Origin of the sequence: Erwinia persicina, assembly GCF_019844095.1 — a bacterium.
Classification (GTDB): Bacteria; Pseudomonadota; Gammaproteobacteria; order Enterobacterales; family Enterobacteriaceae; genus Erwinia; species Erwinia persicina.
Map to the genome: position 1 here is coordinate 57,672 of NZ_CP082142.1, position 57,671 is coordinate 115,342.

At 54.8% G+C, this 57,671-nt stretch carries 49 protein-coding genes and 9 pseudogenes (2 of these 58 cut by a window edge); 21 read left to right on the forward strand and 37 right to left on the reverse strand.

Features of this window, described 5'->3' with window-relative positions; translation table 11 throughout:
- Positions 1–363 carry the 3' portion of a hypothetical protein gene (locus K6L24_RS21850; RefSeq protein WP_245006750.1) on the forward strand. It extends 240 nt beyond the left edge of the window, so 363 of the gene's 603 nt are visible here — the last part of the coding sequence; its start codon lies beyond the left edge, outside the window; it ends in the stop codon at positions 361–363.
- Positions 364–661: 298 nt separating this feature from the next.
- The gene (locus K6L24_RS21855) at positions 662–1,981 is read left to right on the forward strand and encodes a methyl-accepting chemotaxis protein (RefSeq protein WP_118666199.1); all 1,320 of its coding nucleotides are present in this window, start codon (positions 662–664) and stop codon (positions 1,979–1,981) included.
- A gap of 196 nt (positions 1,982–2,177) precedes the next feature.
- On the opposite strand, the gene maa is transcribed toward K6L24_RS21855, so the two are convergent.
- The 10 genes and pseudogenes from maa to K6L24_RS21905 form a co-directional block, all read right to left on the reverse strand.
- Positions 2,178–2,729 carry a maltose O-acetyltransferase gene (gene maa / locus K6L24_RS21860; RefSeq protein WP_162901038.1) on the reverse strand — a complete coding sequence of 184 codons (552 nt, stop codon included), beginning with the start codon at positions 2,727–2,729 and terminating at the stop codon, positions 2,178–2,180.
- Between the two features lie 81 nt (positions 2,730–2,810).
- Positions 2,811–3,233 (reverse strand): VOC family protein, encoded by a 423-nt coding sequence (locus K6L24_RS21865; RefSeq protein WP_062748777.1) that lies wholly within the window; start codon positions 3,231–3,233, stop codon positions 2,811–2,813.
- Positions 3,234–5,050: 1,817 nt separating this feature from the next.
- Complete coding sequence (locus K6L24_RS21870; RefSeq protein ID WP_062748870.1) at positions 5,051–5,575, reverse strand: fimbrial protein; 525 nt, start codon at positions 5,573–5,575, stop codon at positions 5,051–5,053.
- A complete protein-coding gene (locus K6L24_RS21875) occupies positions 5,572–6,063 on the reverse strand; it encodes a fimbrial protein (protein ID WP_062748868.1) in 492 nt (163 codons plus the stop codon). Before K6L24_RS21875 ends, K6L24_RS21870 begins: the two co-directional genes overlap by 4 nt.
- On the reverse strand, positions 6,060–6,347 hold the full coding sequence (locus K6L24_RS22360; RefSeq protein WP_245006751.1) for a fimbrial protein: 288 nt from the start codon (positions 6,345–6,347) through the stop codon (positions 6,060–6,062). The genes K6L24_RS21875 and K6L24_RS22360 overlap by 4 nt, the downstream gene beginning before the upstream one ends.
- A 231-nt stretch (positions 6,348–6,578) precedes the next feature.
- Positions 6,579–7,204, reverse strand: a pseudogene (locus K6L24_RS21885) (fimbrial protein).
- A 27-nt stretch (positions 7,205–7,231) separates the two neighbouring features.
- Entirely contained in the window at positions 7,232–7,975 is a 744-nt protein-coding gene (locus K6L24_RS21890; RefSeq protein WP_162901036.1) for a fimbria/pilus periplasmic chaperone, read from the reverse strand.
- Positions 7,976–8,099: 124 nt separating this feature from the next.
- Positions 8,100–10,633: pseudogene (locus tag K6L24_RS21895) on the reverse strand (outer membrane usher protein).
- A 123-nt stretch (positions 10,634–10,756) separates the two neighbouring features.
- The gene (locus K6L24_RS21900) at positions 10,757–11,290 is read right to left on the reverse strand and encodes a fimbrial protein (RefSeq protein WP_137269710.1); all 534 of its coding nucleotides are present in this window, start codon (positions 11,288–11,290) and stop codon (positions 10,757–10,759) included.
- An 86-nt stretch (positions 11,291–11,376) separates the two neighbouring features.
- Positions 11,377–11,904, reverse strand: coding sequence for a fimbrial protein (locus K6L24_RS21905; protein ID WP_062748859.1), 528 nt, complete (start codon positions 11,902–11,904; stop codon positions 11,377–11,379).
- A gap of 453 nt (positions 11,905–12,357) precedes the next feature.
- Between K6L24_RS21905 and K6L24_RS21910 the strand changes: the two genes are divergently transcribed.
- From K6L24_RS21910 to K6L24_RS21920, 3 genes are all read left to right on the forward strand, one after another.
- Positions 12,358–13,158, forward strand: coding sequence for a winged helix-turn-helix domain-containing protein (locus K6L24_RS21910; RefSeq protein WP_062748856.1), 801 nt, complete (start codon positions 12,358–12,360; stop codon positions 13,156–13,158).
- Positions 13,159–13,164: 6 nt separating this feature from the next.
- Positions 13,165–13,650, forward strand: coding sequence for a hypothetical protein (locus tag K6L24_RS21915; RefSeq protein WP_222682353.1), 486 nt, complete (start codon positions 13,165–13,167; stop codon positions 13,648–13,650).
- Positions 13,651–14,312: 662 nt separating this feature from the next.
- Positions 14,313–16,091: a sensor domain-containing diguanylate cyclase gene (locus tag K6L24_RS21920; RefSeq protein WP_062748852.1), complete on the forward strand. Its 1,779-nt coding sequence runs from the start codon at positions 14,313–14,315 to the stop codon at positions 16,089–16,091.
- Between the two features lie 3 nt (positions 16,092–16,094).
- On the opposite strand, the gene K6L24_RS21925 is transcribed toward K6L24_RS21920, so the two are convergent.
- A complete protein-coding gene (locus K6L24_RS21925; RefSeq protein ID WP_222682354.1) occupies positions 16,095–17,480 on the reverse strand; it encodes an NAD-dependent succinate-semialdehyde dehydrogenase in 1,386 nt (461 codons plus the stop codon).
- A 102-nt stretch (positions 17,481–17,582) separates the two neighbouring features.
- Between K6L24_RS21925 and ptrR the strand changes: the two genes are divergently transcribed.
- On the forward strand, positions 17,583–18,443 hold the full coding sequence (gene ptrR / locus K6L24_RS21930) for a putrescine utilization regulator PtrR (protein ID WP_062748848.1): 861 nt from the start codon (positions 17,583–17,585) through the stop codon (positions 18,441–18,443).
- Between the two features lie 4 nt (positions 18,444–18,447).
- Here the strand turns inward: ptrR and hpaC are convergent, their stop codons facing one another.
- Complete coding sequence (gene hpaC / locus K6L24_RS21935) at positions 18,448–18,954, reverse strand: 4-hydroxyphenylacetate 3-monooxygenase, reductase component (RefSeq protein ID WP_222682355.1); 507 nt, start codon at positions 18,952–18,954, stop codon at positions 18,448–18,450.
- Positions 18,947–20,527: a 4-hydroxyphenylacetate 3-monooxygenase, oxygenase component gene (gene hpaB, locus K6L24_RS21940; protein WP_062748843.1), complete on the reverse strand. Its 1,581-nt coding sequence runs from the start codon at positions 20,525–20,527 to the stop codon at positions 18,947–18,949. The genes hpaC and hpaB overlap by 8 nt, the downstream gene beginning before the upstream one ends.
- Positions 20,528–20,749: 222 nt before the next feature.
- Between hpaB and K6L24_RS21945 the strand changes: the two genes are divergently transcribed.
- The gene (locus K6L24_RS21945) at positions 20,750–21,553 is read left to right on the forward strand and encodes a hypothetical protein (RefSeq protein ID WP_245006744.1); all 804 of its coding nucleotides are present in this window, start codon (positions 20,750–20,752) and stop codon (positions 21,551–21,553) included.
- Here K6L24_RS21945 and hpaA read toward each other — a convergent pair.
- From hpaA to K6L24_RS21980, 7 genes and pseudogenes are all read right to left on the reverse strand, one after another.
- Positions 21,508–22,375: pseudogene (gene hpaA / locus K6L24_RS21950) on the reverse strand (4-hydroxyphenylacetate catabolism regulatory protein HpaA). The gene K6L24_RS21945 and the pseudogene hpaA overlap by 46 nt on opposite strands.
- A 78-nt stretch (positions 22,376–22,453) precedes the next feature.
- Positions 22,454–23,247: pseudogene (gene hpaI / locus K6L24_RS21955) on the reverse strand (4-hydroxy-2-oxoheptanedioate aldolase).
- 9 nt (positions 23,248–23,256) lie between these two features.
- A complete protein-coding gene (gene hpaH / locus K6L24_RS21960) occupies positions 23,257–24,060 on the reverse strand; it encodes a 2-oxo-hept-4-ene-1,7-dioate hydratase (RefSeq protein ID WP_062748834.1) in 804 nt (267 codons plus the stop codon).
- A 13-nt stretch (positions 24,061–24,073) separates the two neighbouring features.
- Positions 24,074–24,457, reverse strand: a complete 384-nt coding sequence (locus K6L24_RS21965) for a 5-carboxymethyl-2-hydroxymuconate Delta-isomerase (protein ID WP_062748832.1) — start codon at positions 24,455–24,457, stop codon at positions 24,074–24,076.
- 15 nt (positions 24,458–24,472) lie between these two features.
- A pseudogene (hpaD, locus tag K6L24_RS21970) lies at positions 24,473–25,323 on the reverse strand (3,4-dihydroxyphenylacetate 2,3-dioxygenase).
- Positions 25,324–25,332: 9 nt separating this feature from the next.
- On the reverse strand, positions 25,333–26,787 hold the full coding sequence (hpaE, locus tag K6L24_RS21975; RefSeq protein ID WP_137269704.1) for a 5-carboxymethyl-2-hydroxymuconate semialdehyde dehydrogenase: 1,455 nt from the start codon (positions 26,785–26,787) through the stop codon (positions 25,333–25,335).
- Positions 26,784–28,067, reverse strand: coding sequence for a fumarylacetoacetate hydrolase family protein (locus K6L24_RS21980; protein ID WP_062748878.1), 1,284 nt, complete (start codon positions 28,065–28,067; stop codon positions 26,784–26,786). The genes hpaE and K6L24_RS21980 overlap by 4 nt, the downstream gene beginning before the upstream one ends.
- Positions 28,068–28,319: 252 nt before the next feature.
- On the opposite strand from K6L24_RS21980, the gene hpaR reads away from it, so the two are divergent.
- On the forward strand, positions 28,320–28,730 hold the full coding sequence (gene hpaR, locus K6L24_RS21985) for a homoprotocatechuate degradation operon regulator HpaR (RefSeq protein WP_062748876.1): 411 nt from the start codon (positions 28,320–28,322) through the stop codon (positions 28,728–28,730).
- A gap of 5 nt (positions 28,731–28,735) precedes the next feature.
- Here hpaR and K6L24_RS21990 read toward each other — a convergent pair whose 3' ends face one another.
- A complete protein-coding gene (locus tag K6L24_RS21990) occupies positions 28,736–29,281 on the reverse strand; it encodes a DUF3156 family protein (RefSeq protein ID WP_222682356.1) in 546 nt (181 codons plus the stop codon).
- Positions 29,259–30,748 (reverse strand): annotated as a pseudogene (locus K6L24_RS21995) (APC family permease). The gene K6L24_RS21990 and the pseudogene K6L24_RS21995 overlap by 23 nt, the downstream one beginning before the upstream one ends.
- A 156-nt stretch (positions 30,749–30,904) precedes the next feature.
- Here K6L24_RS21995 and K6L24_RS22000 point away from each other — a divergent pair.
- Positions 30,905–31,572, forward strand: a pseudogene (locus K6L24_RS22000) (helix-turn-helix transcriptional regulator).
- Between the two features lie 36 nt (positions 31,573–31,608).
- On the opposite strand, the gene K6L24_RS22005 reads toward K6L24_RS22000, so the two are convergent.
- From K6L24_RS22005 to bhsA, 4 genes are all read right to left on the reverse strand, one after another.
- Positions 31,609–33,096 carry an aldehyde dehydrogenase family protein gene (locus K6L24_RS22005; protein WP_222682357.1) on the reverse strand — a complete coding sequence of 496 codons (1,488 nt, stop codon included), beginning with the start codon at positions 33,094–33,096 and terminating at the stop codon, positions 31,609–31,611.
- Positions 33,097–33,189: 93 nt separating this feature from the next.
- Positions 33,190–34,491 carry an NAD(P)/FAD-dependent oxidoreductase gene (locus K6L24_RS22010; protein ID WP_222682358.1) on the reverse strand — a complete coding sequence of 434 codons (1,302 nt, stop codon included), beginning with the start codon at positions 34,489–34,491 and terminating at the stop codon, positions 33,190–33,192.
- Between the two features lie 158 nt (positions 34,492–34,649).
- Positions 34,650–34,907, reverse strand: coding sequence for a hypothetical protein (locus tag K6L24_RS22015; protein ID WP_062748815.1), 258 nt, complete (start codon positions 34,905–34,907; stop codon positions 34,650–34,652).
- 34 nt (positions 34,908–34,941) lie between these two features.
- Complete coding sequence (gene bhsA / locus K6L24_RS22020; protein WP_062748813.1) at positions 34,942–35,199, reverse strand: multiple stress resistance protein BhsA; 258 nt, start codon at positions 35,197–35,199, stop codon at positions 34,942–34,944.
- Between the two features lie 282 nt (positions 35,200–35,481).
- Between bhsA and K6L24_RS22025 the strand changes: the two are divergent.
- Positions 35,482–36,122: pseudogene (locus tag K6L24_RS22025) on the forward strand (TetR/AcrR family transcriptional regulator).
- A 135-nt stretch (positions 36,123–36,257) separates the two neighbouring features.
- Here the strand turns inward: K6L24_RS22025 and K6L24_RS22030 are convergent.
- Genes K6L24_RS22030 through K6L24_RS22040 form a run of 3 tightly spaced genes read right to left on the reverse strand, consistent with a single transcriptional unit; the run spans position 36,258 to position 38,773 of the window.
- Positions 36,258–37,070 carry a MetQ/NlpA family ABC transporter substrate-binding protein gene (locus K6L24_RS22030; RefSeq protein WP_062748809.1) on the reverse strand — a complete coding sequence of 271 codons (813 nt, stop codon included), beginning with the start codon at positions 37,068–37,070 and terminating at the stop codon, positions 36,258–36,260.
- Between the two features lie 16 nt (positions 37,071–37,086).
- Positions 37,087–37,755, reverse strand: a complete 669-nt coding sequence (locus tag K6L24_RS22035) for a methionine ABC transporter permease (RefSeq protein ID WP_062748807.1) — start codon at positions 37,753–37,755, stop codon at positions 37,087–37,089.
- Complete coding sequence (locus K6L24_RS22040) at positions 37,748–38,773, reverse strand: methionine ABC transporter ATP-binding protein (protein ID WP_222682359.1); 1,026 nt, start codon at positions 38,771–38,773, stop codon at positions 37,748–37,750. Before K6L24_RS22040 ends, K6L24_RS22035 begins: the two co-directional genes overlap by 8 nt.
- A 228-nt stretch (positions 38,774–39,001) precedes the next feature.
- Between K6L24_RS22040 and K6L24_RS22045 the strand changes: the two genes are divergently transcribed.
- Positions 39,002–39,664: a DUF1345 domain-containing protein gene (locus K6L24_RS22045; RefSeq protein ID WP_118666215.1), complete on the forward strand. Its 663-nt coding sequence runs from the start codon at positions 39,002–39,004 to the stop codon at positions 39,662–39,664.
- Between the two features lie 57 nt (positions 39,665–39,721).
- Here the strand turns inward: K6L24_RS22045 and K6L24_RS22050 are convergent, their stop codons facing one another.
- Genes K6L24_RS22050 through K6L24_RS22070 form a run of 5 tightly spaced genes read right to left on the reverse strand, consistent with a single transcriptional unit; the run spans position 39,722 to position 44,966 of the window.
- A complete protein-coding gene (locus K6L24_RS22050; protein WP_062748801.1) occupies positions 39,722–40,483 on the reverse strand; it encodes an amino acid ABC transporter ATP-binding protein in 762 nt (253 codons plus the stop codon).
- Positions 40,480–41,382: an amino acid ABC transporter permease gene (locus tag K6L24_RS22055; RefSeq protein WP_062748799.1), complete on the reverse strand. Its 903-nt coding sequence runs from the start codon at positions 41,380–41,382 to the stop codon at positions 40,480–40,482. Before K6L24_RS22055 ends, K6L24_RS22050 begins: the two co-directional genes overlap by 4 nt.
- Positions 41,379–42,275, reverse strand: coding sequence for an ABC transporter substrate-binding protein (locus tag K6L24_RS22060; protein WP_222682360.1), 897 nt, complete (start codon positions 42,273–42,275; stop codon positions 41,379–41,381). Before K6L24_RS22060 ends, K6L24_RS22055 begins: the two co-directional genes overlap by 4 nt.
- Positions 42,276–42,278: 3 nt before the next feature.
- A complete protein-coding gene (locus tag K6L24_RS22065) occupies positions 42,279–43,628 on the reverse strand; it encodes an LLM class flavin-dependent oxidoreductase (RefSeq protein WP_118666218.1) in 1,350 nt (449 codons plus the stop codon).
- 15 nt (positions 43,629–43,643) lie between these two features.
- Positions 43,644–44,966, reverse strand: coding sequence for an MmgE/PrpD family protein (locus K6L24_RS22070; RefSeq protein WP_245006745.1), 1,323 nt, complete (start codon positions 44,964–44,966; stop codon positions 43,644–43,646).
- 283 nt (positions 44,967–45,249) lie between these two features.
- Here K6L24_RS22070 and msrA point away from each other — a divergent pair, with 283 nt between their 5' ends.
- The gene (gene msrA, locus K6L24_RS22075; RefSeq protein WP_118666219.1) at positions 45,250–45,786 is read left to right on the forward strand and encodes a peptide-methionine (S)-S-oxide reductase MsrA; all 537 of its coding nucleotides are present in this window, start codon (positions 45,250–45,252) and stop codon (positions 45,784–45,786) included.
- Positions 45,787–45,914: 128 nt separating this feature from the next.
- Here the strand turns inward: msrA and K6L24_RS22080 are convergent, their stop codons facing one another.
- Positions 45,915–46,538, reverse strand: coding sequence for an MFS transporter (locus tag K6L24_RS22080; RefSeq protein WP_222682361.1), 624 nt, complete (start codon positions 46,536–46,538; stop codon positions 45,915–45,917).
- Entirely contained in the window at positions 46,538–46,735 is a 198-nt protein-coding gene (locus K6L24_RS22530; protein ID WP_222682380.1) for an MFS transporter, read from the reverse strand. Before K6L24_RS22530 ends, K6L24_RS22080 begins: the two co-directional genes overlap by 1 nt.
- On the opposite strand from K6L24_RS22530, the gene K6L24_RS22090 reads away from it, so the two are divergent.
- The 4 genes from K6L24_RS22090 (at position 46,655) to K6L24_RS22105 (ending at position 50,853) form a co-directional block, all read left to right on the forward strand.
- A complete protein-coding gene (locus K6L24_RS22090; protein WP_222682362.1) occupies positions 46,655–46,846 on the forward strand; it encodes a hypothetical protein in 192 nt (63 codons plus the stop codon). The two genes, K6L24_RS22530 and K6L24_RS22090, sit on opposite strands and share 81 nt — an antisense overlap.
- A 981-nt stretch (positions 46,847–47,827) precedes the next feature.
- Positions 47,828–48,454, forward strand: coding sequence for a ParA family partition ATPase (gene parA / locus K6L24_RS22095; RefSeq protein WP_062749063.1), 627 nt, complete (start codon positions 47,828–47,830; stop codon positions 48,452–48,454).
- Entirely contained in the window at positions 48,451–48,663 is a 213-nt protein-coding gene (locus K6L24_RS22100; RefSeq protein WP_222682363.1) for a plasmid partition protein ParG, read from the forward strand. Before parA ends, K6L24_RS22100 begins: the two co-directional genes overlap by 4 nt.
- 1,212 nt (positions 48,664–49,875) lie before the next feature.
- Positions 49,876–50,853 carry a replication initiation protein gene (locus tag K6L24_RS22105; RefSeq protein ID WP_062749059.1) on the forward strand — a complete coding sequence of 326 codons (978 nt, stop codon included), beginning with the start codon at positions 49,876–49,878 and terminating at the stop codon, positions 50,851–50,853.
- A 244-nt stretch (positions 50,854–51,097) separates the two neighbouring features.
- Here the strand turns inward: K6L24_RS22105 and K6L24_RS22110 are convergent, their stop codons facing one another.
- Positions 51,098–52,195: an oxidoreductase gene (locus K6L24_RS22110; protein WP_062749057.1), complete on the reverse strand. Its 1,098-nt coding sequence runs from the start codon at positions 52,193–52,195 to the stop codon at positions 51,098–51,100.
- A 194-nt stretch (positions 52,196–52,389) separates the two neighbouring features.
- Here K6L24_RS22110 and K6L24_RS22115 point away from each other — a divergent pair, with 194 nt between their 5' ends.
- From K6L24_RS22115 to K6L24_RS22130, 5 genes and pseudogenes are all read left to right on the forward strand, one after another.
- Positions 52,390–53,454 (forward strand): sugar ABC transporter substrate-binding protein, encoded by a 1,065-nt coding sequence (locus tag K6L24_RS22115; RefSeq protein ID WP_062749055.1) that lies wholly within the window; start codon positions 52,390–52,392, stop codon positions 53,452–53,454.
- Positions 53,455–53,463: 9 nt separating this feature from the next.
- Positions 53,464–54,708: an LVIVD repeat-containing protein gene (locus K6L24_RS22120; protein ID WP_062749053.1), complete on the forward strand. Its 1,245-nt coding sequence runs from the start codon at positions 53,464–53,466 to the stop codon at positions 54,706–54,708.
- Positions 54,709–54,844: 136 nt separating this feature from the next.
- Complete coding sequence (locus K6L24_RS22560; RefSeq protein WP_483413882.1) at positions 54,845–55,231, forward strand: GTP-binding protein; 387 nt, start codon at positions 54,845–54,847, stop codon at positions 55,229–55,231.
- Positions 55,232–55,242: 11 nt separating this feature from the next.
- A complete protein-coding gene (locus K6L24_RS22565) occupies positions 55,243–56,031 on the forward strand; it encodes a CobW family GTP-binding protein (protein ID WP_483413883.1) in 789 nt (262 codons plus the stop codon).
- A 144-nt stretch (positions 56,032–56,175) separates the two neighbouring features.
- Positions 56,176–57,671 (forward strand): annotated as a pseudogene (locus tag K6L24_RS22130) (Hsp70 family protein); it runs 193 nt beyond the window's last position.

Genomic DNA, 57,671 nt, shown 5'->3' on the forward strand with positions numbered 1-57,671 from the left:
CTTTTTAGTAGTATCGTTGGTTCATTAGTATTTTTAATGTATCTTTCTTGGGGAGATAATAGCACATCCGTATTGGGTCTTATTTTTACTTACTTTTTCATCGTCATGATGAGTATTATTGGGACCATAATGGGTTCTTTAATAATGGGTGTACCATTATTGATGATTTCAGCGCGTTTTTATCCTGATGCCACTGTAAAAGGTAGCTTATTTATAGTGTGCTCTACAATCTTCATGTGGCTGGTTGTACTGGCGTGGCCTGTAACCAAGATATTTGAAATTCATTATTCGGATGTTTTGCTTTTAAGCCCCTATGCTTTCTGTTCGGCTTTCACACTTACCTATCTGACTTACTGGAATTAATGGGCATGGCATTTTCGGGCATACTTATCCTTCCGGAGAGCCTGCTGATGTGCTCACTTACCCTCTGAACACCGGGCATCTCCTGCATCACGCCCAGCCGTGATTTTGGTATCAGGAACATCAGATTGTAAGATTCACATATTCGCGGTAATCCTGGCGGATCAGGGTAAATGTTTCCGGGTTATTACACCGTTAACGATTGCACATTATAATCAGCCGAAACTATCGCAGTGATACGTGATGCGTACGACCTGGCTGCCGATAATCAGGACAGTCCCCTGGTTAACTGGAATTGCTGATGCGCCCATCGTTACTGAAATATCTCTTTGCCTTACTGAACCGCCATCGCGGCCAGCATTCCTCTGCTTCATTGAAAGCACTGACTCAATCCATGCCTGTCATTGAGTTCAGCCCTGCCGGCATCATCCAGAAGGCCAGCCCTCTGTTTCTGGAAGCAATGGGCTATCGTGCGGAGGAAATACTGGGTCGTCATCACAGTATGTTTTGTCCTCCTTCGCTGGTTAATACACCGGAATACAGGAACTTCTGGCAGCGTCTCGCTGCTGGCGAACGTTTCAGTGATAAATACCTTCGCCTGGCCAGGGGAGGACGTCCCGTCTGGCTTGAAGCAAGCTATATCCCGGTAACCGACCGGCGGGGCAGAGTATTCAAAATCATCAAAATAGCTGCGGATATTTCAGAGAGAATGCAGTCTGCGTTGGAGCAGCAATCTGTGATTAATGCGATCAGCCGGTCAATGGCGATCATTTCATTCAGCCCAGGCGGCGTGGTACTCGATGCTAACGATAACTTTCTGAAAGCTACCGGCTATACGCGGGAACACGTGCTCGGGCAGCATCACAGGATGTTTTGTTCAGACAAACTCAGCGCAAGCGAAGCGTACCGGCAGTTCTGGGAGAGGCTCAATCAGGGAGAGTATTTTTCCGGTCAGTTTCCACGCCTCAACCGGAAGGGTGACCCCCTGTGGCTCCGCGCGACCTATAACCCGGTTTTTAACAGTAATGGCCAGCTCTATAAAATCGTCAAATTCGCTTCCGACGTGACGGAACAGGTCATACGTAATAAGAGTGAGCAGGATGCGGCCGTCCATGCCTGGAATATGGCCGTAGAGACGCGGGGAAGCGCTCAGGCTGGCGCAGCGGTGATTGATAACAGTATCCGGGTCATTAACAGGATTGCGGAAAACATGAACGTTGTCTCCGCCGACATATCACGTCTTAATAGTCAGTCGGTCAGCATTGACGGTATGGTGGAAACCATCAGAGGCTTTGCCATGCAGACTCGCCTCATTGCTCTTAATGCGGCGATAGAGGCCGCAAGGGCAGGGGCATCAGGCAGGAGCTTCGCCGTTGTTGCCTCCGAGGTGCGTACCCTTGCAGCCAGCGTCAGCGGCGCGACAGAAGAAATTGAACGGATTGTCTCCGGTAACCATCAGCTGGCCAGAGAGGTTCTCAGGGGCATAGAAGTCAGTCTTGAAAATACCGGTCAGGGTGTCACCCTGATGCGTGAGGCCGGTGAGGTGATTACCAGCATCCAGCAGAATTCTGAACGTATGGAAAATGCCGTCAGGGAAGTTGCCCGCTCGGTTGACGCTTAATATTGGGGCCGATTCAGTGCATACCGCAGCCGAAGCACAATCGTTCGGCTTCTCAGCAGGTAACGAGCCACTCACACGTTGTCTCTGGCCCAACATATGACGTATCACAGCGTATATACGCTACCCTGTGATACCGTCTGTGACCCGGTGGATCCTCTCGATGCCTCTTATGACAGTTCTCAGTGCCATCAGATATCTACAGTTCTTTAATCACTCTGGCTGGATTCCCTGCAACAACACAGTTTGGCGGCACGTTTTTCGTCACCACTGCGCCTGATGCAACAACAACATTATCGCCCAGCGTCACTCCCGGGTTAATGATTGCACGGCCGCCGATCCATACATTATGACCAATCGTAACCGGCTTACCGTACTCTGCGCCACCGATGCGTGCCCCGGCGTCGAGAGGATGAGTGGCTGTATAGATATGTACGCCGGGCGCAAGCATGCAGTTATCCCCAATACGCACTTCACAAACATCCAGGATCACACAGTCAAAATTGGCATAGAAATTCTTGCCCAGATAAATATTATATCCATAATCGCAGCGGAAAGTTGGCTCCACATAGGCCTTACTAAGGCCGCCTAACAGCTCAGTTAATAATTTCTGACGCAGATCTGTCTCATCTGGCGATGAATGATTGTAAAGGTGTAGCAGATTTCTTGCTTGTTTCCGTTCGCTACGCAATAACGCATCTCCGGCATCATAAAGGTCGCCAGCGATCATTTTCCGCTTTTCTTCACTCATCGTCATCTGATGCTATCCTTTTAATAAAATCCATTAGTTCCCGGTGTTACTACGTGCAATTATGACCATCTCAGCTCTGTATCATGCGGCTTTGCAACCTAAGCTTTGGTTAAACCGCAATAAATAGCCATCTGGATCAAGGATCAAGAAATTAAGCTGACCATGCAAACGATTATGGTCGCGATACCAGCGTTCCTCGACAGGTTTATGCAAAGGGTGACCGGCATCTTCAATTGCCGCCGCGAGTAGCGCGCAGTCAGGACACACAATTGACAGGTTCAACCCTCTGCCAAAGGGACGCTCCAGAGGACCTACCCGCCAGGGCGACTCATCCGGATAGTCTTCCTCAAGCATCAGTTGACTACCATAATAGGAAAGAAATGCGAACTTGTCTTCTGGCCTGTCATACTCAATTTTGAACCCCAGAATATCGTGATAAAACTGCAAACTCTGTTGCAGATCAGAGACGATCAATTCAGGAATCAGCGCATTCATTTTCAGCATGACATGCTCCTGTTGATTTCAAAGGTATAAAATTATAAAGACGGCATGCTAACCACGTAGCATGAGGCTATGCAAGCAAATATGAAAGCGCCTGTTTTCGTTCTACTGACCCCCTTATATTAATGTAAACAGGGGGTTAATATCATTACTGCATTATGATATGTGCGGCCCTTATAGGTACGCACAACGTTAATTATGTTAAATTGCATATCAGATCAGGTACCCGGCTGTGGGCTGTGCTCACGGGTACCTTGCCTTCCTCTCTTTGCCACCGTCCTTCAATCCCTTCTTTGCTTATAGCCATGCAGGATGTGGTGCCTGTGAACTCATCCTTAAAATAGGCCGGTCAGGCATGGGGTCGACTCCGCCTCCGGGATTGTTGGTAAAGCCGCATGCGCCGTGCACGGTGATTCTCTTACGTGCATGGCGCGATGAAGAGCCATAAGAGACTACGCACTTGCCCCCTGGAGATTAGATATATTCACTCGGTTCGGCCGGACCTGGGTTCATAATCCAGTCGAAGGTCAAACTTCCTGTAAGACCCAATCTGGTTAAGGCCATGAGACGGTTATAATGCCCGACCCCTGGTAGCTCCCGGGTTGAGCTGTGGAGGATTTGAGTTTGGACAGGATCGCCACTGGGTGAGGGTAGTTACCGGCGGTTAAGTCCAACGTCGTTACTCCCTCTGCCTCTATATATAATCCGGAATCGATTTTGTCCGACCCGGAGCGTAGTTTCACATCACTCGTTGTCGATAGAGTAACCGTCGACGTGCCAGAGCAACTCACGGTCCAGATGTCATGCACTTTACTCGATATACCGGTTGTTTTTTGGTCAGGATGAGTCAGCACTGAAGGCCCGGTTACACTGCAATGAACGGTCTGAGGAGGTGTGGTGTTGGAGCAACTCGAATCGCGATATCCCCAGCGCCCCCCGCCATTTCCTGTGATTTCTAGGGATACAAACAGATCGCAGCGGCCCGCAGCAATCTCCGGTCCGTTGTAATACAATTCCAGTCGGATCGGTGCTCGTTCGATATTAACTTTTGCCGCATTGAATATCGCGGACTCGGTGGGCGTTTCGACTTCGCCAGAGGCGTAGACCTGGCTGACAAACACACCTCCGCATGTATATTCGCGCCTGTCGATACTCCGACTGCAGGGAAAATCCAGGGTACGGTATGCGGCTTCAACTCCCGAATTGATGGCCGACGGCCGGGTAGTTGAAATTACAACCTGTATACGCATTGTGTCCGGATAGGGTTGCCACGCACTGTACCGCGTGAATTGAAAATTGGAGAGCTTGAGGGGAGGCCATTCATCAATCGGTCGTGAGAGATCGACCTGTGGCGAATAGGAGAATGCGTGGGAAGGGATGGCAGTAAGTTGGAACAATAGAATTAGTGCGATAGAGTTAACGATGCGCATAGACGCCCTCGGGTATTGGTTGTTTTTCCAGAGAAGCGAATTAGCGCCGCAGCATCCCTTTCGCCCATATGTTCCACCGTGCCTCATACGCCTGCACCCGTTCGTCGATGGCTGTCTGTGATAGCCCCGCCTTCGGGCTTGCTCGTAAAGCCGCATGCGTTGTGCACGATGATTTTCTAACGCGCGTGGCGCGATGGAGGTCCCCGTGGGGGTGAACCACAGGCCCAGCCAGTCAAATCCATGTTCATTCCTTCCCAATTGGGTTTTATCCGGGTGCGTTGCAAAACCACTCAGATTAAAAAATTCATGCATACGCTTTACACTGTGCCGCAGTTGCCAACGCGTACGGGCAAGCAACAAAAATAAGCATTTAACCCGTCGCTTTCAGTCTTATTCATATTCCAGACTAAAGGTGGCAATGGCGCTGAACGGTCCGTGTTCAATGCTGCGTTTGGCAATCGCCTCCGGTTCACCCTGCACATAGGCCTGTACCGTCAGCGTGTTGCTGCCCCCGTCCAGCCGGTAGCCTGGCCCGATTTTATTGAGCGGCAATTTCTGCCCCGCCGGAGTTTCCATACCGATGGCAATACCGGAAGCCTGGCTGCCGCCGTCAATCGCCAGCAGCCCCTTAAGGCTCGGGTTTTCCGTGCCGCTAAAGGTCACCTTTACCGTTTTGCCCAGGCTGAGATCGCACTCCGTCAACCGGATAGCAAACGCCTGGCCACGAGTGCGTTGGTTGGCGTACAGGTATTTGTCGATCACCGTGCCAAATTCCAACTTCACACTCTCATCACCCGGCGCGATCACACAGGGTTCCGCCACCAGTGCACCATGCAGGCGGACATTGTCGGCCTGCACCGCGCCGCTAACTGCCATCAGCAAGGCGATCGGTACCGTATAAATCAGTACTTTCATTGATAGACCGCCTTTAAGGTCGCGGTGGCTTCAAACGGCCCCTCGGTTAACGTTGCCCCCGGCCGCTTTACCGGCACGGCCTCAAGCTGCGGTGGGTTGGTCAGGCTGATGGGGATCGGTTTATTCAGCTCAAAGGGCACGCCGTTTTGCTTAATCTGGATAGCCAGATCGTTAACGCCGGTCACGACTACCGCCGCCCGGTCGTAATCCGCCGGGGTGCCGACGATTTCCAGCGTCATCGCGAAAGCATTGGCGTCAGGATCGCAGCTGATCCGGTAATTCATTGGCCGCAGGTATTGCACTCCATCCACTTTTTTCACCCCCACCCGGTCACCAAAATCGACATCGACCTCGCTGCCATTGCTGCTGATGGTGCAGGCGGGCGGCTCAACCAGGGTACCGTAGAGCCACATATTTTCCGCAGCCAGCCCTGCCGGGCTCAGCATGCTGCCAATCAGCAGCACGAGAGCACGTGAATAGCGCTTCATCGATATTCCACCTTCATCGTGGCACCGGCAGAAAATGGCCCACCGGTCAGGCTGGCGCCTGGGCGTTTAACCGGCACCGCCTCAAGCTTTGGCCAATCCGGATAGGTAAAATTCAGCCAGGTGTTGATCGGCATACGGTTACCGTTATTAAGCAAGGCAATGCCAAGGTCGGTTTTTGCCGTGCCCAGGACGTCACCATCAAACGCCGCGCCATTGCCGTCTATCAACATCCTCACCGCATTTGACGTACCGCCCGGGCACTGCACCGAGTAGACGATCGGCATCTTTTTATAATCCCCCCTACGCGGGTCGTCATCACGCCGTTACCGAACTTCACTTCGATCAGATCGTTGTGGTTGATCTCGCACGGCGTTGCCACCACCGTCACGTTGACCGTTACCGTGGAGGAATTCTCCATCGCCTGGGATCCCGTGCCCCAACAGGCCATTGCCAGGCCTAGTGCATACAGCGCCGGTCTCCGACCGCATAACATTCCCGTGTCCATGGCACCCGCCTTAGTCATAGTTAAGCCTGAAGTCTACATGGGCCGAATACGCACCCGCCTGTAGCGGTGCACGCGTGCGTTCCGGTGTCACAACGTAGTCCAGCGAGTCTTGGCCTGCGGCCAGCAGCAAAGGTGCCCCACGGCTACCCAGGCGAATATCCCGGCCGAGCGAGTCTTGCATACGTAACGCCACCCCGGAGGCCCCACGCACGCTTATTAGCTCCGGGTTGTTCGCATCCGCCGGGGCAACAAAACTGACAGACACGGCAGGCTGTTGGAGGCTCCACAACAGATTTGCGTTACGGTCATCACGGTTGTTCGCCGGGCTGCGCAGGCAGTCCCGCAGACGCAGCCTGACGGTTACCGGCGTGCCCTGTGCGCCAATTTTCGCCATGCGCCCAGTACCGGTTTCCCCAGCCACACATCCTGGTAAGCCGAGGCCATTTCCAACCGGCAAGCGCTCTCGGTCAGCGCACCGTGCACACGCAACACGCCATTGGCACCCTCAACATTCCCGTTATCCGCAGCGCGGGCTTCCGGTAGCAGTGCCATCATGCTGCCTAATACCATCAACACCGCTGCAGCCTGCTGTGCAGGGCAAGACCAGCCACCCTTCCCTTGTCTTCGTTGTTGCATGTTCCGCTCCCTGTGTTACACCAGTCATCAGCTTTGTTTGACCGGCCTGGCCTTGCAGTCGGTCCCACCACAACTGAACTGCAACCGCGGGCGGCCGCCGTAGTCGTTAACGTAAGTCAACACCGGCGCATTACCCAAAATGGATACGCCAAGATTCAACATCGCTTTATCTTGTGGCGGCACCATCAGCGGTTCAAACCCCTTAGCGCCAGCTCCGCCTTGCTTGCTGCTGGCCTCGACAATCGTCACGTAATATGGCGTCGGGTTATTGACCTGATACTTGTCACCCTGCCTGGTCAGCGTCAGCTGTTCCTGCCACGGAGCCGCACCTTCGGTATTGCTCAGCGCTTTGGGCCGGTAAAACAGCTTGATGCGCGTTTGCAACGCCAGTTGCAGCGTGTTGGGCTTTTCGCTCTTTGGCGGGATCTCGCGCAGGTTGAAATAAAACAGCGTCTCGCGATCCTGGGCCAAAAGGTTAGCGGCAGGTAAGGCCTGCACCTTGATCTGGCTTTTTGCACCTGGCTCCAGGCGCTGCAAAGGCGGCAACACCGTCAGCGGCGTGGTAATTTTATTGCCCTGCGCATCTTCCACCCAGCCCTGAGCCAGATAGGGCAGTTGTTTGTTCTCGTTGCTGATACTCAGGCTGACCGATTTGTCAGCACCGTTAAACACTACGCGAGTGCGATCCAGCGCAATCGCCGCCTGAGCCTGCTGCATGCACAACACACTTATCAGCAGACCGCCCGTTAGGGATAAGAAAGGTTTATTCATAGAGTTCATCGTTAATTACTCGCTATCTGATTTCTTTAAATTCAGTAAAAATTGGCGGGAGAAAGATGAAGCTATTTCACCCTGCCACAGTGGCTAAAAACTCTCTTACTGTCGTATACATCACTCACTCTGCCTCTGCAGTTACCGGCAGTAGCCGACATGGCAACAGGAGGTCTGTGGTATCGGAGTGCGGTATTTGCGCCGGCAGCTTAAGCGCACATCGCGCCTGCCCGTTCCAGTGTACGGTCATTGCTTCTCCCGGATTAATCCCGCTCAGGTAAACGCTGCCGCCGTCGTTAACGATACCCACGTCCTGCTTTTTGTGGTTTTGCACTGTGGCACCAAACGGTGGCGTAGAACCATCAGCCAGGCGGAGCACCGCCATCGCTTTCTCACCGGCTATCACCTCAAACCTGCGGTAGCCAATGGCACCTTCGGTCAAGGTCGCCTGCACCACGGAGCGCGTCGCCTCAGCGTTTTCAGGCAGTTTATTCAGATCGATGCTGACCTTGTTGCGGTAGTAACTGTTCACGTCGGTGATTACCGCTTTACCGAAGCCGTTGGTACGTGTCACGGCACCATAACCGCCGATCGGAATATCCGCTACGCCGTCGGTATCCAGCAGTATGCGCGTGCCGCCAATCATCCCAGCTCTGTGCAGCGCGGCGCCTTGAAGGGTGGCCGTTGCCCCCCCTGTAACGATAACCCCGCCGATGAGTAACGCCCTTCCTGGTAACTGGCGTTGGCGTTCACCTGCGCCATATCGCCCTGATGGGTGTAATAACCGCTCGCCGTACCGCCGCTGCGGGTGATACCGCTGGTCAGATGATAACTGTCACCATTTTCAAGTCGGTCGTAATAACCCACCTGATGAGTGTTGTCGCTGCGATCATAGCTACTGCTGTAGCTGAACGATTTGCTGCCACCCAAAGGTACCGACAGCGAGAGGTACATGCCGTCATCGTTGGTGCCGTTATACTTATTGCGGTACCCCGTCAACGACAGGCTCAGGTTTCTGTACTGACCGATGTCGAAATTGCGCGACAATGTCAGGGTATAGCGATCGTTGGCAGCACTGTTCCAGTAAGTCTGGTGGTTATAGTTCAGGTAGGCGCTTAATCCGAGATCGCGGAAGTGCTGGCTGAAACTGATGGTGTACATCTCTTTGCTGCTCTGGTTGCGGGTGCCATAGGTCAGCGCATCCAGGTACTCGCTCATCGACATGTAGTCACGTTCAGAGAAGCGGTAACCGGCAAAAGTCACCTGACTGTCATACTCGTCGAAGTTTTTCGAATAGCTCAACCGGTAAGAGCCGCCGGTCAAGGTGCTATCCTCCCACTGTGGCAAGCTGACACGCGACTGGGTCACGTCAAACGACAGTGCGCCGAACATCATCAGGTCACGCCCCACACCCACCGCCAGCGCGTTATAATCCCCGCCCGCCAAGGCGCCACCGTACAGCGACCACCCGTTGCTAACCCCCCAGGAAAACTCCCCGGTGGCAAACAGGGCTCCGTTAATGTTGTGCTTCCAGTCAGAAGGTCGACCACTCGCGATTTTGTAACGCACGGTCCCCGGCCGTGTAAGGTACGGAATGCTGGCGGTATCGATGCGGAATTCTTGTACGCTACCGTCCTGCTCTTCGATCCGCACATCCAGTTGCCCGGAGACAGCGTCATTGATGTCCTGTATGCGAAACGGGCCCGAGGCGACCTGAGTCTCATACAGCACACGCCCCTGCTGGCTGATCACTACCTTGGCATTAGTGCGCGCCACCCCGGTCACCTCTGGCGCGTAGCCACGCAGGTTCGGCGGCAGCATGCTGTCATCACTGACCAGGCTGGCACCGGTGAAGCGGAAGCTATCAAAGATGTCGGAATACAGGTAATCCTCTCCGACCGACAGCTTCGCCCCCAGACGGGAAATAGCCCGGTAAGCGTAAAAGCGGCTCCAGTCCCAGTTCTGACGCGTCCCTTCAGCGCTGCCGTTTTGATGATCCAGGCGAGTTTGCCAGTCCGCACGCAGCCGCCAGGAACTCAGATTGGCGCCAACCGTGCCGTTGCCACTGACGTTGTAGCTCTGCTGGCCACGTTGCTGCTGGCGCTGGGTCTGTGCATTCACGTAATAATCCAGCAGCAGGCCCGGCACACCCTCATCCCAGCGTGAAGGCGGATCCCAGTTGTCTGCCGCATATTCCAGATAAGCCTGCGGCAGGTTTACGGTGAGGCTGGCGCTGCCCAGATCGGCACGCGCCGACATTCCCTGCAGACTATCCAGAGTCAGGCACTCACCCTGATGCCACCAGGTCAGTTTTTCTTTCATATCCGGCTTTAAGCCGAACTGTTCGACCATTGCAGGGCTGATACAGGCTGCACTGTCTTTGGCATCGCTCTCTGCGGGATAAAAAATTACGGATTGCTCAGGCAACTCCTGCCTGTTAATTCGTACCAGCATCATGTAACTGCCCGGCATGATATAGCCGCCGCGAGAGAACTGTCCCAAATCAATATTCTCTCGATCTTTTAAATCAAGCACATCGGTATTAAACTGCACCTCTTCCGCACTGGCATCCCACACGAAGAACCCCAGTGCACAGGCAATATAAAAACCCAAAGCACGGGGGCGAAAGGGTAATAAATTCCATTTAGGCATTATCATGCTAATAAGTCCCTTTTTATTCTTATGCCAGCACTATCAATGAAAAACCCATGCACCGGAAAAATAGCAGACACACCGATTTAATCGGTCTCTGCTCTTAAACTCCGAACCAGCAAGAACCGATCAGTAATAATCCATTTTAAATCTGATCGTTGAGGTATATTCCCCACTCCGTAATGTCTGTTGATTACTGACCAATCGCAGAAAGTAATTAAGCTCTCTATCGCTCACGACAACATCAGGCAAAGGTGTTGGATTCCCAGGCATGATTATATTGCCGTGACGGTCAGTAAGTTGCAGGGCTATACCTTCAGCTTGCCCATCGACACCGAATAATCCATTATCCACCCGGCCATCAAATGTCACCTGAAAACGTTGCCATTGTGTTAAATTATCGTCAACTCTGTTCAAAACACAGTTAACTAACCGAATAGTAAATGGAAGAGTCAGCCCTTGTCCGTCACGTATTATTTTGGTTAATGGCATCACGGAAATATCAATAGTTTGATCGCGGCTGTCTGTATCAATAGCGCAGGCTGTTTCTATAACAGCGCCTTGCATGTTGACCCGCCCCCAACTCGCCACCGCCTGGCTAGTTGGCAAAGGTAAAAGTATCAACAGGCAAAGCGTCGAATAAGGAATCATTAGATGTTTCATTGCTGACAAACCTTCCGTAGACAATACTCAAAAGAATGCATGCGGGATACACCCGCATGCATAATTAATTATGTCATTGGGACGGATTATTTGTAGTTCAGAATGAAATTGGCCACGCTCTGGAATTTACCAGGAATGATAGTCTCAGCCTCGCCACCGTCACCTTTCAGATAAGCACTGAAGGAAAGTGTGGTTTCAGTAGAGCCGGCACTAATAGTATTTTCAGTCGTTGGCTGGCCCAGCTTTATCACATTGTTGCTGCCGTCGGTAATAGCAATACTGGCACCTTTAGCGTCGCCGGTCATACCCAGCAAGCCATCTTTACCTGGGGCACCATCAAAGGTCGTTGTTACCAACTTGGCCGTTTCCAGGCTGCATTTTTCCAGGTGGATGTCAAAAGGTTTAGGCTCGGAATTACCACCTTTAAGCAGCGAAACGTTAGAAACTGCACCAAGATCTACCGTCTGGTCCACAGAATTTGGATCAATTGAACAAGGAGCATCGATAATAGAACCAGTAAATGTTACTTTACCGTGGCCCTGATCGGCAGCCTGTGCGCCAGAAATGGTACCGAACGCTAATACTGCTGCCATCATAATTTTATTCAATTTCATTTTTTGCTTCGTCCTTAATAAAAAAGTTTATCCTATTTTCTTTTCGTCGCGGCAGTTTAATGCGATATCACACCCTGAGAGGCATAGCGGGTCGTCACCTATTTGCAACGTACCCACTGCCTAACTCCATGAACAGGGCTTCGGCGACTGAATAAATGCTACACAAAAAAATAAAAAAAAGATAAATAATCCAATTAATCGCTCAAAATTAGCATTTAAAACCAAATTAACAAAAATCATGGCAAATGCAGAGCATTAAAACCCAGGTTTTTCTAAAGCATCAACAAGTTATATAGCGATAATTTTTATAAGTTTTTTGCTTAAAAATAATTACTAACTTTAAGGTTGACGAGGAGCGTCTAAAACCTCTAAATTCCGGGCACCAAAAAAAACAAGACTATTCTTATTGTGCAGTAAACAAAAAATTCGAGCTAAGGGACAAGTGAGACACCCATGAAATACATTATAAATTTAACAATAATTTTCGATCCCAAAGGCAGAGAGTTGGTACTGAAAAACGACAGTCAGTTATCATTGGGTTTATCGAAGCCCGCAACTCGCCTGTTAAATGAACTGGTTAACAACAGCAACATTGATTTATCCCGCGACCAGTTGATCAAGCGTGTATGGGAGGATTACGGGTTTTCGCCCTCTAATGCCACTCTGAATAATCACATTAGTGAATTAAGAAAAGCCTTCGAGAGTTTAGGGGCCAACAAGGACATTATCATCACCCTGCCGCGTCTTGGGTTCAGGCTGCAAGCGGAAATCTATCCTATTGTTTTAACAGCATCTAACGTTAACAATCCGGTCGTGCAGACAGAAAATACTCCCCTGTTAAAAGAAGATGCAGCCATGGTGATAGACGCCAGTACTGTAGAATCGTCAACAGATAACGGAAAGAAAATCAGGGGAAAAAACGCACTTTTGATAATCGGTTTGATAGCTGTCGTTACCGTTGCAGGCCTGACACTAGCTAACTTTTTCAAGAAGGAGGCAAGACCATCCAGCGCCATACAGAACAAATGCAACATTTATAATGTTGATGGTAGTCTTCCATCTTCCGGGTTGGCCCTAAAAGCAAGGAAAATGATAATTGCTGAAGGTATAGATTGCTCCCAGGAGGAGACTGATGTTTACTATGCGGAGACTCGTCCTGACAATGAATTCCTTAGGGTTTTCTTTATGGCAGTTTGTGTTAAAAGTGACGATGACAGCTATAATAATTGCATCAACTATAAAATAATTAAGTGATACTTCATGAAAAGAACAATTTTTATAATGTCATTTTCCATTGTGATTATCACTTTAATAATCCTGACATTCCATAGCTATCTAAACAGGGGGAACTTTCGTTGTGATACTCAAGTGAAATCCAGGATCGCTATCGAGGGTCAAGAAGAATTATACCTCAACCTGCATATAGACATCGTTTTTGCCACGCCTGAAAAAGGCGCAATTAAGTTAATAGGGACACTTAAAGGAACGAATCTTGATTATAAAATATCCAGAAACTTGTCACTTAAAGTGAATGAGTCTAAATTAAGCTTTATGAAGAGGGTGACTATAGTAAAACAAACCATTCACCCCATAGATAACGTCCCTGAGGAATTCTGGCAGCGTTACATTACACCAGAAAGAAACGGTGTCGAATTTTATGTTGAAATAAAGGAACCTAAAACAAACACATTTATTTTTAAAGGATTATCCAACCCCTATTTTGTTTGTAACCGATACGGTGATTAGCAATAAAAACCCGCTAAAGAAAAAACAACAGCCTGGCAAAAAAAAGCAAATGTAAATAAATGCAATTATTTTGATTTATTTTTAATCAATCAAATAATATCAGTCGGGATATTTACTCTGCTTAAGACCGGATTTTATGTATCAGAGTGCGGTGCCAGAATCATATCAAACAGAAGAAGGCGCGTTCAGCCATCCACTGACCTCCGGCTTCAGCAGAACAGACGAAATGCATCCCTCACACTGATATTGAACGCAAATAAAAAACGCCTACCGAGATCACCATTCTCAACAAATACCATGATATCCCTGATCAATGATTACAATCCTTGCATATAAGGTTTAATTTTCATCTTAACTACTTTTTCGTCTGGCATGGAATATTATTCTTAACCACAAAAGTCCCCTGCCTGTCATAAAGATAAACAATCATCAGCTGGCACCTCAACTACTCACTCTCCATAAACATGAAGTGTTGGTTTACCTCCTATACGATAAGTGCGCTCAGGCGTTCCGTGATGAGAAAGTTAAATTACACACGTATTAGTGAATTGTTCTGCTGGATGTTGCAAGGTTGTTTATCTAAAGTTTGGCCGTGCGCGGCCGATACCGATCCTAGCCTGGCCCCGCTTTACGGCCGTTGAATCTGGAATGTGAAACTGAATATGAGCGGGACTTTCTGTAGCGACGAAGCAAAACGCCTGGCGGCGCTTGAGATGCTCAAGGCCGATGATGCGGATCGCGATGACATTCTTCAAAAATTTACCCTGCTGGCCAGCGAACTGCTGGGCATTCCCGGCAGCTTTGTCTCGGTTCTTGATGATGAGAACCAGTTTATTAAAGCATCCTGTAATTTTGACCTGAAACAAACGTCGCTGCAGCATGCTTTTTGCCGTCATACGCTGGCGCTGGGCAAAGTGCTGGTGTGCCACGACACCCATCTTGATAGCCGTTTCAGCCAGCATCCGCTGACCCTGGGTGAACCCTTTATCCGCTTTTACGTGGGGGCCCCGTTGCGCAACCGCGACGGCATCACCATCGGCACCCTGTGCGTCACCGATATTAAGCCGCAGGCGTTTTCTGCAGAACAGATCCGCCTGCTGGAGCTGCTGGCCAGCCTGGTCATTGGTTATCTGGATGCCTGGTATATTGCCGGCTATCAGGATGTGGTAACCCGTCTGCCAAACCGTCAGCGCCTGATGAAAGATATTGAACTGCTGCAGCAGGCCGGCAACAACGAACCTCATCATCTGACGCTGATCGACTGCATTGATATGCCGCGCGCCTATGAGATTGCCCGATCGGTTGGTATGAACGCCGTGGAAACACTGCTGAGGGAGCTGACCGCTATTCTGCGCACCCGCCTCAGGCTGCAGAGTGATGACGTTCTGTATACCGTTGCGGTCGGTCGCTTTGCCCTCCTGAGCAACAGCCAGCAACGGGCGGGCGGGCGCGAACTGAGTCAGCAACTGGGAGAGATACGCGCCCATCTGTTCGACAACATTACCATTGATGCGAAACCGCATGTTGGTGAGGTGAACTTTGTACCCACCGACTTGGAGGTGCCTGAGGTACTGCGCCGTGCGGTCAGCGCGCTGCACGAAGCCATCAGCCTGAAGCAGAGTTATATGGCTTATAATGCCGACAGCGATGGCCGCAGAAGTCAGCATTTCCGGCTGCTGCACGACCTGGCCGCGGCGGTTCGCGGCGCACCGGGCCTGTATCTGGTTTATCAGCCGCAGATGTCTCTGCGCCTGGGCAAGCCGGTCGGGCTGGAAACACTGCTGCGCTGGGATCATCCCGTGTACGGTAACATTCCCCCCGATGAATTTATCCCGCTGGCGGCACAAACCAGCCTGATGGAGGAACTGACGGAATGGGTGATTGACCATACCATCGCGCAGCTCAGCCTGTGGCGCAGCAAGGGACTGAATCTGCCGGTCTCAGTCAATATGTGCGTCAGTGATTTTTCGCGTGTGGATTTTGCCGATAAGCTGGAAGCCAGAATACGCAGTGCCGGACTAAAACCGGACGATCTGTGCATAGAGTGTCTGGAGAACGAGCAGGTACTGGAAAATGCCGATGCCCGGCGCGGACTGAGTAAACTGAAGCTGCGTGGATTCCGCATTGCGCTGGATGATTTTGGCTCCGGTTACAGCAATATTAATACCCTGTGCCGCATTCCGGTGGATGTGATCAAGCTTGACCGCTCACTGATCCAGCCGCTCTCCCACGACCCGGCCAGCGAAGTGATCGCCCGCCATATCATCACCATGCTGAAAGAACTGCATTACGTGGTGCTGGCCGAAGGGGTGGAAGATCAAAAAACCCTGGCCTCACTACAGCGTCTGGGCTGTGATGAAATCCAGGGTTTTTATTATTCACGACCACTTATTCCGGAAAGTGTGGAGCGCTGGCTCCGTTCACACTATCCCCTGGCCTGAGGGTCAGGACTCCACCCATACCGTCTGCGCATTGGTGAACTCGCGCAGGCCGAAGTGTGACAGTTCGCGGCCAAAGCCACTTTTTTTCACGCCACCAATCGGCACGCGCGGATCGGAGAAACTTGGGGAGTTGATAAACACGCCGCCAGTTTCAATCTGTGACGCCAGACGCTGCGCCCTGTCCAGATCGCGGCTCCACAGGCTGCCGCCGAGGCCAAACTCGGAGTCATTGGCCATTGCCACCGCGTGAGCGGCATCGTCCGCCACAATCAGTGAGGCCACCGGGCCGAACAGCTCCTGGTCGAAGCTGGTCATACCGGGCTTAACGTCGCTCAGCACCGTAGGCGCATAGTAATTACCCTCACCCGGCAGAGCATGGCCGCCCACCAGCAGCGTGGCCCCCTCTTTCAGGGTGGCCTGCACCTGCGCGTCCAGTTCGTCACGCAGATCGTAGCGGGCCATCGGACCAATCCAGGTCCCCGGTTCGCGTGGATCGCCGATTTTCATCGCTTTCACCGCGCTGACAAATTTCTCGCTGAACTGTTCAAAGACGGCGGCCTCCACAATGATACGTTTGGCAGAAATGCAGAGCTGACCGTTATTCATAAACCGTCCGGCGATCGCCCCCTTCACGGCGGCATCAATATCCGCATCGGCCAGGACGATAAAGGCATCCGAACCGCCCAACTCCAGCACGCATTTCTTAATGGCGGCACCGGCCAGGGCAGCAATGGCTCCACCGGCACGCACGCTGCCGGTCACGGTTACAGCCGCAATACGTTTATCATTAATCGCCTGCGCCACACCGTCATTATCAGCATTAACCACCGCAAACAGGCCCTCAGGCACGCCCGCCGCCGTCAGGATCTGCTGCAATAACAGCGCGCAGCCCATCACGTTCGGCGCAGGCTTCAGCAGATAGCTGTTCCCCGCCAGTATGATGGGAACGGCACCGCGCAGCACCTGCCACACCGGAAAATTCCACGGCATCACCGACAGCACCGGCCCCAGCGGCAGGTAATCGACAAAGGCCTTATCGCCCTCCACCCGCGTCGGTTCACGCTCGAGGAAAGCCGGGCCGTGCTCGCCGTACCATTCGCACAATCTGGCGCTTTTCTCGACTTCCGCCAGCCCCTGATCCACGGGTTTTCCCATCTCGCGGGTCATCATCTCCGCCAGGGGCTGCGCCTGCTGACGCAAGCCACCGGCGATGTTCTGCAGCAACCTGACACGATCAGTGATGGCGCTGTGCCGCCATGTCCGGAAGGCCGTGTAGGTTAAGGCCAGCGCCTCATCCAACTCTGTTCCGCTGGCGAAAGGATAGCGGGCAACGACCTCACCTGTGGTGGGGTTACGTGAAATGGCTACCGCTGAAGAAATATGAGTCATGATGGCTCCCTTAAGTGATTCACAATGGGTCCATCCTAGTCTTGTAGTGCATTCTTTAAAAATGAATAATAAAGAAAATAATTTACTCAATAAGAGAATGCTATGGATCTGACCCAGCTGGAAGTTTTTCGCGCCGTCGCAGAAGAAGGCAGCGTGACGGCAGCGGCGGACAAATTACATCGCGTACCGTCCAATATCTCTACCCGGCTGAAACAGCTGGAGGAAGAGCTGGGCTGCGTGCTGTTTCGTCGCGAGAAACTGCGACTGCACATGACCGACAGCGGCAGAACGTTTCTCGATTACACCCGGCGCATTCTGGCGCTCACCGCCGAGGCGAAACAGAGCGTTTCCGGGCAGCAGCCGGGCGGAATTTTCACCTTAGGGGCGATTGAGAGTTTTGCGGCCGTCCGTCTGCCGCCGCTGATTGCACGCTACCACCAGAGCTGGCCACAGGTGGAACTCGATCTGACCACCGGCCCCTCCGGGGATATGATCGACGGTGTTCTCGGCGGGCACTACAGCGCCGCGTTTATCGACGGCCCGCCAAAGCATCCGCAGCTGGAGGGTGTCCCGGTCGTTGACGAAGAGATGGTGCTGATTTCGGCACTCAACCATCCCCCGGTTCCCGACGCCACCAGCATCTCCGGCGCGACCATCTATGCATTTCGCGCTAACTGCTCCTATCGCCGGCTGTTTGAAAACTGGTTCTCACGCGAGAATGCGGCCCCGGGCAAAATTTTTGAGATGGAGTCGTATCACGGCATCCTGGCCTGCGTCAGCGCCGGTGCCGGGTTAGCGCTGATCCCCCGCAGCATGCTGGACAATATGCCGGGACGCGACAACGTTCACGCCTGGCCGCTGAGTGAAGGTATGGGGCAGATTGCTATCTGGCTGGTGTGGCGCAAAGGGATGCGTTCGAATAATTTGCAGGCGATGGCTCGCCTGCTGCAGGAGGCGGGCTGAGGTCTCAGTTCCCGAAGCGAGGCAGAGAATGAAAACGCCGTTTAAAATAGATCAGCCCGCCCCCCTCTTCTTCCAGCCAGATTGCCCGCACCGACACCAGGTAGATTTGATGTGTTCCCAGACTCTGCACCTGGCTGATTTCACCCTCCAGGCTGGCCAGCGCGTCGCCCAGCAGCGGCTGACCATATTCCCCCTGCCGCCAGCCGTCCAGCAAAAAGCGATCCGCCATGGCCAGCCCGGTCATGCCGGCAAAGTGGCGCGCCATCACCTCCTGGTGGTGATTGAGCACATTGATACACATCCGTCCGTTGTGCTGAAACACCGCATTCATGGCATTGCTGCGGTTAATGCAAACCAGCAAGGTCGGCGGCGTATCGGTCACCGGACACACGGCGGTAGCGGTAAGACCACAGCGCCCGGCCTCCCCCTGCGTGGTCACGATACAGACCGCGGCCGGAAGACGGGCCATGGCATCGCGAAACGGTAAACGCTGTAAGCTGTCATCAGACATCACTGACGCCCCCGTTCATCAGACGATCCAGCTGGCAGATATCGTCATTATTATGCAGATGCGGTTTTTTCCAGCCGTGGCGGTCATAATCTGCCAGACAGCGGTCAACCATCTCCATCATGCCGTCCATCGCACCGGAGTGACGCGCATCACGCAGGCACTGCATACGCACTTCGTCCTGGCTGCCCGCATAATTGATTTCATAAAGCTCATGGCGCCCCCCGAACTCGCTGCCGCTGGCATCCCACATCAGTTTCATAATTTTGATGCGCTGCTCGTGATCCATTCCGTTAGACCCCCTCACGAAGCGGGCAAGGTAGCGGTCGATTTCCGGGTTCTGCAGATCGCGTACGCTGGAAGGCAGATAAATCAGCCCGCTGGCCACGTTGCACTCGATAATATGCTTGATCTTTGCCCAGGCCATCGGAGCCATGACCCGGTAGGTATTCATCGCCTGTGCATCCGGCAGATATGCCCCGTTAACCCAGGGTCTGGCCTCCGCTGACATCGCATCGCTCAGCGACCAGAACAGATTGCGCCAGGCCACCACTTCCCCCAGCGCCGCCTGTACGCCGCGAAATTCTATGGTGCCGGTGCATTCCAGGCTTTTGTGCAGCAGCGCAGTCATAAAATCCAGCTTCACCGCCAGCCTGACGCAGGCCTGCATCGGGTAAAGTCTGACAAAACCGCCCTCTGCATACCAGCGTCGGCAGCGGTCGAAATCGCGATAGATCAACACGTTTTCCCAGGGGATCAACACCTTGTCCATCACCAGTATGGCGTCATTTTCGTCAAAACGGCTGGAGAGAGGGTAATCGAACGCGGATCCCACCGCCCCCGCCGCCAGCTCATAGGAGGCACGGGAAATCAGCTTCACCCCGCTCGCGTCCATCGGGGCAATAAACATCAGCGCAAAGTCCGGGTCGCTGCCCATGACCTGCGCGGAACCAAACCCGATAAAATTGAAGTGCGTCAGCGCCGAGTTAGTCGCCACGACTTTGGCCCCGCTGACGATAATCCCGGCGTCCGTCTCCTTTTCCACCCGGATATAGACATCCTTCACCGCATCAACGGCCTTGTGACGGTCAATGGGTGGATTGACGATGGCGTGGTTAAGATAGAGCCCCGCCTCCTGAATCCGGGTGTACCAGTGGCGCGCATTATCCGCATAAGGCCCGTAAAAATCCGGGTTCGCCCCCAGCGCGCTGGCAAAGGCCGCTTTATAATCCGGCGTACGGCCCATCCAGCCGTAACTGAGGCGTGACCAGGCGGCAATCGCGTCCCGCTGCTGGCGGATCGCCTGCGCGCTGCGCGCATAGCGGAAAAAACGGTGCGTATAACCGCCGCTACCGGTATCCGTCTCCTGGCACAGCGTGTTGTGCTGTTGCGGATCGTGCAGGGCATCGTACAGCGCGGCAACACTACCGGCTGCATTGCGGAAGGCCGGATGGCGGGTGATATCTTCCACCCGCTGGCCATAGATATAGATTTCACGCCCGTCGCGCAGGCTTTCCAGATATTCACTGCCGGTAAACGGGCGCGTGAGTGAGGCTCGGTGATCGTCAGGTTTCATCGTGTTTTCTCGGGTTCAGAGTAGAAGATGACGCCGCTGAGGCGCATAGATTGTTATAATTTTGTTGCTATTTAAGCGTGGGACATCCGGCGCAGGAAGAGACGTTTCTGGCTATCTCAGGCACTTTTCAGTAGCCTGCCCATTATCGTCAACAGAGGCATAAAAAAGCCGCTGTAAGGACACCACTGGCCGCACTGCACTCTCCGGGAAACCCTTGAAGTCATGAAAAGAAAAACGCTTCTGACGCTGACTGCGTTATTGTCTGCCCCCGGCGCACACGCCGGATGGTATAAAGTGGATAACTATGCGGGGACTATCGGGGCCTGGCCGGTGCATATTTCTCTGCAGCAGTACGACAGCTATGGCAGCGGGCTCAATATTAAGGGCAGCTACTACTACGATAAGCATCGCGCCCCTATCCCGCTCTATGGCAGACAAACCGCCACCACGTACGCGCTGTGCGAAATCCACAGCGCTGCGGAATTTGACCGGGTGATGAATCAGGGAACAACGGAGGCGATGGACACCCGCGCCTGTCCTTTCCGCCTTGCGCGCGAGGGCGATCGCCTGCAGGGTGAATGGCAGCAGGGCAAGAAGCGCTACGCGGTGTCACTGCAGCACACCGCGTCGCTGGATAACACCGCAGAAGGCAGCATCACGGGTAACACCGTCGATATCCCGTTCTGGGGGCAAACCGCCACCCACAGTTTTGTCGGCCACTATCAGGCCAGCGCCGACGGTATTGCCATCCGCCGCGTCAGCGTGGTGAATAAAAGCACCGGGAAAGTGGATCAGATCCTCGACCCGCAGCAACACCAGTGTGAATTCGGTTTTTATATGACGGCGATCTATCAGAATATTGAACCCTTGATCAGTGGAAAGGCATTACGCTCAACTGCTACAGCCAGAAAGCCGATGTCGTGGTGGATTATCGTTTTGATGCCGGGCAGAAGCGCTATCGCGCCTCTGCGCCATAACCCTCACCGGCGGCGGAATTCGCTGGGCGAACATCCGGTCAGACGGTGAAAAAAACGGGCGAAATAGGCCGGATCTTTGTATCCCAGCTGCCAGGCGATCTGGTGAACGCTGCCCGCGCTGAACAACAGCAGCCGCTTTGCTTCACGCAGCGTCCGTTCAAAGACCAGGCGTTTGGGGGCTGGTTGGCCAGCCGGCGGCACAACTCATTAAGACGCGACTCGCTGATCCCCAGTTCACGGGCATATTCCGGTACCGTCAGATGCTCACGGTATTTTTCATCCACCATTTTTGTGAAGCGCTGAAACATCGTCATCTCGCCACGTACACTGATGTGCCCCGCCCCCCCTTCTCCCGATGACACCTCACGCAGCAGCAGCAGAAATAACGCCTGAGACAACAGTCTGAGCTGGGTATCACGCCCCTTGCACTGATGAGAAAACTCCTGTGCAACCAACGTCCAGAGATGAGCCAGCGCACTGCGCGTCAGTGGACTTTCCACCAGCGACAGGCAGAACCCGGGGATCATCAGCGCATCGCGACTGCCTGGCCACAGCGCCTGCAGCAGCGGCCAGATCAGTTCCTGCCTGACCGTTAATACATGCCCGTCGCTGTCCTCTTCGGTGATAAAGGCATGAGGCACGGAAGGGGGATCAGAACGAACAGCGGGGCCCGTACGGCATAATGATGATCGTCCAGCTGGAGCTCAATTTTACCGCTGGTCAGGCAGTGAAGTTGAAAATAACGGTCATGCCAGTGTGGGCGCATATCGCGACCAAAAAAGGCGGCCATCTGTGAAAAGACGGCATAATGCACATCATCGCTGCCGTCGTTTCCATCCCCGAACTGCTGGCTGATATTAATATTTTCCATTGCCCTCTCCCGTCCATCCTGTTCAGGGTTGCCGGCCGATCTTATGGAAGATGATGGCATCGCTCTCTCCCCGAACCGTCACCGTGACGACACGTCAATAACCGGCGTCGGTCGGGTGGTAAAGCGTGCCGCCAGCGATTCGGCCGATCTCGCCAGCAGGGTGGTATCGACGCCGGGTGCAACAAACAGCGCCCCCAGTTCCAGATAGCGCTGCGCCAGCCCTTCATCGGCAGTCAGGATCCCCGGTGCCTTACCGGAAGAACGGATGCGGCGATAGCCTGCTCGATAACGGCCTGTACCTCAGGGTGGCCGGGGCGGCCTGGAAAACCCATATCGGCACTCAGATCCGCCGGGCCAATAAATACGCCGTCAACCCCGTCGACGGCGAGGATTTCTGCCAGATTCTCCACGGCCTGCCGGGTTTCGATTTGCACCAGAATACAGAGCTGTTCCCCGGCCCGTTGCAGATAATCAGCAATACGGTTCCAGCGGGAAGCACGGGCCAGGGCGCTGCCCACCCCGCGAATACCCTGCGGGGGATAATAACAGGCCCTGACCGCGGCCCGGGCTTCGTCACCATTCTGCACCATCGGGATCAGCAGGGTCTGCGCCCCGATATCGAGCAGCTGTTTGATCAGCACCGGATCATTCCAGCTCGGACGTACCACCGGGTGACAGCAGTAAGGGGCTATTGCCTGCAGCTGTGCCAGCACCGAACGCACGTCGTTAGGGGCGTGCTCACCGTCAATCAGCAGCCAGTCAAATCCCGCCCCGGCCAGCAGCTCGGCGCTGTAAGGATCGGCCAGCCCCAGCCACAGGCCAATCTGCGGATCTTTCTGTAATAAGGCTTGCTTGAATTCGTTGATAAACATAATCACTCCTCAGATAAAGCGACAACCAATCGCGCCCATCGTGCCGTAGTCCACGTGGAACGTGTCCCCTTTCCGTGCTGCCACCGGGCGGGTAAAGGAACCGCTCAGGATCACCTGTCCCCCCTCCAGCTGAACATCATGTCGCGCGAGCTTATTCGCCAGCCAGGCCACGCCATTTGCCGGGTGATTCAGTACCGCTGCCGCCACACCGGACTCTTCGATCACCCCATTACGGTACATCAGGGCGCTGATATGACGCAGGTCGAGTGCATCGGGTCTGACCGGCCGGCCTCCCATCACGACCCCGGCGCTGGCGGCGTTATCGGCAATGGTGTCGAAGACTTTTCGCGGCCGCTGCGTCTTAGGGTCAATGCCGTGGCAACGGGCATCGATGATCTCCAGTGCCGGGATCACGTAGTCCGTGGCATTCAGCACGTCAAAGAGCGTGCACTGCGGACCGCGCAGCGAGGTGCCCAGCACAAAAGCCAGCTCCACCTCGACTCGCGGCACGATAAAACGTGCCACAGGGATATCGCTCCCTTCGACGAAAAACATATCGTCCAGCAGTGCGCCGTAGTCGGGTTCGTTAATCTGCGAGGTCGCCTGCATGGCTTTGGAGGTCAGGCCGATTTTGTGACCTTTCAGCAGACGGCCTGCGGCGATTTTTCTGGCAATACCGCGTCGCTGTATGGCATACGCATCGTCCAGGGTGATCTCCGGATGCCTGAGTGAGAGCTGGCGGATCTGTTCGCGGTTTTTTTCAGCCTGATTCAGCTCGGCCGCCAGCCGGTCCAGCGTAAGATCGTCTAACATAGGGTTCATTCCTTCATGCCTGAAACAGCGCGTGAACATTATTTTGTTTAAAGTTGAACTGCGGATGCAGCTCCTCAAGCACCAGCGACAGCGCCAGATAACGCCGGGCCATTAAGGCCGCAAAGTGGCTTTTAATCAGTTCAAACAGCCCCGACAGCACCGGACGGAGCTGTTCCGCGCGACGTCCGTGCCCGATTTTCAGCGTCATATGCACAAAGGCATAATCCTGCTGACCGTCCGCCATCTGCCAGGTTTCCACCCAGTGAACGCGGCTACGGATGCCTGCCAGAGGGAAAAGCCCGCTGTCGGCAAGAAAGGCATTAACCCGGGAAAAAAGCGCCGGAAATTGCGCCTGCTCACGGATATTGTCACTGCACTCGACGATAAAGTGCGGCATGGTCGACCTCCTTATTTACGCCATCTGGGGAAAGATAACGTTCACCTGCCCGGTACCGGAGCTGGGAAACAGGTCGGTGATCACTTCGGCTTTCTGGTGATAGCGATCCCAGCCCAGCAGGCCCATCAGCATCACGGTGTCATGCATATTGCCCTCGCCGTAACAGTAATCGGCGTACTCCGGCAACATGCGACAGAACTCGGTGAAGCGCCCCTCCCGCCAGAGTTTCATCACCCGCCTGTCCATCTGTTCGTCAAACTCACGGGTCCAGGCGTTCATCCCCTCTTCCGCCCGCTGGTCATCAATAAAACGGTGAGAGAGAGAGCCGCTGGCGAGCACCGCCACGGTGCCAGGATATTTTTCTACCGCCCGCCGCACCGCCTCACCGAGGCGTCGGCTGTCGGCAAAATCATGGACGGTACAGAAAGCGGAGATCGACACCACTCTGAAACGGCGGTCGCTGTTCATATAACGCATCGGCACCAGCGTGCCGTACTCCAGCGTCAGGCTTTCAATGGCATGCGCCTGGGCGCGAACGCCCTGTGCTCTTGCCTCCTCAGCGATCAGGTAACCCAGTGCCGGGTTACCTTCATAGTCATAGGCCATATCACGGATAAAATGTGGCAGTTCGTGGCTGGTGTAGATGCCGCTGAAGTGCGCATTGCAGTTGATGTGGTAGGCGCTGTTCACCAGCCAGTGGGTATCAAAAACCACCAGCGTATCCACGCCCCGCTCACGGCATCGGCGACTGATTTCATGATGCCTTCAATCGCCGCCTGGCGGCAGCCGTGATGTTTACCCGGCATTTCAGAGAGATACATTGACGGTACGTGGGTGATTTTGGCCGCCAGCGCTAAGGTTCCCATGCTTCCTCCTTACAGACCCCATTGGGGGATCGGATGATCGCCAAATGAGATGCAAACGTTTTTCATCTCAGCGAAGACTTCAAAGCTGTATTCGCCCCCTTCGCGGCCCGTCCCTGACGCCTTCACGCCGCCAAAAGGTTGACGCAGATCGCGAACATTTTGCGTATTGACGAACACCATTCCCGCCTCAATATGCCGTGCCAGCCGCATCACCTTGCTGACATCCTGCGTCCAGAGATAAGAGGCCAGACCGTATTCCACGTCGTTGGCCAGCCTCAGTCCCTCCGCCTCATCCTTAAAGGGCAGCAGGCAGGCGACGGGGCCGAAGATCTCCTCCTGCGCCACCCGCATGCGGTTATCCACGTCAGCCAGCACCGTCGGCCGCAGAAAATGGCCGTGATCCAGTCCCTCAGGTTTTTCCGGCCCGCCAGCCCGCAGCGTGGCCCCCTCTTCCATACCCAGACGGATATAAGCTGACACTTTGTCCCAGTGCTGACGGCTAATCAGCGCCCCTATCTGTGTGGCGGGGTCGGTCGGATCGCCGACGCGCAGGCGGTTTGCCCGTTCAGCAAACCGCTGCACAAACGCGGGATAAATACTCTGCTGAATAAAAATGCGGGATCCGGCGGTGCAGCGTTCTCCATTAATAGAAAAGATGGTGAAGAGCGCCGCATCCATTGCGCGGTCGATATCAGCATCCTCAAAGATCAGTACCGGAGATTTCCCGCCCAGCTCCATCGAGTATTTTTTCAGACCGGCGTTTTTCATGATGTTACGCCCGGTGGTGGTACCGCCGGTAAACGACACGGCACGCACGTCGTGATGCCGTACCAGCGCGTCACCCGCCGTGGCTCCGTAGCCCTGTACCACATTCAGCACGCCGGCGGGTATACCAGCCTCACGGGCCAGCGCGCCCAGCCGGTCGGCCGTCAGCGGCGAAAGCTCAGACATTTTCAGGATGGCGGTGTTGCCCAGTGCCAGGCAGGGTGCCACCTTCCACGTGGCGGTCATAAACGGCACATTCCACGGCGACACCAGCGCGCAGACGCCGACCGGCTGGATCAACGTGTAGTTCAGCATCCGGTCATCAACCGGATAGGTGCGCCCGTTCATCTGCTGGCAGATCTCAGCAAAGAATTCAAAGTTGTGGGAGGCCCGGGGGATCAGCACATTTTTGGTCTGATGGATCGGCAACCCGGTATCGGCCGTTTCCAGCGCGGCGATATGCGGTACGTCACGGTCAATCAGCTCACCCAGGCGGCGCATCAGCCGCGCACGCTCTTTCATCGGGGTGTTAGCCCATTTAGGAAAGGCGGTACGCGCCGCGTCGACCGCCAGGGCCACCTCGCGTTCGCCGCCCGAGGCGACCTCGGCCAGCACCTCGCCGGTGGCCGGGTTGCTGGTGGTAAAATAGTCGCTGCTGCTGATATTTTTGCCGTTGATCCAGTGGTTGATCTTTTTCATCGTGCACCGTCCTCATACTGTTGTTCACTGACGATCCGGTTGGTTAAGCGGCCGACGCCCTCCACCTCCACGACCACTTCATCGCCGGGGCGCACGTCAGACAGCCCTTTCGGGGTGCCGGTAGCAATCATGTCCCCCGGCTGTAAGGTGATAAATTCGCTCAGCCAGGCAATAAGAAACGGAATATCAAACACCATGTCACGCGTGCTGCCGCTCTGTCGCAGCTCACCGTTGACGAAGGTTTTCACCTGCAGGTGATGGGGGTCCGGCAGCGCGGCGGGATCGACAATGGCCGCACGCAGGGGCGTCAGGGTGTCGCGACTTTTTACCCGCAGGTTAGGCCGGTAATAGTTTTCCAGATAGTCGCGTACCGCGTAGTCGTTACACAGGGTATATCCGCCGACATACTCCATGGCCCGATCGCGGCTGACGTGGCGCGCCGTTTTGCCGATCACCACCACCAGCTCTGCCTCATAGTGCATATAGTCGACCTGGTCAGGCCGTACCGATACACTGCCGTCTCCGGTCAGGCTGTTTGCCGCCTTAATAAATACCAGCGGCGTGTCCGGCGCGTTAAAATTCAGCTCGCTGGCGTGGTCGGCATAATTCAGACCCAGCGCAAACAGCGTGGGGGTGGCTTCGGGCTGCTCGCACAGCGGTGCCTGCTGGCTGAAGCGGTTATTCAGCGAGGGTAATCCGGCGGCTTTCACCGTGACACTGTCACCGTCCTGCAGTGCCACCCGCTGCTGCGGCGTTCCCAGCAGGATCATGTCGCCGGGTTGCAGGGTCACAAACTCACTCAGTGCCGCAATCAGTTCAGCCGCATGACGGTGCAGACCACCGGTATCCCATACGTCCCTGACTTCGCCGTTGATCTCGGTAATAATTTGCAGCGCGCTGACATCACGCAGCGCTACGACTTCACCCACCGGACAGAAACCATCGCGGCACTTGGCCCTGATCGCCGGACGATAAAAATCCTCCTCTGCCAGGCTGACCTCATTGGCCAGCGCATAACCCGCTATATGGTCTTTCGCCTGCGCCGGCGCCACCTTATGCGTTGTTTTTGCGATAACCACCGCCAGTGTCGCCCCGCTGAACACGGTGACGCCGGCCGGCAAACCGATGGTGTCACCGTGATGTCGCCAGGTATTACGTGGCTTGATAAACCAGACGGGCGTCTCAGGCGGCGTGTTATAGGGCGGTTGGTGGAATTTTTCAGCCCAGGCCTCAGTCTGTGACTGATGATTTAGCGCCACGCCAAAAATGGTTCTTTTCATCATTACCCTCAACTCTGTTATTTCATTAATATGTTAATGAAATTAGAATTACGCGCGAAAAGGGCAGGGATCAACTCCGTTTTCACGGGTTGTGATCTCAATTACAAAAAATTAACAATTACAAAAAAGCGATATTTTTCATATGATTGATTAGTGCAAAGAAAGCAATGAAAAGTACCTGAGGCGGTGGGTCATGCCGGGCGCTGGCCTTTTTATGTTAGTATTAATAAAACCCCTCATTACAGTAAAATAATGCACGAATCTCTGACTATTGCTCTCTTACAGGCCCGCGAAACGGCCATGGGCTATTTTCGCCCGATCCTGAATCGTTACGGACTGACCGAACAACAGTGGCGCATCGTGCGGATACTCGCAGACGTAAACATGCTGGACTTCCATCAACTGGCGCAGCAGGCCTGTATTCTTCGCCCCAGTCTGACCGGGATCCTGACACGACTGGAACGTGACGGGCTGGTATCACGCCTTAAACCTGTCAGTGACCAGCGTAAGCTGGTGGCCGCACTGACGCCCGCCGGTCAGGCGCTGTACCAGCAGGCCAGACGTGAAGTGGATGCAGGTTACCTGGAAATTGAGCGCCATTACGGTGAAGAGAAACTGCGACAGCTAACGCGGCTATTAGAAGAATTCAATCAGCGGGCGTAAACCGGCTAATCCGCCAGTCTTGCCATCATCTGCCCCAGCAGTTGAAACAGACTTAACAGCAGCATCCTCTGCCGGGTGTTAAGCCGCAGATAGCGTCGCATGGGCGGTATGCTTAGCCGTACCTCACTGGCAGCAAAGGGTTCAACCTCGCACCGCCAGTGGCCATGCGCCAGGGTAAATCGAAAACGCCGGTAGTCCAGCTCACCCAGCGTCCGGGCGATGATCGGATAGCGTTTCACCATCTGCAACAGTCGCCCGGCATCATGGCCTGCCTCATGCGTCTCGAAAACGACGGGCTGACGTTTCAGCCAGCCGGGTTGGCGGGCCAGCAGGATGACTCTTTCCTGCAGTGCACAAACGCCCTCCAGACGAAATAGCGTGTGCGTAATCTGGCCCATAAACAGCCGCTTCCTGCGGCTGGTGACGGTAACCGTCCGCCGTTCGTCGAGTTCAATGGCCATCATTCCGGGTACGGGCTGGCTTAAGGGCCAGCCAGCAAGATCATGGCTGAGACGCGCCAGCAGCGGATCATTCCAGAGAACGCAGGACATCACGACGCCCCGATGATAATGCGCGATCGCTAAAAGCACGTTCCAGCACAACTTCAACCGCTTCGGGTTTAAAAGGATTAATCCGCATCACGAAAAGTGACCACAACAGGGCATAACAGGAAGTCAATGCAAGCATCGTGCAGAAGGGAACCAGGATAGCGTGAGGATTCATTCCCGGCGGGGTGATGTTCACTATCGCCATGAGTATCCCTGCACTGGAGAGAACCTGCGGGAGCGGAAAAAAGGGAGAACGGTAAGCCCGCGGCAGATCGGGCCGACGAAGCCGGAGTAGCACCACTGACAACGTCACCAGCAGATAGGAAACACCCCAGGCACACACTGCCGCCAGCACCATCGGCAGGATGTGGCCCAGATCGCCCCGCAGGAGAACAGCATGGATGCAGGGAATGACCACCGCCACGGCAATGGCCACCACAGGCGTTTTAAAGCGCGGGTGCAGCCAGGTGAAGCATTTGGGCAAGGCCCCGTCCAGCGCCATGCCATAGAGAATACGCGGTACCGCAGCCATCAGGGTATTGATGGTCGCCGCGCCCGCCAGCAGCATTCCAGCACCCAGCCACAGCTTTCCTGTCTCCCCCATTACCCGTCCGGCAAACGCCGGGATCACCAGCGGCGTATCAAAGAGATGTACCCCCTTTGCCGCGTCCAGCAGCACGTTCGGCACCTGCCGGTTAAGTGCCGCGCCGAAAAGCAGCATGCAGCCAGCCACACCGCACAGGCCCAGCGCCATGGCGCGGGGGATGGTTTTATCCGCGCGGCGGATCTCCGGTGCCATCGGCGTCACCAGTTCACAGCCGACAAACATAAACATCGCCATTCCCGTCATGCTGATCAGCCTCTGAGGATGGTGGAAGTCTGGCGGCAGGCCGAACCAGCCCGCGTGAGCGGGAACGGGTGCCGCCAGCAGCCCGCAGAGGCTGAAGATCAGCAGCGTACTCCACATGATGAAGGTCAGTACCACCTCCACCTTGCCAAAAATTTCGATGCCGGTGGCGTTCAGCAAACCAAACAGCAGCACCATGCCTACCCCCACCAGCCAGCTGTCAGAATGCGCGCCAGGATGCAGCGTGCCGTCGCCAAAGTTGACCATTGCTATCACGCCCGACAGGATGGTTTCTGCCGTCCCCGCAAACACATGCACCACCAGATAGGCGCACAGCGCACCGGTAATAGCAAAAAAACGCCCCATCCCGCAGGAGATATAGTCGTAGACCGAGCCGGTCGTCGGGATGAGGATGGCGGCCTCTGAAAAGCTCATCAGCTGGGCCTGCATCATAATAAAACCGATCAGTATCGCCACGGCGAAGGTATCCCCCCGCGGCCAAATCCGCTGGTCACCGTCAGGATCACCGGACTGGCCATAATCAGTCCCACCGAACTGGCCAGCGTGGTAGGAAAACCGACCGCCCCCTGTTTAAGATGCGCCGCAAGCCTGTGTTTTAACATTTTACTCTCCCCGGAAAGGACGAATAAAAGGAGTGTAAACAGGCATTGAGAGCGCTCAGTATCGCCCGAAGGAACGATACTGAGCGTTTCCTGCCGCAGCTCACGTTATTAAAATGTTTATGGTGTGTTAATTAAAAAAACTGACAAGGAGAAGGCATGGGCATCCTCACACCATCCGTTCAGCCGGAAGCGTTTATTCATGAATGTCTGTACACCGTGACACATCTGATCCCCGGGCATCGGCGGTATTTTACCTGGTAGACAGTAATCTGGTACCCGGTCAGCACCTGCTGTCCGGCATCCCGGCCGACGTCCATCAGGCCTATTTACAGGACTTTCTGGTACTGGATCCCCTGCATCCACGGCTGTTCAATCACCAGCCGGTCACCCTAGCCGGACTGCATGAGGCGATACACAGCACCCCTTATTACCGGCAGTTTATGGTGCCCAATCACATGGAGGATATGACGGAGATTTTTGTCCGCCGGCGTAAACGTATCGTGGCGGGCCTGTCGATTATCCGTGACTGTGCTTTCACCGCCGCCGAGCGACTCCGCCTGCGCGCATCGCTACCGCTGATTGAACTGGCAACGGAAGAACTGATCCCCGGCGCGGCACACTGTCATTTAACGCCCAAAGAGCTGCAAATTGTCGGCATGGTGCGGGAAGGGGCCTGTAATAAACGCATTGCCCGCCAGCTTGACGTCTCTCTGTCGACCGTCAAAACCCACCTGCGCAATATTTTCGCGAAAACTCAGGTTAACAGTCGTACCGAACTGGCCGCCGGATCGGGGCTGACGTATCACAGAGAGACCCGGTACTGAACCGGGCAGTGCTCTTGTAACGGCATCGTCTGCCAGTCAGTAACGCATCATAACGGACTTTAACTGCGTATAATCCGCCACAAAGGCGCTGCCAAATTCGCGCCCGTTGCCGGAACTTTTTACCCCGCCAAAAGGCAGTGCCGGATCGAGGAAGGTATGCATATTCACCCAGACCGTTCCTGCCCTGATACGCTCACTGTAGCGTAGCGCCTTGCTGAAATCATGAGTCCAGACGCTGGCAGCCAGCCCGTAGGGTGAGGCATTCACCCACTCCAGCGCCTGCTCCTCATCGTGATAAGCCATAAACGCGCCTACCGGACCAAATGTCTCCTGCTGCATTAACGTGGCCTCGGCGCGATTCACTTTCAGCACCGTGGGTAAAAAGTAGTAGCCCGGCAGGTCCGGTGAACGCCCACCGCAGAGCAGTTCATCTCCCTCTTTTTGCGCCTGAGCCACCAGCGCCCGCACTTTTTTAAGATGCGCGCTGTTCGCCAGCGGGCCCAGCTGACATGCCTCGTCGAGCGGCGATCCCGCCGTCAACTGAGCCAGCCGCCGGCAGAGCGCCTCCAGCACATTGTCGCACTTCTCCGCCGGCAGATAAAAACGCTCGGCAGCCGCACAAATCTGCCCCTGATTGATATAACCCGCCTCGATAATGCCGTCGACCATCTCCTCCTCGGACATATCGTCAAGGAACAGTGCTGCATTCTTCCCACCCAGTTCCAGCGTGAACGGTATCGCGCGTGCACAGGCCGCACTGCCCACTGCCCTGCCGGTTAATCCAGAGCCGGTAAAGGTGACTTTTGCACAGTCAGGATGGTCGGTAAGTAGCGGGCCGAGCAGCCTGCCATCACCGTTAATGATGTTGATCACCCCACGCGGAAAGCCCACCTCCCCTGCCAGCTGCGCCACCCGCAGCATCGTCAGCGGCGTAAACTCACTCGGCTTAAGCACCACAGTACAGCCGCAGATCAGTGCCGCGGCCATTTTCCAGACGGCAATCATGATGGAAAAATTCCACGGGAGGATCCCGACAACCACGCCCAGCGGCTCGCGCGTGGTAAAACCCCGGTATTTTTCACCCTGAAAGGAAGGTAATGACAGCTCAGGCGTTTCACCGGTAATTTTTCCTGCCCATCCGGCAAAGTAGCGCAAAAAAGCCACCGACTGATCCAACTCCAGCCCGCGTGACAGCGTAATCAGCTTGCCGGAGCACAGCGTTTCCAGTTGAGCCAGCTCCTCACGGTGTCGCTCCAGTGCGTCGGCAAGCTTCAGCAACAGCGATCCTCTTGCCAGCGCGGGCATGGCGGCCCATTCCCCCTGAAACGCCTGCTGCGCCGCTGACATAGCGGCCTGCACATCACTGGCTCCGCCATCCCGTACCTGGGCAATGTTCTGCGCCGTCGCCGGGTTGATAACCGGACGCAACGGCCCCTGACCGGGCAGGCTGTTGCCATTAATATAGTGGCCGTGTTCACGCTGTAAAAATGCGCTCACCGCCGGAAGCACTGCGACTTCACTCATAATCCCTCCTGGTAATAAACGATGGTTGTCTGTTCCGCCACGCTGACAATCTGCATTAACGCTACAAAGGCCGGTTTACGTTTTAATGCGTTTTTATGAACGACCATTAAAGAAGCCCGCCGCCTGATGGAAAAGTTTTCCGGCCGTCATCAGCGCCAGACGAAACGCATCACGACCATAAATAGTGGCGTGAGGAATACGGCTCATCAGGTCATAACGCGCTGAGCCCTCCGTCATGCCTTCGGCTAACACTTTGCAAATGATGTGCGAGGGTGTGACACCAAAACCTGAGTACCCCTGTACATAGAAGACATTGCGATGCTCACGCAGGGTGCCAATTTGCGGAAAGAGATTGGCGCTACAGGCCATCGGCCCGCCCCAGACAAAGTCTGTTCTGACGTTGTTGAGATAGGGGAAAATCTGCAACAGCAGCGTGCGATTCCAGGCGGCAAAGTCATGGGGGGTATATTCGATAAAACGCGTGGCGCTGCCGAACAGCAGACGGTTTTCTGCTGTGACCCGGTAGTAATTGATCACCGGACGAATATCACTAAAAGCACCGCGTATCGGACTGATCCGTTCAATCAGTGCCTCAGAAAGGGGCGCGGTGGCCATCTGATAGGAGTAGGTGACCAGCGTTTTGCGGTCTAGCTCAGGCTCAAGATGATTGAGAAAACTGTCGCATGCCCACAGGAGTTTCTGCGCGCTTATTGTCCCCGTGGCGGTGCGGACCCTGACGCGCGGACCATAGGTGACCTCGACGACGGGGGAGTTTTCGTAAATCTGCACGCCAAGCCCGGCAGCGGCGGCGGCCGACCCCAGCAGCATATTCAGGGAATGGATCTGACCTCCTCCCATATGCTTCAGCGCGCAGGTGTAGCACGAGGAACCTACGACGTTCTGCACGCCAGCCCCGGTAAAGAGCTCAATCTCAACGTCCGGTGTCGCGGCTTTAAACGCTTTTTGCCACAGGCGAAGTGTCTTTTCCTGACGGGCGTTATACGCCAGATAGGCGTAGCCAGGAATAAAGTCGGCCTTTATCTGATAACGGGCGATGCGTTCACGAATTATCCCTGCGCCCAGATTCGCCATGCTGAACAGCGTAGCCATGCCTTCCCGGCCCACGTATTTTTGCACCACGCCAATGTCATGCCCTATCCCGGCCATTACCTGGCCACCGTTGCGGCCAGACCCTCCATAGCCGAGATGACGGGCTTCCAGTACCGCCAAACGGGTAACCCCTTTTTCAGCCAGCTCCAGCGCCGTATTAATCCCTGAAAAGCCCCCGCCGATAATCACCACGTCAACGTCGAGATCCTCTCTGAGCGGCGCAAAGTGCAGGTCATACTTTTTTGTCGCGGTGTAATAGTTCAGCGCATCAATTCTGATATCCATCCACGCTCCTGCTGCCATGCCTGTCGTTTGGTGACATAACATCATCTGGCGGCAGGCGGGAATATCGTTCAAAAGGACGATCGGTGTGAGGAACGCCCGGGGGGATAACAGGCAAAAAAAAACCGCCGGGTCAGCGGCGGTTGTTCAGAATAAAGCAATCAGTGATAGCTGATGGTCGTGCCATACAGGCTGCCAGGCCCTGACATCCGGGCCAGGGCGACCGGTCTGGACGCCGTTGCGGCAGAGGTTCCCGAGAGCTGGACATCCAGAGAAACCAGCGTGGTGCTGCCGGTGACATAGCTGGTTGCCACTGACGGTTGAACCGTATTCGAATGCCCTTCGGGAAGTGCTGCCAGGCTGGCACCAGACATCGTGCTCAGGATGACGGCAACAAGGGCTGTGTGGATCACGTTCATTATTCCCCCTTGATGCTCAAGTCAGTCATCGTTATTACTGATAAATCACTGCGGTACCGTTCAGTTTATTGTCACCTACTGCTGAGGTGATGCGGAAAGATTTAGCACCCGCCTGATCGGCTTTAGCAGACAGTTTGGATTCCAGTGCAGAAAGGTTCGAAGCCCCACTGACTGAAATTACACCCACCTGCTGCTGTTGCGCAGGCTCTGCGCTGACCAGGTCAGCCGCAAAACCGGCGAAAGAAACAGAAGTCAGAGCGATAGCGGCCAGGGTCATTTTGATGGTTTTCATAATGTTTACTCTCAGTTGAATTCGGTGATTTGATGTTGCCGTCGTTATTAATTAACGATCGATAGGTAAATGTTAAGCCTGTTATTGATTCGCGTCAACAATGTTTTATTAATGATCGATAATTTAATAAATAACCCATTGAATTTATTTCAAATAAAGTTATATTTTTTTCTTCACAGCCCTGGTTCACAACGCCTCAAATCGCCGCTCGACAGCGCGGATTATTGTTTTTATACTGATTGATAATTTAATAACCGGGCGGGATTGCGTAAGTGAGGAAAGATGAATACTGAGCAGGACGCAGGTACACGTAAAGGCCGGGGCCGGCCTAAAACTTTTGACCGGGATGCGGCGCTGGATAAAGCGCTGGAGCTGTTCTGGCGTCATGGCTATGAAGGCACTTCACTGTCGGATCTGGTGGAAGCGACCGGGGCCAAAGCACCGACGCTATATGCAGAATTTACCAATAAAGAAGGAATGTTCCGCGCGGCTGTCGATCGCTACACGGAAAAATTTGCCAGCCAGAGTGAAGCCGCGCTGGTGTGTCCGGAAACCAGCGTGGCGGGCGGTATAGAGAAGTACTTCCGCTCAACCGCAGCCTGTTTCACCGACGGCAAAAAACCGGGGGGTGCTTCTTTATCTGCACTTCCAGCACGCTGTCCGCCGACTCTGCGGAAGTCGCCGAAATGCTGCGCAATCGTCACAGCAATCAGGAACAGCATCTGCTGACGTTTCTGCAGACCCGACAGGCCGTTGGGGAACTTGACGCCCAGACTGACGTTGCAGCCCTGGCGGCCTATCTCTGCTGCCTGCTGCAGGGCATGTCGGTGCGCGCCCGGGAAGGGGCCACTCATGCCGAGCTGGATGCACTGATTGATACGCTGATGTTGCAGTGGCCCGTGCTCAGCACGCTGGGCATCTGAACAGCGGAAGGAATATTTGCGGGTAACGCTGACGGGCGAGCACCGGCCTGCCCGTCAGGCGCAGAGGGGCCTGTATCGGCCAGCAGCGCGTCGGATGCACAGGTAAAAAAGGCCGGTTTCCCGGCCTGCAGTGGATCAGTTATTGACCGGGATCACCGCGCCTTTGTATTTGGTGCGGATCCAGTCCTGAATCGCTTTGGAATGCAGCACGGTCACCAGCGCTTTCACATCCGGCTTATTTTCGTCACCGCGGTGAACGGTGATGATATTGGCATACGGGTTATTCTCACCGCTTTCGACGGCAATCGGACCTTTTACCGGATCAAGACCTGCATCAATCGCGTAGTTGGCGTTGATCACCACGGCATCCCCTTCGTCATTGTTGTACATCTGCGGCAGCAGTGCGCCTTCAACGTTGGCGAGGAATTTCAGATGCTTCGGGTTCTCCACGATGTCGCTGATACGCGCATCTACTTTGCTGACGCCCGGCTTCAGTGTGATCACGCCCTCTTTTTCAAAGATAGACAGGATACGCCCCTCTTCGGCCACCGCGTCACGCATGATCACCTTGCCGTTCTGCGGCAGATCTTTCAGGGATTTATACTTCTTCGAATAAATACCAATCGGCTCAATATGGATCGCCCCTGCGCTGACGAAATCGTAGGTTTTATCCCCGGCGTGATCTTTCAGCACGCTGTTAAGGTAAGGGATATGCTGGAAATAGTTGGCATCGATATCCCGACTGGCCAGCGCAGTATTGGGCAGGATATAGTCCTGGAACGGTTTGATTTCCAGATCGATGCCCTGCTTCGCCAGGATGGGCTTCGCCTGTTCCAGAATTTCAGCATGCGGGACGTTGGACGCGCCCACCGTTAGTGTATCCGCCCATGCGCTCAGACTCAGCGCACCCAGAGTAGCCGCAGCCAGCAGCGTCAGTGTTTTTTTCATTTTATTTTCCTAAGAATTAACGTTTGTCGAGCCGTGTCGTGAGCACATCACCTAAGAACTGGATGATAAAAACAATCACCAGAATCATAACCGTCGCCACCAGCGTTACATCACCGTGGTTACGTTGAAAACCTTCCAGATAGGCCAGATTGCCGAGCCCGCCGGCACCGATCACGCCAGCCATCGCGCTGTAGCTGACCAGCGCAATCAGCGTCACCGTGATCCCCGATACCAGCGCCGGAGAGGACTCCGGCAGCAGCACGCGAAAAATCAGCGTGCTGAGGCGGGCCCCCATGGAGCGGGAGGCCTCTATTACCCCTTTATCCACTTCACGAAGACCTATTTCCACCAGCCGGGCGTAGAACGGCGCAGCGCCAACGATCAGTGCAGGCAGGGCCGCATCCGCCCCGAGGATGGTACCGATCAGCGTTTTGGTGAACGGGATCAGAAGCACGATTAAAATGATGAACGGAATGGAGCGAAACACGTTCACCAGTACGGAAATTACTGAATAAATGACACGGTTCTGGAACAGCCCGCCGCGGGCAGTCAGGAACAGCGCCAGCCCGAGCACGATGCCGAGCACAAAGGTTGCCACGCCCGACAGCGCGGTCATATACAGCGTTTCACCGGTGGCAGCCCAGAGCTGATCGAGTTTCAGGTGCGGGAACAGGTTCTCAAGCATGGCTGGCAACCTCGGTGGTAATAGAGTGAGCATGTAAATCTTGCAGAATACTGTCCAGCTGATCCGGCGTGGCCGGCACCTGCAGCCACAGCTCACCAAAAGTGCCGTGAGGGGTCTGGTTCATTTTTCCATGCAGGATATTGAAAGGTAAGCCGTATTTCAGCGTCAGCTCACCGACGACCGGTTGCTGTGTGCTTTTTCCAATAAAGGTCAGCTTCAGCACGATGCCGTCATCCGCGTTGATGAGCGCCATGTTAAACGGCGTCTCTGCGTGACGGTATTCAGCGGTTTGTTTAACAAACGTGCGGGTGATGGTCTGCTGCGGATGGGTGAAGACCGACAACACGTCGCCCTGCTCCACAATTTTACCCTCCTCCATCACCGCCACGTGATGGCAGATTTTACGCACCACATGCATTTCGTGGGTGATCAGCACAATCGTCAGCCCGAGCTGGCGGTTAATATCTAACAGCAGATCAAGGATGGCATCGGTGGTCTGCGGGTCGAGGGCTGACGTGGCTTCATCACAGAGCAGCACATCCGGGCTGTTGGCCAGGGCACGCGCAATGCCGACGCGCTGTTTCTGGCCGCCACTCAATTGGGCAGGATAAACCTGCTCCTTTCCGGTCAGTCCCACCAGCGCGATCAGCTCCCCGACCCGCTGCTGGATCGCCGCTTTCGGGGCACCGGCAATCTGCAGAGAAAAAGCGATATTCTCACTGACGGTGCGCGACCACAGCAGGTTGAAATGCTGGAAAACCATACTGATTTTCAGGCGCGCCTGGCGCAGGGCTTCCCCGCTGGCCCGGGAGATGTCCTGCCCGGCAACCACCACGCTACCTGAGGTAGGTTTTTCCAGCCCGTTCAGCAGGCGGATCAGCGTACTTTTTCCCGCCCCGCTGTAACCGATAATGCCGTAAATCTGTCCCTGTTCGACCCGCAGGCTGACGTTATCCACAGCGGTCACCGGGCCTGATTTGGCGTTAAAAATTTTAGAAACGTTGCGCAAAACTATCATCTGATGCCTGTTTTCTGCCGGTTTATCAGCCAATGCCGCTGATTAATTAAACTGATTATTTTTCAGAGATTATTGGTAGCACGAATTGTCAAACGATAGTAATCAGACCGGGAATTATTGGAAACGACTGAAATGCGATGGGTTATAACCAAATGGAATATCGCGTGTTTTCTGCCATCAGCGTCTACAGTTAAGCTATCGGAACTTCTTTCTATAAGCCCTGCCATCATGCGTCTTTTGCACAACGTACACCTTCGTTCCCGCCTGCGCCTGCTGATGTCGGTGTTCGCCGGCATGGTCTGCTTCTTCGCCCTGCCCGCAACGCTGGGTCTGCTGCAACGGATGCTGATCGGCTGGAACGTGCTGGCCATGCTGTATCTGTTTTTCCTGTGGTTTCTGATGCTGCGCACGGTACCGAAAGATATCCCTCACCTTGCCCGTTCCCAGGACGAGAGCGCTTCGCTGGTACTGAGCATGGTCTCCCTCGGCTGTCTGGTCAGCGTTATGGCCATCCTGCTGGAGCTCGGCACGTTGAAGCATCTGAGCGGAACCCCGCGAACACTGCATATGCTGCTCACCGCCAGCACGCTGATGGTGTCATGGGCGCTGCTGCCCACCTCATTTGCCATGCATTATGCGCACCACCACTATCTTCACCGGACCCGGGAGGTGACGCCGATGATTTTTCCGGAAAAACCCGACGAACCGGGATACTGGGATTTTCTCTATTTCTCCTTCACTATCGCCGTTGCATCACAAACTGCAGATGTCGCAACCGGCACCACCGACATGCGCCAGATTGCTCTGCTGCAGTCGGTGATTTCCTTTGTGTTTAATCTGGCGATTCTGGGGCTGTCGGTTAACGTTGGGGCGGGGTTATTGAGTGGATGAGAAAGAATGTCGACGTGTGATATTACTGAGCCTGCCCCGGAGGCAGGCTCAGTTGCCTTAAAGCACGCTGGCCAGGAATTCGCGCAGGCGTGGATGCTGCGGATTGTCCAGCAGCGTACGGGCATCTCCGCTCTCCACCACCTGCCCGTTATCCATAAATACGATGTTGTCGGCCACTTCGCGGGCAAAGCCAATTTCATGCGTCACCACCACCATGGTGATGCCCGAATGCGCCAGCTGCTTCATCACCTGTAACACCTCTCCCACCAGTTCCGGATCCAGCGCGGAGGTGGGTTCATCAAACAGCATCACTTCCGGCTCCATTGCCAGCGCGCGGGCAATCGCCACCCGCTGCTGCTGTCCGCCAGATAACTCACGCGGCCAGGCCTGTGCACGATGCGCCAGCCCGACCTGCTCCAGAAGTTTCAGCGCACGCGCCTCCACGACTGCGCGTTTTTCCCGGCGAATACGCAGCGGAGCATCGGTGATATTTTGCAGCACCGTCCGGTGTGGAAACAGGTTGAACTGCTGGAAGACCATGCCAATCCGCTGACGCTGTTCGGCGACGCTCTTTTCCGGTAGCTCAACCAGATGCTGCCCTTTACGCCGGTAGCCCACCAGCGACTTGCCGACGTGAATGGTTCCGGCATCCAGTTTTTCCAGATGGTTAATGCAGCGCAGCAGCGTGGATTTTCCCGATCCGGAAGGACCGAGGATCACCGTCACAGATCCGGCGGCAATATCCATATTGATATCCTGCAACACCGTGCGGCCAGAGAACTGCTTGTGAATACCGCGCAGGCTGATCGCCTCACTCATGACTGATGCTCCTGTTGTTCAACTGCCCGGCGGAACCAGCGTTTTTTTACCGGCGTATTGCCGCGGCTGAACCACACTTCCACATAGTGCTGACCCACTGACAGTACGGAAGTCATCAGCAGATACCAGGCCGTGGCCACCAGCAGCAGCGGGATCACCTCATAGGTGCGCTGATAAATAATCTGTGCGGAATAAAGCACATCCTGCAGGGCGATCACCGAGACAACGGCGGTGGTTTTCAACTGACCGATCACCTCATTCCCGGCGGGCGGCAAGATGGTTCGCATTGCCTGTGGCAGCACAGTCTGGCGGAAAATCTGGCCTGGACGATAGCCCAGTGCTTTGGCCGCTTCCAGCTGACCCGGATTCACACTCTGGATCCCGGCGCGGATGATTTCGGCCGCATAGGCGGACTGATGCATGACCAGCGCAATTACCGCCGCGCTGAACGGGCTGATGATTTCATTGGTGCTGGCGCTCCAGATTTCGCCCAGATACGGCAGGGAAAACGATAGCTTAGGATACAGCGCCGCAATGTTGTACCAGAGGAACAGCTGCACCAGCATCGGCACCGCGCGGAAAAACCACGTATAAGCCCAGCTCACCCCCACCAGTACCGGGTTCGCGGACAGGCGCATCAGCGCCAGCAGCGTGCCACCGGCAAAACCGAACAGTACAGAAATGACCGTCAGCTTAAGAGTCATCATCACGCCATTCAGGATCGAGGTTTCCGTCAGGTTCTGCGCCACCACGTCCCACTCAAAGCGCGGGTTGCTGACAACAGATGACCCCATCAGTGCCATCAGTAGCAGCACAATCAGGGCACTGAACCAGCGACCGTAGTGACGGTGTCCGACGATACGCAGCCCGGCGTTGGGGTCGTCAGGCCTGACACTCATTTCGCGATCTCTTCATTCAGGCCAGCGCTTTTCACCGCGCCAAAACCGATCTCCCATTTGTCGAGGATCTGCTGGTACGTCCCGTCCTTGATCAGCGAGTTCAGAGCGGCCTGCACCGGTTTTTCCAGTGGAGAATCTTTCGGTAGCGCGAGAGAAACGATGGTGTCTTCAATGGTGATTTCGCCTGCAAGCGATAACGCTTTGACCTGGCTGGCCTGATAGCGCAGGCCTTCATACGGACCAAAGAACATCGGCACGCGGCCGCTCATAACCGCCTGAACGCCCGCAGGACGATCCGGGAAGACCGGGATAGTAATCGCGGGCTTATTGCCGGCGACGCAGGCATCACTGGCGGTTTGCAGACGGGTGATCTGCGAAGTACCTGCCCCGGCCCCTACCGTTTTGCCGCAGAGTTCTGTAAAGGTGTTAAATGGCCCCAGCGCGGCGTCTTTACGGGAAATCAGCGCCAGCTTTGACGCATTGTAATAGCCGACGAAATCCACCTGCTGCAGGCGTTTCTTATTGGCATCAATATTCGACGCGGCCAGATCATACCGGCCGGATTTCAGGCCAGGAATGATGTTGTCAAAGCCACCGGTATCCCGCCAGTGCACCGCAATACCCAGACGGTCGGCGACCGCGCTGACAATATCAATTTCACGTCCGGCGAGGGTCTTATTATCCGCCTGATAGAAAGTGGTCGGTGGCGTGTTCGGGTTAGTTCCCGCCACGATATAACCTTTTTTCAGGATGTCAGCGGGCAGCGTGGCGTGCAGGGCCGCATCCGCCTTCGCTTTAATGCTGGGGGTAAACGCCACATTCTGATCGGCGGCCACGGCTGACGACAGCGGTACCAGAGCAAGAAGAACAGCGGTCAGGGCAGAGGATTTCATCGGTTATTCCTTCTCAGTCGCCAGTGCAGGGACGGCGGCAAAATTTTCATCAAACGGCGGCAGGCCAAGGTTTTCACGCAGGGTTGGGTACTGGTATTCCGTGCGGAACAGGCCGCGGCGCTGTAACTCAGGCACCACCAGCTCAACAAACAGTTCCAGCTGATTAGGCAGGACGGCAGGCATGATGTTAAAACCATCCGCCCCGCCCTGCTCCAGCCACTGCTGGAAGTCATCGGCAATATCTTCGGCCGTACCGACGATAACGCGATGACCGCGGGAACCGGCAGCCACGGCGGCCAGCTGGCGCAGGGTGAGGTTCTCACGTGCCGCCAGCTCGGTCAGCAGCTTCACGCGGCTCTGGCCACCTTCGGTTCCGCCAATTTCCGGCACCGGGCCATCCAGCGGATACGCGGTCATGTCCACGCCGAAGCGCGCTGACAGCTGCTCAATGCCGTTATCGATATCCACCAGCTCATTCAGCTGATCCCAGGTTTCCTGAGCTTCGGCGCGACTGCGACCCACGATCGGCATGACTCCGGGCAGGATCAGCAGATGATCGGGATGACGCCCGGCATCGCGTACAAACTGTTTCTGGCTGCGGTAAAACGCCTGGCCCTCTTCCAGCGACGCCGCCGCAGTAAACACCACCTCCGCCGTTTGCGCCGCCAGCTTCTGGCCCGCCGGAGAAGACCCGGCTTCAATAATCACCGGACGCCCCTGCGGGGAGCGGGCAATATTGAGCGGGCCCTGGACCTGGAAGTATTTTCCTTTGTGGTTCGCGGCGTGGATTTTCGCTTCATCAGAGTACCGGCCCGTCTCTTTTTCACGCACGATGGCACCGTCTTCCCAACCGTTCCACAGCTTGAAGGTCACATCGAGGAATTCTCTCGCCACATCATAACGTTCCGCATGAGACGGCAAATCTTCACGACTGAAGTTGCGGGCCGCATCGGCAGAGAACGAGGTCACCACGTTCCATGCGCCACGTCCGCGGCTGATGTGATCGACGGACGACAGCGCGCGCGCCAGATGGAACGGCTGGTCAAAGGTGGTCGATGCCGTCGCAGCCAGACCGATGTGCTGCGTCTGCACGGCCAGCGCCGACAGCAGCGTCAGCGGCTCCAGACGGGACATGGTGGAGGGCAAACGGTGCACGCTGGTCGCCAGCGCATCGCCCACAAAGAACATATCGAACTTTCCCTCTTCGCCTTTTTTAGCGATCCAGGTAAACCAGTCAACGTCGGTCGGCGACCCCTTGGCACCTTCCGCGCGCCAGCCGCCAACGTGGTGGCCCAGCGCCTGAACAAACAGACCGAGGCGCAGCTGACGTGACGACGTTTTTTGCACAGACATAAGAGATCCTTTTCGTTATTGGCTAATCAGAAAAATAAGATGATGCAGTGCGTCTGCGTCGGGCAGACGGGCCTCCCTGAGGAGGGTTTGCGCCTGCGCATCAGGCAGCGCCGCAAGGCTGCGTTGTAATTTGGCCTGCACATCGGTGAAAGCGGCCGCGGTTTCGCGGCGGGTGACACAGTGGCTCAGGGTGCGTCCATCACTCAGCCACAGCGTGACACAGTGAAAACGACGATCCGGGTCAAGTTCGTCGGCCGGTGCGGTGGGATCCGGCCGACGGGTGACACGTGACGCCAGCGCCGCAATAGCAGATTTCACCGGAGATTCGCTGTAATTTTCCAGGGCCACGCCCCCATGTATCAGCGCATCTGCAATGACGTATTCCAGGCTGAAGCGCGCTTCCACCCCATTCTGCGGGGCGATAATATTTGCAGCGGTATCCGCACCCGGCGGGAAACTGACCTCAATACGTTCGATCACGTCCAGGGTCGTTTCTACCCCGGCGGCCAGCAGCTGTTCACGCAGCACAAATGCCGCTTCTGCCGCGCTGTGCGTACCGCCGCAGGTTGGATAGCGTTTAAACTCCAGGCCCGGCTCCTCAATGCGCCACGGCTGACCCCAGCCGCTCAGTAGCGCCTGCGGCTGCCCGGCGCCAAAACCCAGCGTCTGCAGAAAGCTGTCCAGTACACCGCTGCGCTGACCACCAAACCCTGCCTGCGCCAGCAGTACGCTGCTGACTGCACTGCGTGCCGCCAGGCCAGCGTGCAACGGTTTTGCCGCTGAACCAAACTGGCTGCGCAGCCCGGAGGCCTGGGTCGCCGCCAGACCAATGGCTACTTCGGTTTCCGCGGTGCTGAGTGCCAGCAGACGACAGGCAGCGCCCGCCGCCGCAACGGTGCCCAGCGTGGCGGTACTGTGGAAACCGGCAGAATAGTGTCGGGTGCCGATGGCTTTCCCCAGCCGGCCTGCCAGCTCCACACCCACGATATAGGCATCAAGAAACTGTTCCGCCGTGACTGAGCGATTGTCTTTACTTAGCGCCAGCAGCGCAGAGAGCACCACCGTTGTCGGGTGACCCCGAAAAGCGGTATGGTAATCATCGAAATCCAGCGAGTGGCTCATATAACCAAGCTGTAAGGCGAGATTTTCCCGGGAGTGCTCGGCCGGATAGACACGAAACACCGCATCCAGACCGCTATCGATGACACTGCCGTGCAGTACAGGAAACAGACAGGCGAAATAATCCGTTACGCCGTCACGGGCGTAACGCCGCTGTTCCTCGCCGGGATGATGGCTGGAAATATGCTGAGCCAGCTGGGCGGTAAGTGAAATGTTCAAAAGACACCTTTTTTAATAAGGTATTGACATAAATCAATACGTTATAAATTACTGCTATTTTCTTCCCTTAGCACGCCGCCAGCCAATAACCAACGGTTATAGTTCATACCGAAATAAACTAAGAAAAAGGGTAGACGCCAATCTCTTTAATCAGCATACGATTCCGCACAGACAGGATGGCGCGAGGGTGCCGATGAAAAACGCATTGACCTCAGAACGTAACGCGCTAAGGTTAATCTCACATCCCAGGCCAAACAGCATACATCTCTTTAAGGAGTGACAAATGGCGACAGAATACGCAACCCTCGCCGGAGGCTGCTTCTGGTGTACTGAAGCAGTGTTCAAACAAATCAACGGCGTGCAGTCACTGGAAAGTGGTTATATTGGCGGTCATACGGAGAATCCGACCTATAAGCAGGTGTGCAACGGGGATACCGGGCACGCAGAAGCGATCCGTATCGGATTTGATCCTGACGTTATCAGCTACGGCGATCTACTGGATATCAGTTTCGCCACGCACGATCCCACCCAGCTTAACCGCCAGGGGAATGATATTGGCACGCAGTACCGTTCCGCTATTTTCCCTGCCAGCCCGGAGCAGGAAGCTGAAGCACAGGCGGCCATTGCACGTGCGCAGGCAGAACATACCGATCCGGTGGTAACCACCATCGAAGCCGATGCCACCTGGTATCCGGCGGAAGATTATCATCAGGACTACTGGGCCGGAGAAGGACAGGAAAACCGTTACTGCCTGGCCGTGATCCCCCCCAAGCTGCAGAAGCTGCGTAACCGCTTTGCCGCTAAGACCGTCACGGGCTAGTTACCCTCCAGCGCCAGCCGCCGTTCGGCTGGCGCTGTGCACCGAATAGAGCGCCACTCCCCTCCCATACACGACAGCAGCACCAGCAGCCACATCACCCACTGATAACCATAAACGGCTCCGCCGGACTAATACATACGGGTCGCCACCCCCAACCCCAGTGCGCCCCCCAGGTTGTGCAGCGTCCAGGCTATTCCTATACCCTGCCCGTGCTGTGGCGGCGGTAAGGCGTTCAACGCTGCCGTCACCGAAAGCCCGAGGATCGCCCCCATCATGACCCCGGCCAGCGCGATCCGACTGAGCGAGAGCGTGCTGGCGGACGCGCTCTGTAACAGCGCGGAGCAGGTCAGCAGAAAAAATCCGGCCGTCATCACTCGCCACGGCCCGTACCTGTCACCCAGCCGCCCCGCCACGGGTGAAATCAGCGCCATCACCAGCGTCACCGGCAGCAGCATCAGACCCAGCTGCGCATCACTGAGGCCGAATCGTTCAACCAGCCGGAACGGCATCAGCATAAAGGCAACACAGTAAAAGATGGCCAGAAGCACCGACAAGACACAGGCACGGCAAAAGGCACCACAACCCAGAACGCTGAAATCAATCAGCGGTTGTACCGTCTGCCGCTCTACGCGCACGAAAACCAGCAGGAACAGTATGGCCGTCCCCAGCGTTGCCAGAGAAACGAAAGCCGACCAGCCCCAGTGTTTTACATAACCCGACCAGACCAGCAGCGGCACCAGGCATGCCACCATCAATATCCAGCAGCGGTAGTCCACGCGCGGACGGGGGGATGGGGCGCAGACGGTATCTGTTCCAGACAGAGCATAAAACTGAGCAGGATCAGCGGCACATTAAGCAGGAAAACAGATTGCCAGCCAAACATGCTGACCAGCCATCCTCCGGCTACCGGACCAACCGCCAGGCCCAGCCCATTGGCGGCAAAGAGCAGGCCAAGCGCCCTCCCCCGCCGTTACTCTGGTACCGCGTTAACCAGAATAGCGGCGGTCACGGTGTAGAGTACGGCACACCCTGCGCCCTGCAGCAGACGGAAGAGGTTTAACATCGTCAGTCCCGATGACAGCCCGGCACCCAGCGAGGCCAGGCCAAATACCAGCATGCCGGCAAACACCGACGACTGCGCTGCGCCATTGACGCACTGCTTGCCGCCTTCCCACGCTAAAACATGCCCAGGGGTGATATCTGCGTTCTCTCTCCCCTGCCAGCAAGCTCTCTTATCTCTTTCCTCAAACGGCCGCACTATAATCACGGGATTCAGGGATTCAGGGATTCAGGGATTCAGGGATTCAGGGATTCAGGGATTCAGGGATTCAGGGATTCAGGGATTCAGGGATTCAGGGATTCAGGCAGAGCAGTCTTCGCTTATGACAGGCAAATGCAATAGCGAGCATCTCAGCATCTCAGCATCTCAGCATCTCAGCATCTCAGCATCTCAGCATCTCAGCATCTCAGCATCTCAGCATCTCAGCATCTCAGCATCTCAGCATCTCAGCATCTCAGCATCTCAGGATACTGCAAGGGAGACAGCGGCGAATGTCAATAAGAGGATTGCAGGATTGCAGGATTGCAGGATTGCAGGATTGCAGGATTGCAGGATTGCAGGATTGCAGGATAATTTTATCCCTGCCGGGAATGACAACAAGCAGTAACGGTGGGTATCTCAGGATTCAATGATTCAATGATTCAATGATTCAATGATTCAATGATTCAATGATTCAATGATTCAATGATTCAATAATTTTAGAATCACCTCTTCATATTACGTCATGCAGATAAAGCGACATATCAGTGTGCTTAAAGCGATAAAGGATAGGGAGGGGAAAGATAAGGATTCGGTAATCCTGCAATTACATGATTACATGATTACATGATTACATGATTATCAAATCCTGGGATATTGTTTGCAACCGATGATTACGGTATCTTTGTATCGCAGGATGACAGAATCCTGTGATGTTAAAATCCTATAATCCCAGGATTCTGTCATCCCGGGATATGAGCCAGAATCCTGCAGGAGTGCGTCATGGCGACAAAAATCATTTCTTTCCTGAACGGAAAGGGTGGGGTAGGGAAGACCACCACCTCCATCAATATTGCCACCTGCCTTGCGCGTAAAGGGCATCGCGTCGTGATGGTTGATACCGATCCTCAGGGCAGTATCAGTAACTGGTATGATGAAACGAAGTGCAAATTTGACCTTGCTGAAGCCGCTTCTGAAAAAGAGGTGTATACCGTCCGTAAGCAGTTGAAAGAGTATGATTATGTGGTGATTGATGGTGCTGCTGCGATCACCGCTATTTCGTCTGCTGCCGTGATGGTCAGCGATCTGGTACTTATCCCGGTCACACCTTCGCCGCTTGATTTCGCCGCCTGTGGCGCCATTCTTGCCGTTGTCGAAGCAAGGGAAAATTTGCAGCCGGTGATTGCCCGTTTCCTGATCACCAAAAAAGTAGCCTCGACCCGTATGCTTGAAGTTCTGAAAGAATCCATCCAGGACACAGGCGTACCAGCGCTTAAAACGGCCACAACACAGCGTCAGGTGTATATACGCACAATGCTCGATGGCGGAACCGTATTTGATACAACTGACGGGAATGCGAAAGGGGAAATTGAAGTCATGACTAACGAGATCCTGGAGTTACTGGCATGAAAATGAAACTGGGACAACATCGTCAGCTGGCACCTGCACTGGATGCAGTCAGCAGACCTTCTACCGGCGCGGTTAAGAAGCTGCAAACGAATATTGATGAAGATCTTCACCGTCGCTTCAAAACAGCCTGTTTTATGCAGGGTCGGGAAATGAAAGACGTCCTGACAGAGCTCATTGAAGGCTGGCTGCCCGAGAATGAAGCCCGATAGCCTGCGGCCTGGTCAACCACGGATCCTTCCACTGCTGTCCGATACCGTTCTGAAACGCGATCCGCGGGAGGATCCTTTTAAAAAAAAGATCGCATCGTCTTTGTTTTTCTTTTTATTTGTTTAGATCTTTAACTTTAAGGGCTGTTTTTTCTTTTAAGGATCAGCGCCTTACAGCGCAATAAGTGGAGTGATTTCCTGCGTCAGGTGGAGTGATTTTCTGTCTGATGTGGAGTGATTTCCTGCTATACGTAGAGTTTTTTCCTGTTGATAACTTTATGATTTATCGGAATATTATTATGTGGAGACATTTTCTGTGGATAACTGTTTTCACGATCCTTTCTGATACCGCCTTATTTCCGCCGCTATTTTTCTCATTTCCTGCCAGAAGATGATCTATCACTCCTGTTGGCGGTGACATAAAAGTGACATCGTCACTGTAATACAACCTGTAACCTATCAGGGTTAGTGTCGCTTGCAGTACTTAATCAAGTTATACCAATACGTTAGCTGTAACTAGCGTTTTATACGTGGAGAGATTTTCTGTCGTTACCTGGCCATCACCTCTTCATGTGGAATGATTTTCTGTGCTGCTAAAAAAAACCTGCAGCGGCCTAACGTGGAGAGATTTTCTGTCATATCCTGATTTGTGACAATGTCACCTCGACGTTATATGTGGAATGATTTTATGTGGCTGGCGGTATCACGCTGTCGGGAGGTTAAACGTGGATAAATTTTCTGTGACAGGTGGAGTCTTTTCCTGCTGAGCTCCTGCAGGATCGGCAAAATTTATGCCGGCAGGGGACGGTTCAGGCGATAATGTGGAAAGATTTCCTGTAATCGTGAAAGGTTAATCCATTGAATTTACGCATAATTAATTCATCATGCGTGTTGTCATTTTTTATCCTGTGCAGCCAGTTGCCATCATGTGGAGGAATTTTCTGTAGGGAAGGGCTAAAGGTGGAGATATTTTCTGTTGCTGACATGGGTGATATGTGGAGTCATTTTATGTCATGCAGGGGTGAAAAAAGGATCCTTACAGCCCCACAGACGATCCGGCTGCAGGCCTATGTGGAAAGATTTTATGTTTGCAGACTACAGTTGCCTGCATAACCAGCTGATTGTTAATATAAAATAACCGCGATATTTCACTTTACCTTGATAATTTTTGTGTGGAATACTTTGCTGAACTTTCCACAAAGGGATCCTGTAAAAATGGAGCTTAACAAACTGACGGTTGTGCAAGGTAATGACCTCCTGGAGGGAGCATACAGCGTCACACTGGATGAAATGCGTTTGCTGAACCTTGCACTGGCCCAGATTGACAGCAGGAAACCCCAGCCCGATGCGCTTTACCGTCTTTTTCCCCATGATTATCAGCGAATTTACGGCCTTAATCCCACCAGCAGCCACCGCCAGCTGCGGGAAGCCGCTGAGAGTCTGATGAAAAAGCCCGTGACCATTTATCTGCCCGACCGTAAGACCGGCAAGATGCGAACCGTGCAACTGTCGTGGTTTTCCCGTCTCGAATATGTCAGCAGTGATGAGCAAAGTGCCGTCGTACTGCGCTTTGGCCAGGATGTTGCTCCCTATCTCTATGAGCTGAAGGAGTCGTTCACCAAGCTCAATTTTGCCAATATTGCCAAGCTTGATACTTCATTTTCTGTGCGTCTGTATGGCTGGCTGATCAAGGCAAAAAACCTGTATGGACGTAAATCCAGTAAGGCCATTGAGGTCACGCTGGCGCTTGACTGGATGCGGGAAAAGGCGGGTCTTCAGGGCAAGTACGAGGATTATCGCGACTTTCGTCAGAAGTTGCTGGAGCCGACACTGGCACGTATTAACGCCAATACCGACATTTCGGTGATCTGGGAGCCGGTCAAAAAAGGCCGCACCGTCGTTTCCATCAAGTTTTCCTACGTGGATGAATCTGCGCCTGAAGCCAGCAAACCCCTGCGGCCAAAATTCCCGCGACGTCCGCGTGCGGTGGCAGGATCTGAGTTGGAAGGGGACTGGGCGCGTCGCTGTATTACCATTATGGAGCAGTACCGTACCCGTCTGACAGCATATGATCGCGCAGAGAAAGTTCCCCTCACGGATGTCAGAAAGCTGGCCACGTGGTACAAAACAATCGGCGATAAAATCAGCCACAAGCGTGTGATGGCAGAAGTTGCGGAACGTGCGAAAAAATAATATATAAATCAGTTTGATAGCTATATATTCTAGAAGGTTTTTTACTGGTTAAAGTAAGTTACTCACCGGATTATCCCCCGTTTCTGTGGATAAATTTCCTGTTGCTGGGCCAGCAGGCACGCCGGACGTCGTTCATATCAGGAACAGGAAATCTCTCCACATTAGTCGTATTCTGTCGGCTGAAACCGGGGCCGGTGACGCTCATAACCCCATATTTTTCAACACATCTCCCAGTCTGCCGTCTTTACGATCCCTGCTGACCTAATGCTTCCACTGTGATAAAGGCAGTGCGCAGACTCTCCGCGGTGACAGGGACAGAGAGGGCATGAATCGACTCCTCCGGACGCAGCGTATGAGCGATCACCTGCTCAATGTCACTCTGGTTGCCAATATCCACCCCTAACTCCGCCAGGGTGGCCGGCAGATTAAATCGCTGATAAGCGGCGATCAGCTGTCGTGCTGTTTCAATCTGTGACAGCAGGACGCACTGGACCAGAATGCCATAAGCGACTTTTGTCCCATGCAGAAAGCGGGCTGTCTGCGGCAGCACGGTCAGACCATTGTGAACCGAATGGGCGGCAGCAATGCGCGTATAGCGCTCTCCCAGCCCGCCGACCATCCCACCACCGGCAATAATCGCATCAATCACATCGCGGAAATCCTGACTTAATACGCCCTGGTGCTGATCTTCCAGCGCGGTGGCGCTCTGCTTAAGCAGGATGTCGCGCACTGTGGCCGCGGTGTCGATGCCAAGCCGTACTGTCAGAGGCAGGTTCTGTGGTTGCGGGGCCAGCACGACCGCTTCGTACCACTTTGCCAGCGTGTCACCGATCCCCGCCAGCAGGTATTCCACCGGGGCCTGCAGCAGGATTTCAGGTTCAACCAGTACCAGGTGGTTGGCATCCTTAAAGACTTCATAATGGGATGCCTGACCGGCAGCGTTATACCAGACTGACAGTGGGGTCCAGGCGGCGCAGGTGGCGGCAATGGTTGGAACCGCCACGCAGGGGACATTCAGGCGGCGTGCAAGGGTTTTGGCGGTATCCAGCAGGGCACCGCCGCCGACGCCGATCACTACCTGTCGGTCGTCTCCGCAGGCCGTTGCCAGCGTACCAATATCCTGCTCCGTACAGTGCCCCCCAAAGGGAAGATGGCGGACACCCGCCAGAGAGAAACTGTCGGGCAGCCACGGCCTGGCCGCTGCGATGGCGCGCTCGCCGAAGATCCACACGGCGTGGGAAAGCTGATCCTGGCGGTAAAAGTCGTTCAGGCGTTGCAATGCGCCAGGGTGAGAATAGTAGTTGGCCGGGCCAGCGACGACCTGAATATCTGTATTTTCCATAAGTGTCCCTTTGTTTTTATTTATCCTGCTGTCGTGGGTTGCAACTGGCTAATACTTTTTTTGCAGATAGATATTCTTTTTACTTCTTTGTCAGAGAGTTAGCGGCTGTGAAAAAGTGACAGGCCGGTCTTTCAGAGACGACCTGCGTCAAAAAAAAGAGGCCCTTTTCCGCTTTCGCTACAGGGATTTTTACTATGAAACCATTTATCGCCTTACTGACGCTCTGGGTCGCCAGCGCTTTATCTGTCTGCGCTGCCACACTGGCGCCGTTACCGGAGAAGATCGCCAGCCATGACGGGCCGATCCGTATTGCAGTGATCCGTAACCTGGGGTCTGATGACAACACCACGCAGTTCGTTCAGGGGGCCGTTCAGCAGGGGAAAGCGCTGGGCTTTAAAGTCAGTACTTTTTTAAGCAACGGCGATGACGCTCGCTTTCAGGATTTCGTCGAACAGGCCATCAGCCAGAAGTACGACGGCATTATCCTTTCACAAGGGAGGGCCCCTTATTCCACTGGCCTGATTAAGCGTATAACCAACAGCGGGATTGCGGTGTCAGTATTCGATACAGCGACAGAGGGGGATGTGCCGGGCGCAACCGTGACGCAACAGGACGATGCATCGCTGACCGCACTCTCATTTGGCCAGCTGATTAAGGATCACCACGGAAAAGCCAATATTATCAAACTTTGGGTGGCCGGTTATCCACCGATGGAGCGCCGTCAGGCGGCGTACAGGGAACTGCTGCAGACGAACCCGGGTATTCAGGAACTGGAGTCGGTGGGGGCGGTCTCCTCCGATGTGCAGGGTGATACAGCCAACAAAGTCGGTGCGCTGCTGGCCAAATATCCGAAAGGGAAGGTGGATGCTATCTGGGGAACCTGGGATGCGTTCAGCCAGGGGGCGCTGAAGGCGCTGAAAGAGAACGGCCGTACCGAGATAAAGCTCTACAGCATTGATGTCTCTGACCAGGATTTGCAACTGATGCGCGAAGCTGGCAGCCCGTGGAAAGTCACCGCAGCGGTCGATCCTAAACTGATCGGCGCCACTAACATGCGTCTGATTGCCCTCAAGCTGGCAGGTGAACCCACCCCGGCAACTTATGACTTCAGGGCAACGGTGATCCCACAGGCGCTGCTGGTGAGTCAGCCGGGTAACGTCAATATGGCCAGTCTGAATACGGTGATCCCGGGTTGGGGACAGACGGAAGACTTTATCGCCCCCTGGTTTTCTACGCTTGAAGCGAAGCACAAAAAATAAGGGATGCCGATGAGTCACACACTTCCCACGCCGGAATACAGCCGGAATATGCGGTTGATCGGCCACAGCGATCAGGGTGGCAGGCCGGATGGGGTACAGCTGATGGTACACCGCGGTTATGCCTATATCGGTCACATGGTGTCAAAGGGATTCTCGGTCGTTGATGTGCGCGATGCTAAACATCCCCGTGCGGTGGCCTATATTCCTGCTCCGCCAGGGACATGGAATGTTCATCTCCAGGCCCATGACGACCTACTGCTGGTGATTAACGCCCGCGATCTGTTTGCCGATGTACGTTTCGCTGATGAAAAAGTCTATTACACCCGCTCTGTGGGGGAAACCGTCAGTGACGTGCAGGAAAGAAGCTGGTGTGCCGGGCTGCGTCTGTTCGATATTTCCACGCCGGATAAGCCCCGCGAGATCAGCTTCCTCTCCCTGAATGGCATTGGCATTCATCGCATCTGGTATGCAGGGGGGCGCTGGGCCTATGTTTCAGCGCTGACTGACGGCTTTAGCGATTACATTTTCCTGACCATCGATCTGGCCGACCCGCTGAAACCGGAAGTCGCCGGGCGCTGGTGGCTGCCGGGAATGAATACTGCGGCCGGGGAAAAACCTGGCTGGGCGGAAGGAAAGCGGTATGCCCTGCATCATGCCATTATCAGCGGGGACGTGGCCTATGGCAGCTGGCGTGACGGCGGACTGACGCTGCTGGACGTCAGCGACAGGACAAAACCTGAGCTGATCAGCCACTGCAACTGGAGCCCGCCCTTTGGCGGCGGAACACATACTGCGCTCCCGCTGCCGGATCGCGATCTCCTGGTGGTGCTGGATGAAGCGGTGCTGGACAATCAGGAAGATGGGGAAAAGCATATCTGGCTGTTTGATATTCGTGAGCCGACTCATCCGGTCAGCATCTCCACATTCCCGCAGCCTGATGAGCGCGATTATGTGGCGAAAGGGGCGCACTTTGGCCCACATAACCTGCATGAGAACCGTCCCGGCAGTTTTGTCAGCTCCACGCTGATTTTTGCTACCTGGCAGAACGCCGGCGTCCGCGCCGTCGATATCAGCAATCCGTACCGGCCGGTAGAAACCGGTGCGCTGGTGCCTGCGGCGCCACAGCGGATGATGGACACACGCCCTGGTCGCCCCCGTGTCATCCAGTCCTGCGACGTCTTTGTTGACGCTCAGGGCATCATTTACAGCACCGACTACAACGGCGGACTGTCAATTATCGAATACCTTGGATAACCCTCCGCCGTTCTGCTCAGGCATCTTCACAGGGTGCCTTTTTTCTTTCCCGTCTGCTGGTGCCGGACATTGTGTGGGTATTTAATTGTTATGTTATAACATAATAAATATTTTCACTGTCAGGATTAACACACCGATGCAGCGCATTCCCCTTACTGTCCTCAATGGTTTTCTTGGTGCAGGCAAAACCACACTGTTAAAAAGCCTGCTGATGCAGGCTCATCGTCAGCATCTGAGCGTCAGCGTGATTGTCAACGATATGAGCGAGTTGGATATTGACGGCGTGCTGATTGCCAACACGGAAATCGTCGGACGTGAACAGCATAATTTTATTACCGTTTCCGCTGACAGCATCAGCAGCCGCAGTGGTATTGTCAGACTTGCCACCGCACTGGATACGCTGGTCACCAAGCGGCGGCCTGATCATATCTTCCTCGAAACCTCCGGTAGCAGCCACCCGCTGCCACTGATTAAGCTGTTGCGCGACCACCCCGCGTCAGACTGCAGGGTCTGCTGTCACTGATGGATGCGGTGATGCTGCAAAACGACTATGCCGGAGCCGGCACGCTGCTGCCGCGCTGGCAGGAGAATGTTCGCCGTCGCCGGCGCGGGATCGAGGATCTGCTGGCGGAGCAGCTCCTGTTTTGCAGTCATCTGATGCTGACTAAAACCGACCGCCTGCCCGCCGGTGCGGTGATGACGATTGCCCGCGCGCTCCATCAGATTAATCCCGGCGTGGGGGTGACAGCGCTCCCCTGGGGCAACCTGCCCCTGAAGGAGGTGCTGGCGATACCGGAGTATGATTTCCACCGTGTGGCGAAGCTGGTTGATGAGCTGGAGGAGGTCGTTGAACAGCCGTCCGGCAACGGCCAGCCCTATGAGATTGAATCGCGGGTGATCGAGGACGATCGTCCTTTTCATCCGCGGCGGCTGTGGGACACCTGTCAGCAGCAGCTGGGGGAGGGGATCCACCGCAGTAAAGGTTTTTTCTGGCTGCCTGGCAGGGACGATCTGGCGCTGTTATGGAATCAGGCATCAGGCAGTATTGGCCTGGAATTTATCAGCTACTGGAAAGCCGGGATACTCGCCCACAAAGACAACCATCTTGGGGCTGAAGAACGTCGTATACTGCAACAGCAGCTGGATGCGCAGCCGGGGCGTTTTGGCGACCGGCGCTGCCGACTGACGGTGATCGGACAGCGAAATCAGCTGGATGATTTTTGCCTCGCGCTGCACCGTTGTTTTCTGACTGAGCAGGAAATCGCCTGGTGGCAGGGCGGGGGGCGTTTAACGATCCCTGGCCGCAGAAGGTCGGCAGGCTGAAAAGCTGAGCGGGAGACCATAACAGGGTTTGCCTGCGTCATGTTCCCCTGAGAAGGGGTTGTGACGCAGGGGCATGACAAATGCTTCTATAATTCAATGCGATTGAATAAAATCCATTTAACACATCATTGATGAGAAAGAATCATGACGGAACTGAAGATGGCTGTCCCGGCGATCGGCATTGATTTAGGCACCACCAACAGTTTGATCAGTGTCTGGCAGGAGGGGCAGGCCCGGCTGATCCCCAATGCATTAAATGAATACCTCACGCCATCGGTGGTCAGTCTGGATAATGATGGCCGTATGCTGATTGGTCGCCCGGCACTGTCGCGTCTGACAACCCATCCGCAGCAAACGGCGGCACTCTTTAAGCGTTTTATGGGCAGTAAGAAACAGTTCCGGCTTGGAAAAGAAACCTTCGATGCGCCTGAGCTGTCGGCGCTGGTGCTTAAATCCCTCAAAGCGGATGCCCAGACCTACCTCGGTCAGGAGATCACCGATGTGGTGATCTCCGTCCCTGCCTATTTCAGCGATGAACAACGTAAACAGACCCGGTTTGCCGCAGAACTGGCCGGACTCAATGCGGTCAGGCTGATTAACGAACCTACCGCCGCCTCTATGGCCTATGGCTTACATACCCAGAACACCGGCCGGACGCTGGTCTTCGATCTTGGCGGTGGAACTTTTGACGTGACGGTGCTGGAGTATGATCTGCCACTGATTGAAGTGCATGGCTCTGCCGGCGACAACTATCTTGGTGGCGAAGATTTTACCCAGGCGATTATTCAGGCCTGTTTCAGTGAATGGAAACTCACTGCGGAGATGCTCCCGCCACTGAACTGGCGCACCTGTACGACTGTGCTGAACAGCTCAAATGCCAGCTCGGTCAGCATAACGCTTCGCAGCAGCTGCGCTGGCAGTGGCAGGAGCAGACTAGGACGCTCTCATTTGATGAGGAGAAACTGGAACAGATCTGGTTACCGCTGATGACCCGGCTGCGTGCCCCATCGAACAGGCGCTGCACGACGCCCGACTGCGTCCGGAACAGCTTGATCATCTGGTGCTGGTGGGCGGGGCATCGCGGATGCCGGTGATTCAGAAACTGGTGGTGAAGCTGTTTGGTAAATTACCGCATCAACATCTGGATCCTGCCACCATTGTGGCGCTGGGTGCCGCCGCCCAGGCGGCCTGTCGCTTGCGTAATGAAGATATTGAAGAGGTGATCCTCACCGATGTCTGCCCGTATACGCTGGGCATTGCTACTGCCAGCGACCACAGGAGCGGGCTGTTTTCACCGATCCTGGAGCGTAATACCGTCGTACCGGCTTCACGGGTGGAGACCTTCACCACCCGCCATGCCGAACAGACGATGATACGCATTGCTATCTATCAGGGCGAAAATCCCTGGTCGCCAACAATATCTTTATCGATGAATTACAGGTACCGGTGAAACCCAACGGCGCGTTGCAGAATATCGACGTGCGTTTCAGCTATGACATCAACGGGTTGCTGGAAGTGGACGTCAACCTGCCTGACAGCGGTGAGTCATTCAGTAAAGTGATCGATCACAGCCCGATTGGCCTCAGTCCTGAACAGCAACAGCGGAGTCGTGAACGTTTAGCGTCGGTGAAAATTCATCC

Coding starts and splice junctions, on each gene's coding strand:
- K6L24_RS21855 (WP_118666199.1), top strand. CDS start 662: ATGCGCCCATCGTTACTGAAATATCTCTTTGCCTTACTGAACCGCCAT.
- maa (WP_162901038.1), bottom strand. CDS start 2,729: ATGAGTGAAGAAAAGCGGAAAATGATCGCTGGCGACCTTTATGATGCC.
- K6L24_RS21865 (WP_062748777.1), bottom strand. CDS start 3,233: ATGCTGAAAATGAATGCGCTGATTCCTGAATTGATCGTCTCTGATCTG.
- K6L24_RS21870 (WP_062748870.1), bottom strand. CDS start 5,575: ATGAAAGTACTGATTTATACGGTACCGATCGCCTTGCTGATGGCAGTT.
- K6L24_RS21875 (WP_062748868.1), bottom strand. CDS start 6,063: ATGAAGCGCTATTCACGTGCTCTCGTGCTGCTGATTGGCAGCATGCTG.
- K6L24_RS22360 (WP_245006751.1), bottom strand. CDS start 6,347: ATGCCGATCGTCTACTCGGTGCAGTGCCCGGGCGGTACGTCAAATGCG.
- K6L24_RS21890 (WP_162901036.1), bottom strand. CDS start 7,975: ATGAATAAACCTTTCTTATCCCTAACGGGCGGTCTGCTGATAAGTGTG.
- K6L24_RS21900 (WP_137269710.1), bottom strand. CDS start 11,290: ATGAAACATCTAATGATTCCTTATTCGACGCTTTGCCTGTTGATACTT.
- K6L24_RS21905 (WP_062748859.1), bottom strand. CDS start 11,904: ATGAAATTGAATAAAATTATGATGGCAGCAGTATTAGCGTTCGGTACC.
- K6L24_RS21910 (WP_062748856.1), top strand. CDS start 12,358: ATGAAATACATTATAAATTTAACAATAATTTTCGATCCCAAAGGCAGA.
- K6L24_RS21915 (WP_222682353.1), top strand. CDS start 13,165: ATGAAAAGAACAATTTTTATAATGTCATTTTCCATTGTGATTATCACT.
- K6L24_RS21920 (WP_062748852.1), top strand. CDS start 14,313: ATGAGCGGGACTTTCTGTAGCGACGAAGCAAAACGCCTGGCGGCGCTT.
- K6L24_RS21925 (WP_222682354.1), bottom strand. CDS start 17,480: ATGACTCATATTTCTTCAGCGGTAGCCATTTCACGTAACCCCACCACA.
- ptrR (WP_062748848.1), top strand. CDS start 17,583: ATGGATCTGACCCAGCTGGAAGTTTTTCGCGCCGTCGCAGAAGAAGGC.
- hpaC (WP_222682355.1), bottom strand. CDS start 18,954: ATGTCTGATGACAGCTTACAGCGTTTACCGTTTCGCGATGCCATGGCC.
- hpaB (WP_062748843.1), bottom strand. CDS start 20,527: ATGAAACCTGACGATCACCGAGCCTCACTCACGCGCCCGTTTACCGGC.
- K6L24_RS21945 (WP_245006744.1), top strand. CDS start 20,750: ATGAAAAGAAAAACGCTTCTGACGCTGACTGCGTTATTGTCTGCCCCC.
- hpaH (WP_062748834.1), bottom strand. CDS start 24,060: ATGTTAGACGATCTTACGCTGGACCGGCTGGCGGCCGAGCTGAATCAG.
- K6L24_RS21965 (WP_062748832.1), bottom strand. CDS start 24,457: ATGCCGCACTTTATCGTCGAGTGCAGTGACAATATCCGTGAGCAGGCG.
- hpaE (WP_137269704.1), bottom strand. CDS start 26,787: ATGAAAAAGATCAACCACTGGATCAACGGCAAAAATATCAGCAGCAGC.
- K6L24_RS21980 (WP_062748878.1), bottom strand. CDS start 28,067: ATGAAAAGAACCATTTTTGGCGTGGCGCTAAATCATCAGTCACAGACT.
- hpaR (WP_062748876.1), top strand. CDS start 28,320: ATGCACGAATCTCTGACTATTGCTCTCTTACAGGCCCGCGAAACGGCC.
- K6L24_RS21990 (WP_222682356.1), bottom strand. CDS start 29,281: ATGTCCTGCGTTCTCTGGAATGATCCGCTGCTGGCGCGTCTCAGCCAT.
- K6L24_RS22005 (WP_222682357.1), bottom strand. CDS start 33,096: ATGAGTGAAGTCGCAGTGCTTCCGGCGGTGAGCGCATTTTTACAGCGT.
- K6L24_RS22010 (WP_222682358.1), bottom strand. CDS start 34,491: ATGGATATCAGAATTGATGCGCTGAACTATTACACCGCGACAAAAAAG.
- K6L24_RS22015 (WP_062748815.1), bottom strand. CDS start 34,907: ATGAACGTGATCCACACAGCCCTTGTTGCCGTCATCCTGAGCACGATG.
- bhsA (WP_062748813.1), bottom strand. CDS start 35,199: ATGAAAACCATCAAAATGACCCTGGCCGCTATCGCTCTGACTTCTGTT.
- K6L24_RS22030 (WP_062748809.1), bottom strand. CDS start 37,070: ATGAAAAAAACACTGACGCTGCTGGCTGCGGCTACTCTGGGTGCGCTG.
- K6L24_RS22035 (WP_062748807.1), bottom strand. CDS start 37,755: ATGCTTGAGAACCTGTTCCCGCACCTGAAACTCGATCAGCTCTGGGCT.
- K6L24_RS22040 (WP_222682359.1), bottom strand. CDS start 38,773: ATGATAGTTTTGCGCAACGTTTCTAAAATTTTTAACGCCAAATCAGGC.
- K6L24_RS22045 (WP_118666215.1), top strand. CDS start 39,002: ATGCGTCTTTTGCACAACGTACACCTTCGTTCCCGCCTGCGCCTGCTG.
- K6L24_RS22050 (WP_062748801.1), bottom strand. CDS start 40,483: ATGAGTGAGGCGATCAGCCTGCGCGGTATTCACAAGCAGTTCTCTGGC.
- K6L24_RS22055 (WP_062748799.1), bottom strand. CDS start 41,382: ATGAGTGTCAGGCCTGACGACCCCAACGCCGGGCTGCGTATCGTCGGA.
- K6L24_RS22060 (WP_222682360.1), bottom strand. CDS start 42,275: ATGAAATCCTCTGCCCTGACCGCTGTTCTTCTTGCTCTGGTACCGCTG.
- K6L24_RS22065 (WP_118666218.1), bottom strand. CDS start 43,628: ATGTCTGTGCAAAAAACGTCGTCACGTCAGCTGCGCCTCGGTCTGTTT.
- msrA (WP_118666219.1), top strand. CDS start 45,250: ATGGCGACAGAATACGCAACCCTCGCCGGAGGCTGCTTCTGGTGTACT.
- K6L24_RS22080 (WP_222682361.1), bottom strand. CDS start 46,538: ATGGTGGCATGCCTGGTGCCGCTGCTGGTCTGGTCGGGTTATGTAAAA.
- parA (WP_062749063.1), top strand. CDS start 47,828: ATGGCGACAAAAATCATTTCTTTCCTGAACGGAAAGGGTGGGGTAGGG.
- K6L24_RS22100 (WP_222682363.1), top strand. CDS start 48,451: ATGAAAATGAAACTGGGACAACATCGTCAGCTGGCACCTGCACTGGAT.
- K6L24_RS22105 (WP_062749059.1), top strand. CDS start 49,876: ATGGAGCTTAACAAACTGACGGTTGTGCAAGGTAATGACCTCCTGGAG.
- K6L24_RS22110 (WP_062749057.1), bottom strand. CDS start 52,195: ATGGAAAATACAGATATTCAGGTCGTCGCTGGCCCGGCCAACTACTAT.
- K6L24_RS22115 (WP_062749055.1), top strand. CDS start 52,390: ATGAAACCATTTATCGCCTTACTGACGCTCTGGGTCGCCAGCGCTTTA.
- K6L24_RS22120 (WP_062749053.1), top strand. CDS start 53,464: ATGAGTCACACACTTCCCACGCCGGAATACAGCCGGAATATGCGGTTG.
- K6L24_RS22560 (WP_483413882.1), top strand. CDS start 54,845: ATGCAGCGCATTCCCCTTACTGTCCTCAATGGTTTTCTTGGTGCAGGC.
- K6L24_RS22565 (WP_483413883.1), top strand. CDS start 55,243: ATGCTGCAAAACGACTATGCCGGAGCCGGCACGCTGCTGCCGCGCTGG.